This is a genomic window from Mycobacterium sp. 4D054, assembly GCF_052245755.1.
Lineage (GTDB): Bacteria > Actinomycetota > Actinomycetes > Mycobacteriales > Mycobacteriaceae > Mycobacterium.
Genome location: NZ_JBQQCF010000025.1, coordinates 1 through 53804, shown reverse-complemented (window position 1 = coordinate 53804; position 53804 = coordinate 1). Strand labels below are relative to the sequence as shown.

61 protein-coding genes and 2 pseudogenes (1 of these 63 running past the window's edge) are annotated in these 53804 nt (G+C 69.0%); 32 read left to right on the top strand and 31 right to left on the bottom strand.

Features of this window, described 5'->3' with window-relative positions; translation table 11 throughout:
* A protein-coding gene (locus tag ACTWP6_RS18445; RefSeq protein WP_443188449.1) for a DUF222 domain-containing protein crosses the window boundary here: on the bottom strand, positions 1–1509 show its 5' portion. The gene continues 102 nt to the left of window position 1, outside the view; only the first 1509 of its 1611 coding nucleotides appear in the window; the start codon lies at positions 1507–1509; the stop codon falls past the left edge of the window.
* A 128-nt stretch (positions 1510–1637) separates the two neighbouring features.
* Here ACTWP6_RS18445 and ACTWP6_RS18440 point away from each other — a divergent pair, with 128 nt between their 5' ends.
* Positions 1638–3035 (top strand): aspartate aminotransferase family protein, encoded by a 1398-nt coding sequence (locus ACTWP6_RS18440; RefSeq protein WP_260755927.1) that lies wholly within the window; start codon positions 1638–1640, stop codon positions 3033–3035.
* Here ACTWP6_RS18440 and ACTWP6_RS18435 read toward each other — a convergent pair.
* Complete coding sequence (locus tag ACTWP6_RS18435) at positions 3032–3664, bottom strand: hypothetical protein (protein ID WP_260755928.1); 633 nt, start codon at positions 3662–3664, stop codon at positions 3032–3034. The genes ACTWP6_RS18440 and ACTWP6_RS18435 overlap by 4 nt on opposite strands.
* 114 nt (positions 3665–3778) lie before the next feature.
* Here ACTWP6_RS18435 and ACTWP6_RS18430 point away from each other — a divergent pair, with 114 nt between their 5' ends.
* The 3 genes from ACTWP6_RS18430 to ACTWP6_RS18420 all read left to right on the top strand — a co-directional run bounded on the left by ACTWP6_RS18430 (position 3779) and on the right by ACTWP6_RS18420 (position 6437).
* Entirely contained in the window at positions 3779–4258 is a 480-nt protein-coding gene (locus tag ACTWP6_RS18430) for a hypothetical protein (RefSeq protein ID WP_260755929.1), read from the top strand.
* A 116-nt stretch (positions 4259–4374) separates the two neighbouring features.
* The gene (locus ACTWP6_RS18425) at positions 4375–5661 is read left to right on the top strand and encodes a metal-dependent hydrolase family protein (protein ID WP_260755930.1); all 1287 of its coding nucleotides are present in this window, start codon (positions 4375–4377) and stop codon (positions 5659–5661) included.
* Positions 5662–5666: 5 nt separating this feature from the next.
* Positions 5667–6437: an SDR family NAD(P)-dependent oxidoreductase gene (locus ACTWP6_RS18420; protein ID WP_443188448.1), complete on the top strand. Its 771-nt coding sequence runs from the start codon at positions 5667–5669 to the stop codon at positions 6435–6437.
* Here ACTWP6_RS18420 and ACTWP6_RS18415 read toward each other — a convergent pair.
* A complete protein-coding gene (locus ACTWP6_RS18415) occupies positions 6403–7881 on the bottom strand; it encodes a GGDEF domain-containing protein (RefSeq protein WP_443188447.1) in 1479 nt (492 codons plus the stop codon). The genes ACTWP6_RS18420 and ACTWP6_RS18415 overlap by 35 nt on opposite strands.
* Positions 7882–7988: 107 nt before the next feature.
* On the opposite strand from ACTWP6_RS18415, the gene ACTWP6_RS18410 reads away from it, so the two are divergent.
* The 6 genes from ACTWP6_RS18410 to ACTWP6_RS18385 are packed head-to-tail and all read left to right on the top strand — an operon-like array spanning position 7989 to position 12841.
* Positions 7989–9005, top strand: a complete 1017-nt coding sequence (locus ACTWP6_RS18410) for a CobW family GTP-binding protein (protein ID WP_443188446.1) — start codon at positions 7989–7991, stop codon at positions 9003–9005.
* A gap of 18 nt (positions 9006–9023) precedes the next feature.
* On the top strand, positions 9024–9410 hold the full coding sequence (locus ACTWP6_RS18405; protein ID WP_260755932.1) for a DUF2237 family protein: 387 nt from the start codon (positions 9024–9026) through the stop codon (positions 9408–9410).
* Between the two features lie 40 nt (positions 9411–9450).
* A complete protein-coding gene (locus ACTWP6_RS18400; protein WP_443188445.1) occupies positions 9451–9990 on the top strand; it encodes a DUF4333 domain-containing protein in 540 nt (179 codons plus the stop codon).
* Positions 9991–10020: 30 nt separating this feature from the next.
* Entirely contained in the window at positions 10021–10668 is a 648-nt protein-coding gene (locus tag ACTWP6_RS18395; protein WP_260755934.1) for an MOSC domain-containing protein, read from the top strand.
* A 47-nt stretch (positions 10669–10715) separates the two neighbouring features.
* Positions 10716–11936 carry a mechanosensitive ion channel family protein gene (locus ACTWP6_RS18390; protein WP_260755935.1) on the top strand — a complete coding sequence of 407 codons (1221 nt, stop codon included), beginning with the start codon at positions 10716–10718 and terminating at the stop codon, positions 11934–11936.
* The gene (locus tag ACTWP6_RS18385; RefSeq protein WP_443188444.1) at positions 11933–12841 is read left to right on the top strand and encodes a phosphotransferase; all 909 of its coding nucleotides are present in this window, start codon (positions 11933–11935) and stop codon (positions 12839–12841) included. The genes ACTWP6_RS18390 and ACTWP6_RS18385 overlap by 4 nt, the downstream gene beginning before the upstream one ends.
* Here the strand turns inward: ACTWP6_RS18385 and ACTWP6_RS18380 are convergent.
* From ACTWP6_RS18380 to ACTWP6_RS18365, 4 genes are all read right to left on the bottom strand, one after another.
* The gene (locus tag ACTWP6_RS18380) at positions 12823–13260 is read right to left on the bottom strand and encodes a hypothetical protein (RefSeq protein WP_260755937.1); all 438 of its coding nucleotides are present in this window, start codon (positions 13258–13260) and stop codon (positions 12823–12825) included. The genes ACTWP6_RS18385 and ACTWP6_RS18380 overlap by 19 nt on opposite strands.
* Positions 13261–13340: 80 nt before the next feature.
* Positions 13341–14057: an NUDIX hydrolase gene (locus ACTWP6_RS18375; RefSeq protein ID WP_260755938.1), complete on the bottom strand. Its 717-nt coding sequence runs from the start codon at positions 14055–14057 to the stop codon at positions 13341–13343.
* Positions 14058–14122: 65 nt separating this feature from the next.
* A complete protein-coding gene (locus ACTWP6_RS18370) occupies positions 14123–15376 on the bottom strand; it encodes a KasA/KasB family beta-ketoacyl-ACP synthase (RefSeq protein ID WP_260755939.1) in 1254 nt (417 codons plus the stop codon).
* Between the two features lie 107 nt (positions 15377–15483).
* Positions 15484–16473, bottom strand: coding sequence for a ferritin-like domain-containing protein (locus tag ACTWP6_RS18365; RefSeq protein ID WP_443188443.1), 990 nt, complete (start codon positions 16471–16473; stop codon positions 15484–15486).
* A 228-nt stretch (positions 16474–16701) separates the two neighbouring features.
* On the opposite strand from ACTWP6_RS18365, the gene ACTWP6_RS18360 reads away from it, so the two are divergent.
* A complete protein-coding gene (locus ACTWP6_RS18360; protein WP_260757861.1) occupies positions 16702–17712 on the top strand; it encodes an iron-containing redox enzyme family protein in 1011 nt (336 codons plus the stop codon).
* Here the strand turns inward: ACTWP6_RS18360 and ACTWP6_RS18355 are convergent.
* Both ACTWP6_RS18355 and ACTWP6_RS18350 read right to left on the bottom strand, forming a co-directional pair.
* On the bottom strand, positions 17689–17871 hold the full coding sequence (locus ACTWP6_RS18355) for a CDGSH iron-sulfur domain-containing protein (protein ID WP_260757862.1): 183 nt from the start codon (positions 17869–17871) through the stop codon (positions 17689–17691). The two genes, ACTWP6_RS18360 and ACTWP6_RS18355, sit on opposite strands and share 24 nt — an antisense overlap.
* A gap of 41 nt (positions 17872–17912) precedes the next feature.
* Entirely contained in the window at positions 17913–18605 is a 693-nt protein-coding gene (locus ACTWP6_RS18350) for a HemK2/MTQ2 family protein methyltransferase (RefSeq protein WP_260755941.1), read from the bottom strand.
* Between the two features lie 69 nt (positions 18606–18674).
* Between ACTWP6_RS18350 and ACTWP6_RS18345 the strand changes: the two genes are divergently transcribed.
* Positions 18675–18929 carry a hypothetical protein gene (locus ACTWP6_RS18345; protein WP_260755942.1) on the top strand — a complete coding sequence of 85 codons (255 nt, stop codon included), beginning with the start codon at positions 18675–18677 and terminating at the stop codon, positions 18927–18929.
* Positions 18930–18944: 15 nt separating this feature from the next.
* On the opposite strand, the pseudogene ACTWP6_RS18340 reads toward ACTWP6_RS18345, so the two are convergent.
* Both ACTWP6_RS18340 and ACTWP6_RS18335 read right to left on the bottom strand, forming a co-directional pair.
* Positions 18945–19647 (bottom strand): annotated as a pseudogene (locus ACTWP6_RS18340) (cutinase family protein).
* A 41-nt stretch (positions 19648–19688) separates the two neighbouring features.
* The gene (locus tag ACTWP6_RS18335; RefSeq protein WP_443188442.1) at positions 19689–19967 is read right to left on the bottom strand and encodes a hypothetical protein; all 279 of its coding nucleotides are present in this window, start codon (positions 19965–19967) and stop codon (positions 19689–19691) included.
* A gap of 82 nt (positions 19968–20049) precedes the next feature.
* Here ACTWP6_RS18335 and ACTWP6_RS18330 point away from each other — a divergent pair, with 82 nt between their 5' ends.
* From ACTWP6_RS18330 to ACTWP6_RS18315, 4 genes are all read left to right on the top strand, one after another.
* Positions 20050–20607, top strand: coding sequence for a type 1 glutamine amidotransferase domain-containing protein (locus ACTWP6_RS18330; protein ID WP_260755945.1), 558 nt, complete (start codon positions 20050–20052; stop codon positions 20605–20607).
* A 55-nt stretch (positions 20608–20662) separates the two neighbouring features.
* Entirely contained in the window at positions 20663–21037 is a 375-nt protein-coding gene (locus tag ACTWP6_RS18325) for a hypothetical protein (protein ID WP_260755946.1), read from the top strand.
* Positions 21034–21957 (top strand): ribonuclease Z, encoded by a 924-nt coding sequence (locus tag ACTWP6_RS18320; RefSeq protein WP_443188441.1) that lies wholly within the window; start codon positions 21034–21036, stop codon positions 21955–21957. The genes ACTWP6_RS18325 and ACTWP6_RS18320 overlap by 4 nt, the downstream gene beginning before the upstream one ends.
* A gap of 183 nt (positions 21958–22140) precedes the next feature.
* Positions 22141–23334, top strand: a complete 1194-nt coding sequence (locus ACTWP6_RS18315) for an MFS transporter (RefSeq protein ID WP_443188469.1) — start codon at positions 22141–22143, stop codon at positions 23332–23334.
* Here the strand turns inward: ACTWP6_RS18315 and ACTWP6_RS18310 are convergent.
* On the bottom strand, positions 23327–24463 hold the full coding sequence (locus ACTWP6_RS18310; protein ID WP_396885352.1) for a 1,4-beta-xylanase: 1137 nt from the start codon (positions 24461–24463) through the stop codon (positions 23327–23329). The genes ACTWP6_RS18315 and ACTWP6_RS18310 overlap by 8 nt on opposite strands.
* Positions 24464–24790: 327 nt before the next feature.
* Here ACTWP6_RS18310 and ACTWP6_RS18305 point away from each other — a divergent pair, with 327 nt between their 5' ends.
* From ACTWP6_RS18305 to ACTWP6_RS18285, 5 genes are read left to right on the top strand one after another with little or no spacing between them, the layout of a single operon-like run.
* Positions 24791–26416, top strand: a complete 1626-nt coding sequence (locus ACTWP6_RS18305; protein WP_260755949.1) for a PP2C family protein-serine/threonine phosphatase — start codon at positions 24791–24793, stop codon at positions 26414–26416.
* Positions 26413–27480: a cobalamin B12-binding domain-containing protein gene (locus ACTWP6_RS18300; RefSeq protein ID WP_260755950.1), complete on the top strand. Its 1068-nt coding sequence runs from the start codon at positions 26413–26415 to the stop codon at positions 27478–27480. The genes ACTWP6_RS18305 and ACTWP6_RS18300 overlap by 4 nt, the downstream gene beginning before the upstream one ends.
* On the top strand, positions 27477–27827 hold the full coding sequence (locus tag ACTWP6_RS18295) for an STAS domain-containing protein (RefSeq protein ID WP_260755951.1): 351 nt from the start codon (positions 27477–27479) through the stop codon (positions 27825–27827). The genes ACTWP6_RS18300 and ACTWP6_RS18295 overlap by 4 nt, the downstream gene beginning before the upstream one ends.
* 38 nt (positions 27828–27865) lie before the next feature.
* Positions 27866–28858, top strand: a complete 993-nt coding sequence (locus tag ACTWP6_RS18290; RefSeq protein WP_443188440.1) for an NAD-dependent epimerase/dehydratase family protein — start codon at positions 27866–27868, stop codon at positions 28856–28858.
* Positions 28858–29538 carry an alpha/beta hydrolase gene (locus ACTWP6_RS18285; protein WP_260755953.1) on the top strand — a complete coding sequence of 227 codons (681 nt, stop codon included), beginning with the start codon at positions 28858–28860 and terminating at the stop codon, positions 29536–29538. Before ACTWP6_RS18290 ends, ACTWP6_RS18285 begins: the two co-directional genes overlap by 1 nt.
* Positions 29539–29550: 12 nt before the next feature.
* On the opposite strand, the gene ACTWP6_RS18280 is transcribed toward ACTWP6_RS18285, so the two are convergent.
* From ACTWP6_RS18280 to ACTWP6_RS18265, 4 genes are all read right to left on the bottom strand, one after another.
* On the bottom strand, positions 29551–29934 hold the full coding sequence (locus ACTWP6_RS18280) for an acyl-CoA thioesterase (protein WP_260757864.1): 384 nt from the start codon (positions 29932–29934) through the stop codon (positions 29551–29553).
* Positions 29935–30005: 71 nt separating this feature from the next.
* Positions 30006–31313: a hydroxyacid-oxoacid transhydrogenase gene (locus tag ACTWP6_RS18275; protein WP_443188439.1), complete on the bottom strand. Its 1308-nt coding sequence runs from the start codon at positions 31311–31313 to the stop codon at positions 30006–30008.
* On the bottom strand, positions 31310–31960 hold the full coding sequence (locus tag ACTWP6_RS18270; protein WP_443188438.1) for a TetR/AcrR family transcriptional regulator: 651 nt from the start codon (positions 31958–31960) through the stop codon (positions 31310–31312). Before ACTWP6_RS18270 ends, ACTWP6_RS18275 begins: the two co-directional genes overlap by 4 nt.
* A gap of 9 nt (positions 31961–31969) precedes the next feature.
* The gene (locus ACTWP6_RS18265; protein WP_443188437.1) at positions 31970–32803 is read right to left on the bottom strand and encodes an SDR family oxidoreductase; all 834 of its coding nucleotides are present in this window, start codon (positions 32801–32803) and stop codon (positions 31970–31972) included.
* Between the two features lie 72 nt (positions 32804–32875).
* Between ACTWP6_RS18265 and ACTWP6_RS18260 the strand changes: the two genes are divergently transcribed.
* From ACTWP6_RS18260 to ACTWP6_RS18250, 3 genes are read left to right on the top strand one after another with little or no spacing between them, the layout of a single operon-like run.
* Positions 32876–34069, top strand: coding sequence for a metallophosphoesterase (locus ACTWP6_RS18260; protein ID WP_443188436.1), 1194 nt, complete (start codon positions 32876–32878; stop codon positions 34067–34069).
* 13 nt (positions 34070–34082) lie between these two features.
* Positions 34083–34904, top strand: a complete 822-nt coding sequence (locus ACTWP6_RS18255) for an acyl-CoA thioesterase (protein ID WP_443188435.1) — start codon at positions 34083–34085, stop codon at positions 34902–34904.
* 1 nt (position 34905) lies between these two features.
* Positions 34906–35775, top strand: coding sequence for a phosphotransferase family protein (locus ACTWP6_RS18250; protein ID WP_443188434.1), 870 nt, complete (start codon positions 34906–34908; stop codon positions 35773–35775).
* A 9-nt stretch (positions 35776–35784) separates the two neighbouring features.
* Here the strand turns inward: ACTWP6_RS18250 and ACTWP6_RS18245 are convergent, their stop codons facing one another.
* Both ACTWP6_RS18245 and ACTWP6_RS18240 read right to left on the bottom strand, forming a co-directional pair.
* The gene (locus ACTWP6_RS18245) at positions 35785–36219 is read right to left on the bottom strand and encodes an SRPBCC family protein (RefSeq protein ID WP_260755959.1); all 435 of its coding nucleotides are present in this window, start codon (positions 36217–36219) and stop codon (positions 35785–35787) included.
* A gap of 12 nt (positions 36220–36231) precedes the next feature.
* Complete coding sequence (locus ACTWP6_RS18240) at positions 36232–37077, bottom strand: lysophospholipid acyltransferase family protein (protein WP_443188433.1); 846 nt, start codon at positions 37075–37077, stop codon at positions 36232–36234.
* A gap of 53 nt (positions 37078–37130) precedes the next feature.
* On the opposite strand from ACTWP6_RS18240, the gene ACTWP6_RS18235 reads away from it, so the two are divergent.
* On the top strand, positions 37131–39650 hold the full coding sequence (locus ACTWP6_RS18235; protein WP_443188432.1) for a DEAD/DEAH box helicase: 2520 nt from the start codon (positions 37131–37133) through the stop codon (positions 39648–39650).
* 135 nt (positions 39651–39785) lie between these two features.
* Entirely contained in the window at positions 39786–39929 is a 144-nt protein-coding gene (locus ACTWP6_RS18230) for a hypothetical protein (protein WP_260755962.1), read from the top strand.
* 7 nt (positions 39930–39936) lie between these two features.
* On the opposite strand, the gene ACTWP6_RS18225 is transcribed toward ACTWP6_RS18230, so the two are convergent.
* Positions 39937–40767, bottom strand: a complete 831-nt coding sequence (locus tag ACTWP6_RS18225; RefSeq protein WP_260757866.1) for an LLM class F420-dependent oxidoreductase — start codon at positions 40765–40767, stop codon at positions 39937–39939.
* Between the two features lie 157 nt (positions 40768–40924).
* On the opposite strand from ACTWP6_RS18225, the gene ACTWP6_RS18220 reads away from it, so the two are divergent.
* Complete coding sequence (locus tag ACTWP6_RS18220; RefSeq protein WP_260755963.1) at positions 40925–41395, top strand: hypothetical protein; 471 nt, start codon at positions 40925–40927, stop codon at positions 41393–41395.
* Here the strand turns inward: ACTWP6_RS18220 and ACTWP6_RS18215 are convergent, their stop codons facing one another.
* Entirely contained in the window at positions 41396–41644 is a 249-nt protein-coding gene (locus ACTWP6_RS18215) for a hypothetical protein (protein ID WP_260755965.1), read from the bottom strand.
* Between the two features lie 105 nt (positions 41645–41749).
* Between ACTWP6_RS18215 and ACTWP6_RS18210 the strand changes: the two genes are divergently transcribed.
* Positions 41750–41878, top strand: coding sequence for a hypothetical protein (locus tag ACTWP6_RS18210; RefSeq protein ID WP_443188431.1), 129 nt, complete (start codon positions 41750–41752; stop codon positions 41876–41878).
* Between the two features lie 56 nt (positions 41879–41934).
* On the opposite strand, the gene ACTWP6_RS18205 is transcribed toward ACTWP6_RS18210, so the two are convergent.
* On the bottom strand, positions 41935–43290 hold the full coding sequence (locus tag ACTWP6_RS18205) for a hypothetical protein (protein WP_443188430.1): 1356 nt from the start codon (positions 43288–43290) through the stop codon (positions 41935–41937).
* A gap of 247 nt (positions 43291–43537) precedes the next feature.
* On the opposite strand from ACTWP6_RS18205, the gene ACTWP6_RS18200 reads away from it, so the two are divergent.
* Positions 43538–45007: an amidase gene (locus tag ACTWP6_RS18200; RefSeq protein WP_443188429.1), complete on the top strand. Its 1470-nt coding sequence runs from the start codon at positions 43538–43540 to the stop codon at positions 45005–45007.
* 1 nt (position 45008) lies between these two features.
* Here ACTWP6_RS18200 and ACTWP6_RS18195 read toward each other — a convergent pair whose 3' ends face one another.
* From ACTWP6_RS18195 to ACTWP6_RS18175, 5 genes are read right to left on the bottom strand one after another with little or no spacing between them, the layout of a single operon-like run.
* Positions 45009–45686, bottom strand: a complete 678-nt coding sequence (locus ACTWP6_RS18195) for an energy-coupling factor ABC transporter permease (RefSeq protein ID WP_443188428.1) — start codon at positions 45684–45686, stop codon at positions 45009–45011.
* Between the two features lie 22 nt (positions 45687–45708).
* The gene (locus ACTWP6_RS18190; protein ID WP_443188427.1) at positions 45709–46017 is read right to left on the bottom strand and encodes a nitrile hydratase accessory protein; all 309 of its coding nucleotides are present in this window, start codon (positions 46015–46017) and stop codon (positions 45709–45711) included.
* Positions 46014–46634 carry a nitrile hydratase subunit alpha gene (gene nthA, locus ACTWP6_RS18185; RefSeq protein WP_443188426.1) on the bottom strand — a complete coding sequence of 207 codons (621 nt, stop codon included), beginning with the start codon at positions 46632–46634 and terminating at the stop codon, positions 46014–46016. The genes ACTWP6_RS18190 and nthA overlap by 4 nt, the downstream gene beginning before the upstream one ends.
* Entirely contained in the window at positions 46631–47371 is a 741-nt protein-coding gene (gene nthB / locus ACTWP6_RS18180) for a nitrile hydratase subunit beta (RefSeq protein ID WP_443188425.1), read from the bottom strand. Before nthB ends, nthA begins: the two co-directional genes overlap by 4 nt.
* A complete protein-coding gene (locus ACTWP6_RS18175; protein ID WP_260755973.1) occupies positions 47368–47901 on the bottom strand; it encodes a DUF1097 domain-containing protein in 534 nt (177 codons plus the stop codon). The genes nthB and ACTWP6_RS18175 overlap by 4 nt, the downstream gene beginning before the upstream one ends.
* Before the next feature lie 212 nt (positions 47902–48113).
* On the opposite strand from ACTWP6_RS18175, the gene ACTWP6_RS18170 reads away from it, so the two are divergent.
* Positions 48114–49049 (top strand): GlxA family transcriptional regulator, encoded by a 936-nt coding sequence (locus tag ACTWP6_RS18170; RefSeq protein WP_443188424.1) that lies wholly within the window; start codon positions 48114–48116, stop codon positions 49047–49049.
* Positions 49050–49077: 28 nt separating this feature from the next.
* Here ACTWP6_RS18170 and ACTWP6_RS18165 read toward each other — a convergent pair whose 3' ends face one another.
* Positions 49078–50094 carry a GlxA family transcriptional regulator gene (locus tag ACTWP6_RS18165; RefSeq protein WP_443188423.1) on the bottom strand — a complete coding sequence of 339 codons (1017 nt, stop codon included), beginning with the start codon at positions 50092–50094 and terminating at the stop codon, positions 49078–49080.
* Between the two features lie 123 nt (positions 50095–50217).
* Positions 50218–50853 (bottom strand): annotated as a pseudogene (locus ACTWP6_RS18160) (biliverdin-producing heme oxygenase).
* Between the two features lie 120 nt (positions 50854–50973).
* Here ACTWP6_RS18160 and ACTWP6_RS18155 point away from each other — a divergent pair.
* The gene (locus ACTWP6_RS18155; protein WP_443188468.1) at positions 50974–51567 is read left to right on the top strand and encodes a TetR/AcrR family transcriptional regulator; all 594 of its coding nucleotides are present in this window, start codon (positions 50974–50976) and stop codon (positions 51565–51567) included.
* Entirely contained in the window at positions 51564–51995 is a 432-nt protein-coding gene (locus ACTWP6_RS18150; RefSeq protein WP_260755976.1) for a hotdog fold domain-containing protein, read from the top strand. The genes ACTWP6_RS18155 and ACTWP6_RS18150 overlap by 4 nt, the downstream gene beginning before the upstream one ends.
* A 3-nt stretch (positions 51996–51998) precedes the next feature.
* On the opposite strand, the gene ACTWP6_RS18145 is transcribed toward ACTWP6_RS18150, so the two are convergent.
* The 3 genes from ACTWP6_RS18145 to ACTWP6_RS18135 are packed head-to-tail and all read right to left on the bottom strand — an operon-like array spanning position 51999 to position 53533.
* Entirely contained in the window at positions 51999–52202 is a 204-nt protein-coding gene (locus tag ACTWP6_RS18145; protein WP_260755977.1) for a zinc ribbon domain-containing protein, read from the bottom strand.
* An 18-nt stretch (positions 52203–52220) separates the two neighbouring features.
* Complete coding sequence (locus ACTWP6_RS18140; RefSeq protein ID WP_443188422.1) at positions 52221–53054, bottom strand: glycosyltransferase family 2 protein; 834 nt, start codon at positions 53052–53054, stop codon at positions 52221–52223.
* The gene (locus tag ACTWP6_RS18135) at positions 53051–53533 is read right to left on the bottom strand and encodes a glycosyltransferase (RefSeq protein WP_443188421.1); all 483 of its coding nucleotides are present in this window, start codon (positions 53531–53533) and stop codon (positions 53051–53053) included. Before ACTWP6_RS18135 ends, ACTWP6_RS18140 begins: the two co-directional genes overlap by 4 nt.
* Positions 53534–53804 lie beyond the last annotated feature (271 nt).

The following is a 53804-nucleotide window of genomic DNA, read 5'->3' as shown; positions in this document are numbered from 1 at the left end:
GATGCGGGCAGCCCTGTCCGCGGCGCGGGTGCGTTGGCGTTTGGGCATCTGGACCTCGCGGCCCGACCCGGGTGGGGGTGGGGACATCGGCGGCAGGTGCGCGGTGGTGGTGTTCCAGGTCGGGAAGAACAGCCGACTGCCGGGTGTGGTGGTGTAGGTCTGCCCGGCCGGGGTGGTCCAGATGACGGTGCCATCGGGGAGTTGTTCGTCGCGCCAGCCGTGGGGGCCACCCCAGAAGGTTTTCATCAAGTGGTGAGTTCGACACTTGCAGTGCATGTTCGACGCGTGAGTGGGCCCGTAGGGGTACGGCACGACGTGGTCGATGTCGCAACGCTCGGCGGGAACACCGCATCCCGGGAAGCGGCAGAACACATCGCGGGCGCGGATGAACGCGGCCAGCTTCGCCGAGGGCTGGTAGTGCGGTTCGGGATCGGGGCCAGGCAGCCACAACGGCTTGATCAACGCTCCGGAGCGGATGGCTTCTGCCAACGCCACGACCGGCAGGACCTGAGCCCCCGCAAGCAACGCCACCCCGGAATCCTTGGCGCAGGAATCCTTGGCGCAGCAATCAAGACCGGGCTCAACAGGTTCGGCCCCGGGCCGGCTCTCGGGTTCGGACTCGTCAGGTTCGGACTCGGGCTGGGGACGTTCGGATTCGACCCTGATGTTCTGCTGTTCGCGGTCCTCGGCGGCGATCACCTGCTTTGCGGCATCAACGGCCGCCTTGTCGGCGATCACGTGAATCACCACCGGCGATTTCGCCGGGCCGCTGGCGGTGCAGGCCGAAGATCCGCACCGGCACCGCAGGTGGTCTTCGCCCCGACCGATCGCGCCCATGGCATCGGAGCGCCGCTCGCCGATGGAACGCGGATCCGCGTCACACAAACCGTTGACCAGTCGGGCAATCCGCGCCTGGTACGCCGCGGCGTCCGGCGCCAACAACAACCCCCACAGCGACGTGACCGCGTCGGGGTCCTCATGTGCCCCGATCTGCACATCCCGCTTCTTGAGGGCTTCCTTGGCGCGGCGTACCGCGTCGGGGTCGTGGCGCTCGATCACGGCGTTGATCTTGTTGACCAGTTTCTCGTCCGACAGCGGTCCCCACGTCTGGGCCTTGGCTGCCAGCGCCGCGTCAACCACGGCGATGATGTCGTCGGTGACCAGATGGGTGCGCCAGGTGATCTCCGAAATCAACCGGGCGCTCAGGCGCCCCTGCAGGTACAGGGCCGCCACCTTGGGCAGTCGGTAACGCAGCGCCGTCGCAACACACATCTGAGCCGAGGCGCGCTGCGGGCTGATCGACAAAGCGGCCCCGACCTGGCAGGCGGCGTTCTTCCACGGATCGAAGGCCCACATGCCTCGTTCGTCATCCTCATCGACCGTCAGATTCACCAACTCGGCGATCGCGGCCATCTTGCGCGCCCCGGCCCGGGCTTCCTCACGCGCAGCCTGTTCGATCGCAGCGACCAGAGCCGGCTCATCCAACCCCGCATACAATCTATCGAACATGTGTTCGATTCTACCCGTGGACTGTGACACGCCAGCGCACCAAATGCCGTCAGCCGGCGGCCCCTATCCGCGGCACGGCCGGCGACAGGCAATTGTCGCTTCTGCGCTTGGAGATCTACCGTTTCGGTGTGCTGAACGAAACGCTTGAAGAATCCGGCCTTCTCCCCAACGGACTGACCGTCGAGGCGGCGCGTGCGGAGGCCGCCCGCACGTACGAGCTCGACCGCGCCCACGTGTTCCATTCGTGGTCCGCGCAGGCCGACATCTCCCCGATGACGATCGTGGCCTCTGAGGGCTGCTACGTCTGGGACGGCGACGGCAACAAGCTTCTCGACTTCTCTTCGATGCTGGTGAACACCAACATCGGGCACCAGCACCCCAAGATCGTCGCCGCGATCGCCGAGCAGGCCGCCAAGCTGTGCACGGTCGCACCGCAGCACGCCAACGCCGCCCGCTCCGAAGCCGCACGTCTGATCGCCGAGCGCACCCCCGGCGAGCTGAACAAGATCTTCTTCACCAACGGCGGCGCCGATGCGGTCGAACATGCGGTGCGGATGGCCCGACTGCACACCGGCCGCTACAAGGTGCTGTCCCGCTACCGCTCCTACCACGGTGGCACAGAGACCGCTATCAACCTGACCGGCGACCCCCGGCGCTGGCCCAACGATCACGGCAATGCCGGCGTTGTGCACTTCTTCGGCCCGTTCCTGTACCGGTCGCAGTTCCACGCCACCACCGAAGCCGAAGAGTCCGAACGCGCGCTCAAGCACCTGCACGACACCATCCGGATGGAGGGCCCGAGCACTATCGCGGCAATCATCCTGGAGTCGATCCCCGGCACGGCCGGCATCATGGTGCCCCCGCCCGGCTACATCGCCGGAGTGCGTGAGCTGTGCGACGAATACGGCATCGTGTTCATCGCCGACGAGGTGATGGCAGGTTTCGGCCGTAGCGGAAAGTGGTTCTCCATCAACCACTTCGACGTCACGCCCGACCTGATGACGTTCGCCAAGGGGGTCAACTCCGGTTATGTGCCGCTCGGCGGCGTCGCGATCAACCCTGCGATCGCGGAGACCTTCGCCCACCGTGCGTATCCGGGCGGCCTGACCTATTCCGGGCATCCGCTGGCGACGGCGTCTGCGGTGGCGACGATCAACGCGATGGCCGACGAGGGCATCGTCGAGAACGCGGCACGCATCGGCGCCGAGGTCATCGGGCCCGGCCTGCGCGACATCGCCGCCCGGCACCGGTGTGTGGGCGAGGTGCGCGGCGCCGGCGTGTTCTGGGCGGTCGAACTGGTCGCCGACCAGGACACCCGCGAGCCCCTGGCGCCGTACGGAAGTTCAAGTGCTGCAATGAATTCAGTAATCGGCCGGTGCAAGAAGCTCGGACTGCTGCCGTTCGCGAACTACAACCGCATCCACGTGGTGCCGCCGTGCATCATCACCGACGAACAGGCCCGGGAGGGTCTGGCGATCCTGGACCACGCGCTCGAGGTCGCCGACGAGGAGCCGGGCAACAATTAGTCGAGCTCGCCGCTGATACCGCGCTCCAGTGCGGCGCGGGCCCGCTCGGGAAGCACCAGCAACCCGTCGAGCTCGCGCCGCGCCAAGCGGTAGGCCCGCTCCCGTTCCTGTTGCGTGGCAGCCGAATCCGCCGCCACCCGCAGCAGACGCTGCGCCCGCGCCAGACGTTCCTGCTCCTCTCCGGTGAATCCGGATCGTCTGCGGCGCAACGCCTCCGCCTCGGCGATGTCGAAGGCCGTGACGTATTCCTGCACCGCGGCCAGGTATTCACGCGTCGCGTCGCGGTCGTCGACCAGATCGTCGATGTCAGCGGGCCGCAGGAAGTCGGCGCGCAGCTTCGCCCGGTGGAAGCGCTCGGTGAGAGCGTCCCGCAGATCGGTCATCATCGGACAGTCCAGCAGCCTGGACATGTCGAGCTCGTACTCCAGCCAGCGGGTGTCGGTCCGGTCGTGCTCCTCGATCGCGCGACCTATCGCTCGGCGCTGCGCCGCCGCGGGATCCGGGGGTGGCGGCAGCTCGGCGGATTGACGTCCCCGCAGCGCGGCGACACCCCGGAACGCGGCATACACCGCCCCCAGCAGCGGCACCAGCACGAGCATCAGCTCGAGCAGCCTGATCACCAATCCCATTGAGCCAGCATGCCACCGCGCCGACCCGGGACGGGTGCGGTGGCAGGACGCGGCCGTCAGCGCGACCACAAATTGGGTGGTTTTGATTTCTTGATCCCCGGCAATCTTTCAGACATGCGAAACAAGACCTCAACACCCCGAATGATTGGTTCCTTTCTGTTCGCGGGCGCTGCGGCGACGGCCATCGCAACAGCGCCCCTGACCTTTGCGCAGCCGGCGCCGCCCCCATGCTTCAACCCGGACGGCACACCGTGCGTCGTGAACGGCACGGCAGGCCCCGACGGCGCCGCAGGTGCCATTCCCGGCGGCCCCGCCGGAGCGGCCGGTCCCGGTGGCGCCGCGGGCGCCATTCCCGGTGGCCCCGTAGGCGAAGCCGGTCCCGGTGGAGCCGCGGGCGCCATCCCCGGCGGCCCCGCAGGTGAAGCCGGCCCCGGCGGCGTGAGCGGCAGCACCAACCCCGGCGGCCCGAGCGGCGCAGCCGGGCCTGACGGTGCCACCGGCGCGATTCCGGGCGGCCCGTCCGGCACCGCCGGCCCCGGTGGAGCCACCGGCTGCATCCCGGGCCTCGGTTGTGCCACCATCCCCGCTCCGTGACCGCAGCGACCTGACCGGTAGCTGACACCGTCTCCTGAAAGGGCCGGGCCCGGCATGGGCCCGGCCCTTTCGTACTGTGCAGCTAACGTTGCGCAGGACTCGAGGAGGTAGCCACGGTGGCCGAGGCCAGTTCGACCGGACAGCGTCTGCTGATCAAGAACGTGCGAATCTTCGACGGTCTGTCCGACCGGGTCACCGACGGCCACGTGCTGATCGTGGGACGCACCGTCGCCGCGGTGGAATCCTCGCCGATCGCTGAGACGGACGGCACCGCCGTGATCGACGGCGGCGGGCGCACCCTGATGCCCGGCATGAGCGACGCGCACATCCATCTCGTCGGAATGGCCAACACCCTGCTCGACCTGGCGATGGGATCCCAGACCCAGCTGGCCGCCTCGACACTGGCCGCGGCGAAGGACACGCTGCTGCGCGGGTTCACCACGGTGCGCGACATGGCCGGTGACACCGCAGGCATCAAGAAGGTGATCGACGCCCGGCCCGAGCTCGGTCCCCGCATCTATCCCAGCCAGGCCGCGATCTCGCAGACCGGCGGCCACGGCGACTTCGGCTTCGTCTACCAGACCCCGACGGCGCTGGGCGGCAGCGAATCCCGCGCTGAGGAGATCGGGTTCATGCGGGTCGCCGACGGCGCAGACCGGGTGCTCGCCGCGGTGCGCGAGCAGCTCAAGCTCGGCGCGTCGCAGATCAAGCTGATGGTCGGTGGCGGTGCCGCTTCCCTGTACGACCCGCTGTACACGGTCCAGTTCACGGCTCCCGAGCTCCGCGCCGCGGTGCAGGCCGCCGCGGATTACGGCACCTACGTGGCCACCCACGTCTACAACGTCACGGGGATACGCCGGGCCGTCGAAGCCGGGGTGAAATCCATCGAACACGGACACCTCGCCGACGAACCGACCATCGCGATGCTCGCCGAGCGTGGCGTCTGGCTGTCCACCCAGCCGTTCGCCGAACACGACCACAGCTTCCTCAACCCGGACAGCGCCGAAAAGAACCGCGAGATCTGCGCCGGCACCGATCAGCTGTTCGGCTGGGCCACCAAGCACGGGGTCAAGACCGCATGGGGAACCGATCTGCTGTTCGAACCCGACCGCGACGACCTGCAGAGCGCGATGGCAGTCCGGCTCGGCGAGTACATGACCACCGTCGACGCCCTCAAGATGCTCACCTCCGGCAACGCCGAACTGTTCCGGCTGGCCGGCGACCGCGACCCGTACCGGGCGGCCCGTCTGGGTGAGATCACCGTCGGCGCCTGGGCCGACGTGCTGCTCGTCGACGGAGATCCGACCACGGACCTGCGCCTGCTGGGCAATCCGCGGCAGAATCTGGCCGTCATCGTCAAGGACGGCGTGGTCGTCAAGAACCAGCTGGCTGCCCTACCGTGACGGGCGTGACCCCGAAGGTTCCGGAGACGCTGCTCGAGGGTCGATCCGTGATCGTCACCGGCGCAGCCCGCGGCGTGGGCAGGGGCATCACGTCGGCGCTGCTCGCACGTGGCGCGTCGGTGCTGGCCGTCGATCGCGACGAGCAGACGCTGCACGACACCGTGGCCGAGCTCGGCCCGCGGGTTCGACCGCTGGTCGCCGACCTCCGCGAACCGGACTGCGCGCAGCGCATCATCGGCGCCGCTGTGGACGCGTTCGGCACGGTGCACGGTCTGGTGAACAACGCGATCGCCACCAACGAGCCCAAGCCTTTCCAGGACATCACCCGCGAGGACTACGACCTGGTCTTCGACGTGGGTCCACGCGCGACATTCGAGCTGATGCAGGCGGTGTACCCGGTGCTCGTCGGCAACGGGGGCGGCAGCGTCGTCAACCTCGGGTCCGGGTCGGGCACCCTCGGGAAACCGAAGTTCGGCGCGTACGCCGGAGCCAAGGAAGCGATCCGCGGCATCTCCAAGGCCGCCGCGATGGAGTGGGCCAGAGACGGCATCCGGGTCAATGTGGTGTGCCCGTTCGCCGAATCCGACGGCATCCGGTTGTGGCGGGAGATGGCGCCCGAGGCCTACGAACGCAGCCTGCGCAGCGTGCCGATGGGCCGGCTGGGTGACGTCGGCACCGATATCGGTCCTGTGGTCTGCTTCCTGATCAGCGACGAATCGGCCTATGTCACAGCGCAAACCGTCATGGTCGACGGTGGAACCGCCGGCTTCCGTTGAACTGCGACACGCAGTAGACGCCGAGGACCTCGACCAGCGGGGCGATCCTGACCAGCTCGTGGTGTCCGTCGTGCGAGAAAAACTCGAGCAGATAGCTCTCGCGGCCGGCCGGCACGCCGACCCCCAGCACGGCGCGGTACCCGAGCCGGGCCAGCAACGCCGCCTCGGCCCGATCGGATCCGGGGACGTCCGGTCCCGCGATGAACGTGGTGCCCTCGTGAACGGCGCGGGCCGACGCGGGATACGCGGACAGCGGATAGCAGGACGGTCCCAGATCGGTGATCACCGACAACCCGGACTCTGCCCGCCGAACGCAGTCCACGCAGCGCAGCGTGCGCAGCGCGGCGCCGGGCGCGCATTCCGAGATGGCCCAGGCGGCGACCCCGGTGACCTGCTGGACCTGGACGGCGAGCAGTTCCAACGCCAGGGGCAGCGTCAGACCGGGCTGCTCCGAGAGCATGCGGACGACCGTCCCGGGCAGACTCTCGATCGGCGGTCGCGCCTCGGTGACCCGCCGATTCACCGGGGCCGGCACCGTGGTCATCGTCTCGGCGGTGCTGTAATGCGCCGGGCCCTGACGTTTGGCCTCCATCAGCGCAGCGTCGGCGGCGGCCAGAAGTGCGTTGCCGTCCCGGATCCCGGGACCGGCCGCGGCCGCACCCCAGGACACGGTCACCGCAGACGTCACCGTCGACCGGATGGCCGTCGTCGCGTCCATGGCGAAGACCTGCGCCGAGGCCATGGTGGCGTCGGGCAGCAGCACGCAGAACTCGTCCCCACCCAGCCGGGCGGCCACCGCGCCGTCGATCGTCGTGGTCAGACGCTCCAGTTCCCGGGCCACTCCGCGCAGCAGCCGATCCCCGGCAGGGTGGCCCTCCCTGTCGTTGATGCGCTTGAACCCGTCGAGGTCGCACATGAGCGCCACCGTAATCACTGTGTCCCAGTCGGTTTCGTTCATGCGCCGGTCGATGGCCCGCCGGTTGGCGATGCCGGTCAGCGGATCCTCGAACGCGTACCGCCACACTGTGGTGAGCAACTCTGAGCGGCCGATCGCCACCGCGGTGTGCGCGGCGATCGCCTGCAACAGCCGGGTGTCGTCGAGATCGAAGCGGCGCCCGCCGTCTCCGGTCGCGCTGATCTCGCCCCAGACCGAGTCGCCCACCACGACCGGAACGGCCAGACGATGCTGGTGCGGCGAACGATCCCCCACCTCGATCAGCGTGCGCAACGCCCTGCGGTCGCGTTCCCACCGGCTGATCGACACCGACGCCGCACCCAGCGCCGACGCCCCCTGTTCGGCGACGACCCCGAGCACCTCGTCGAAGTGCTCAGCCCGCGAGACGGCGTCGGAGATTCGCAACAACGCCTTGAGCGCAGGCAGACTGGCGGTCGCGTCAGCGATGCGGGTTGCCGTGTCGACGCCGCCGTCCGTCCCACCCTGCACGAAATCCCCCAATCCGCCGGCCAAAGCGGAGCGCCTGTCATGCTACTCACATCCGGGCGGTGTCGTGGCTGGTGAGGCGAGGTGAGCGACCGGTAGCCTGCCGGGCTGTGCAGCCGATACCCGTCATCGCGTTGACCGGCTACCTCGGCGCCGGCAAGACGACTCTTCTCAACCACGTGTTACGCAGCCCCGATGCGCGAATCGGGGTGATCATCAACGACTTCGGCGAACTGAACGTCGACGCTGGGCTGGTCACCGGACAGGTCGACGAACCCGCATCGATCGCCGGCGGGTGCATCTGCTGCCTGCCCGACGAGGGCGGTCTGGATGCCGCACTGGCCCGTCTGGCCGATCCCAAGCTGCGGCTGGACGCGATCATCGTCGAGGCCAGCGGCCTGGCCGATCCGGTGGCGGTGTCCCGGATCATCCGGTTCAGTGGCGTCGATGGGGTGCGGCCGGGCGGGGTCGTCGACGTCATCGACGCGGCGACGCACTTCGACACCGTCGACCGCGACCCCACTCCCCCGGCGCGCTACGCCGCGGCCACCCTCGTGGTGGTCAACAAGCTCGACCAGATCGCCGGGCACGACCGCGACGCCGCGCTGGAGCGCATCGAGCACCGGGTCCGCGCGCTCAATTCCCACGCCTACGTCGTCGGCGTCACCGCTGGACGGGTCGACCCGGCGCTGCTCTACGACGTCGCCGGGGACGCCGACCACATCGGCCAGCTCACCTTCCGCGAGTTGTGGTCCGTCACCGCGACCGACACCCACCACCACACCCATGCTGATTCGGTGACGGTGACCGCAGCAGGCTGTGTGGATCCCGGGGCGGTCATCGATCTGCTCGAGGAGCCGCCGCCCGGGGTGTACCGGATCAAGGGCACGATCGCAGTGCGTTATCGGGCCTCGACGCGGCGGTACACCGTCAACGTGGTCGGGCCGTCGGTGCACGTCGCGGTCGCTCCACCGAACGCACCGGCCAACAGCCTGGTCGCGATCGGGATGCACCTCGACGCGGACGGAACGCGGGAGCAGATGCGCGCGGCGCTGACGCCGGTGGACGGGGCGGCGCCGGCACACGGTGTGCGACGTCTGCAGCGATACCGCAGGCTCAGCATCTGACTCGGCGATACTGACCCGATGGCGGATCGGAACGTTCTCGGCGCACCGTTGGAACCCTGCGGAACCGAACCCATGACCGGGTTCTACCGCGACGGGTGCTGCAGCACCGGCGACGAGGACCTGGGCCGGCACACCATCTGCGCGGTGGTGACCGCCGAGTTCCTCAGGCACCAGCGTTCGATCGGCAACGATCTGTCCACGCCGATGCCGGCGTACCGGTTCCCCGGGCTGGTGCCCGGCGACCGGTGGTGTGTGACGGCGCTGAACTGGCTGCGCGCGCACACCGACGGGTACGCCTGCCCGGTGGTGCTCGCCTCGACACACGAGCGCACCCTGGACTCGGTGCCGCTGGAGGTACTGCGGCGATACGCCGTCGACGTGCCGGACGATCCGGCCGGTTTATGACCCTTTACCTGCGCATCTGCAGTCAATATGATCTTGACCCATGTCACTGAGCCCGACCGCCCGGACCGCGTCGTCTGTTCTGCTCGCCTGCGGTGCGGCGCTGGTCGAGTCGGCGTGCCAGTTCTCGTTCGGTACCGGCGGGCTCGATTACGACAAGCTGGAGAAGGCGATCACCGACGAGCTCAACAGCAGCTACTCCTCGATCGACCAGCAGGTCTCCGGCGTCGAGTGCCCCGAACAGGAGCCGAGCCCGGGTAAGGGCGACACCTTCGACTGCACCGCCGAGGTCGGCGGACAGACCGTCCGGGTCGCGTCCACCATCACCGACGACGACTACAACGTGGACTTCAGCACCAAAGACACGCTGTACGACTTGCCAAGCACCGCAAGCGCATTGACCGATGAGCTGTCGAACCAGCTGCAGTTCCCCGTCACGGTGGACTGCGGTGAGGGGCTCAAGGCCGTCGAGATCGGAAAGACGTTCGACTGTGTCGCCACCGACCAGCAGGGCGAGGAACGGACCGTGCGGATCACCGCGGAACCGGTCGGCGAGAACGACAGCTGGGAATTGCTGGAGTAAATCGCTCGCACCGCCTGGTTAGCTGTTCTCATGGCTTCGGTTCTGACAGTGAACACGGCGACCTTCCCCCTCGACCTCGGATTCCGCACATCCGGAATCGACAAGCGCCCCAGCGCTGAACCCCTGGCCGTGCGCGCCCCGGGTCCCCGCAGAGGCGGGCTCGGCAGCGGCGTCGTCGGCGACTCGGTATGCGACAGCAAGTACCACGGCGGCGACGACCAGGCGGTGTACGCCTACGCCCGCGAGCACCTCGACCGCTGGGCCGGTGAACTCGGCCGCGATCTCACCAACGGCATGTTCGGGGAGAACCTGACCACTTCCGGCGTCGACCTCACCGCGTGCCTGATCGGCGAACGCTGGGCGGTCGGCGACGACGGCCTGCTGCTGGAGGTCACCAGCCCCCGCACCCCGTGCCAGACCTTCGCCAAGTTCCTCGGCATCCGCGGCTGGATCAAGACCTTCACCGCCGCCGGGATGCCGGGTGCGTATTTCCGGGTCATCGAGCCGGGCACGGTTCGTGCCGGCGATCCCATCGAGGTTGTCCACCGGCCGGACCACACTGTGACGATCGGCACAGTGTTCCGCGCGATCATGGGCGAACGGGAGCTGCTGCCCAGCTTGGCGGCCGCGGACGCGCTGCCGGACAAGATCAAGGCGAAGGTCGCCAAGGCGGGCTGACGGCGCCCCACGTTTCACGTCAGCCACCTCGGGAAGGCTGCACAGATATGGACGACGCGATCGAATTGACCTCAGCTACTCATCTCGCCGTCAATGCCGCCTGGATGGCAGGCGCCGTCGCAGCGGGCTACGGGCTCGGCCTGGCCGTGTCGTGGGTGCTGCTGCGGCTGGGCCGTCACAACGCTGTCATGCGCGAAGTGGCTCAGCTGACCCGGATGCCGCTGCGCGCGACCCTGGTGGTCATCGCGGCCACCGTGGCCGTGCGGCGGATCAGCGACGGGCAGGCGGGCTGGCGCGGCTGGCTGGACCACACGCTGGTGATCGCGCTCATCGCGACCCTGACCTGGGTGGCGGTGAGCCTGGTCCGGGTGGTCGAACGCCAGGTGATCTCCCGCTTCGCCGGCGGTGACGAAGGATTGACCGATGCCGACCGGCATCGCCGCAAGATCAAGACGCAGGTCACCGTGCTGCGGCGGCTCGTCGTCGCCGTCGTTGTCATGCTGGGCGCGGCCGCGGCGCTGATGACGTTCCCGTCGTTCAGTGACATCGGCAAGACGCTGTTCGCGTCGGCCGGGGTGTTGACGGTGGTGGCCGGCCTCGCCGCGCAGACCTCCCTCGGTTCGGTGTTCGCCGGTATCCAGATCGCGTTCTCCGACGCCATCCGTGTCGGCGACATCGTGGTGCTGGAGGACGAGTGGGGCCGCATCGAGGAGATCACACTGACCTACGTCGTGGTGCATCTGTGGGATGAGCGGCGGCTGGTGCTGCCGTGCACATACTTCACCAGCACGCCGTTCCAGAACTGGACCCGGAACGCGACCGAACTGCTCGGCACCGTGGAGCTCGACGTGGACTTCACTGCCCCGTTCGAGGAGATGCGCGCCGAACTCGACCGCATGCTGCACGCGAACGAGAAGTGGGACGGCCGGGTCGGCGTTTTGCAGGTGACCGACGCCGTCGACGGGCTCGTCCGGGTGCGAATACTGGTCAGCGCGCCCAACGCCGGCGCGGTGTTCGACCTGCGCTGCGATATCCGCGAGGGCATGGTCGCCTGGCTGCAGCGCTCCAATCCCGGTGCGCTGCCCCGTCAGCGGCTCGAACACCACACCCAGTCCGGCCGCACGGTCGAGACCGCACCGCATGCCGCATCGCAGGCCGACTCGGGACTGTTCAGCGGCAGCGCGCACGCCGAGCGCCGCGGCCGCGCGTTCGATCACGCCGGCAACCCCCCAGAGAGCGTGCTGGCCGGGGTGCGCCACCACGAATGACGGGTGACAGAACCGGGCGCGCGGTGGCCGCCGCCGTGACCGCCGGACGCAACCTCGGACTCGATGTGCGGCACGGCGCGGTGCTCCACGATGTGTTCTCCGTGGTGGTACACCTGCAACCGGAGCCGGTGGTCGCGCGTGTCCCGGTAGTGCTGACCAGCAGCGCCCGGCCCGAACAGCAGAGCGTGCGCCAGCAGCGCGAACTCGACGTCGCCGCGTGGCTGCACGATCAGGGCGTTCCCGTGGTCCCGCCGTCGCCTCTGGTGCCCCGTCGCCCCGTGCGCCGCGACGGATTCTCGATGACATTCTGGGAGCTGGCCGATCTGGCGCCCGACCATGAGCCGTATCGCGGTGCCGGCATGTCCTACAGCGCGGCGCTGCACGCGGCCCTGGCCGGCTACCCCGGCGAGCTGCCGTTCCTGGGTCCGTTCAACGACGGGTTGCCGGAGATGCTCGAGCATCTCGGGACCGTCGACCTTCTGACCGTGGCCGAGATCGATCGGGCCCGCGACGAATTCGCCGACCTTCGGGAGATGTTGTCTGACCGCGCGGCGTTCGCGGCCGCCTTCGGTGGGATTGCGGTGCAGCCGCTACAAGGAGACGCGCCGTCGCACAACGTGATCCGGACGACGTCGGGCATCCGGTTCTCCGACTTCGAAGACGTCACCAGCGGACCAGTGGAATGGGACCTCGCGCTACTGGAGGCCGACGCCGTCGCCGAATACGACGCCGCGGCACGGCGGCGCGGGATGCGCACCAGCGACCCGCAGGTACGGACGACCATGGACCGCGCGCGCCGGCTGCAGTTCATCGGCTGCCTGACCTTGATTCCCCAGTTACCGGTCCTCGCTCAGGGACTGAGCGAGGTCCTCGCGCAGTGGCGGGCTCAGGTGGGCAGCCCGTAGTCCATCGGCGGGCCGTCGGGTCCGACGGCGCCCTGGTCGGCGATCGCGGTGGCCACCGCGACCCCGTCGTGCACGACGCCGAGCACCACGACGTGGCGCTTGAGGGTGCTGGGCCGGCCGATCTGATGGGTGTCGGCGGTGATGCGGAAGGTGGTGGTCTGCCCGTCGGGGGTGCTCGTCGTCAGCGAGTCCTTCGTCACCGCGATCACCTGGCCGGCGCGGTGGATCTGCTGCGGCGCCGGTGTCGACACCGCAGGTTGCCGCGGCGTGGGCTGCGGCTGCGTCTGCGCCACCGAGGACGTCCACAGCCAGCCCGCCGCGCCCGCGGCGACCATCATCGCCGCCGTGGTGAAACGGTGCGTGACCTGGGGGTCCCGGCTCACCTGCCGGTGCCGTGCGCGGTGCTCGATCGTTGCCATGTCGAGGTGTGGTCTACCCCAACCGCGCATCCTGAAACGGATATGCGAGACCGGTGACCGTTTGCCGGCGGCGGTAGGCCCTACCGCCAGGCGAACACCGGTTGCTCGAGTTGATCGACCGGATCGTGCCGCCCCTCCAGGCACAGCCAGCGCAGCTGCAGCAGCACCGCGCCGGTGGGTGCGTGGATCAGGTCGTTGCCGAGCGGGACCTGCACCACGGGCCGGGGGCTCTCGGGAATGCTGATGAACCTCGGTGAATCCTCACGCAGGAGCTGATGCAGCCCGACGCGATAGGCCGCGACCACCTCGTCGGGGGCAGGGCGCGGATCCAGCCGGCCACCGCCCCAGAGCACGACCGGGGTGATCACGTAGCCGGAGCGGGTCGGGTAGTCGTCGAGCAGTCCCAGCACCGCGGTGTCGGGCAGCCGGACCCCGAGCTCCTCGTCGAGCTCCCGCAGTGCGGCCTGGACGACCGTCTCGCCCGGATCCACCCGCCCACCCGGCAGCGCCCATTGCGCCGAGTGTGAGGAGAGCCGAGATGCCCTGCGGCACAGGAAGAACGCCGCACCGCCGGAGACATCGACCATCCGCCCGTCGAGGTCCTCGGGCATCGGCCTGCCCGCAATCCAGTCCTCGACCGGAGCCGGATCCACCCGGTCCTCGCCGACCAGCGAATCGACGAGCACCACCGCGACGGCGGCGTGCCGCTTCGACGGATCGGTCACGGTCCGGCGGTCGTGCCCGGTCAAACGGTGCAGCACCTGATCGCGCAACCGGTCGTCGTAGGAGATCGTCACGGCTCGAGGGTAAACAGCCGCCGGTCACCAGTGGGGAGCGGCCTGAAACCCACTCCGGCCGTTGATCAGTCGCTGCCGAAGAGCAGCGCCACGTTGTGCCCGCCGAAGCCGAAGGTTCCGCTCAGCGCGCAGCCCAGCGGGGCCCGGCGAGGGGCGCCCGCGACGACGTCGAGATCGATCTCGGGGTCGATGGTCTCCAGATTCAGCGTCGGCGGGATCACCGCGTCGCGCAATGCCTGCACCGTCAGCACCGCCTCCACCGCCCCGGATGCTCCCATCGAATGACCGAGCGCCGCTTTCGGCGCCCACACCGCCGGATGGTGGCTACCGAAAACCTTGCCGAGCGCACGCGCTTCGGACAGGTCTCCGTCCCGCGTCCCCGCGGCGTGGGCGTTGACATGGTCCACCTCGTCGGCCGCGACCCCGCCGAGACGCAGGGCCCGGCTGATCGCGGACGCGGCGAGCTCGCCCTCCGGATCGGGTTCGAAGGCGTCGTGGGCGTCAGCGGTCACGCCGACACCGAGCATCCGCGCCAGCACCCGGGCGTTCCTCGCCCGCGCATGCTCCTCGGATTCGAGCAGCAGCAGCGCGCCGGCCTCGCCGAACACCATGCCGTCGCGCGAGGCGTCGAACGGTTTGCACGCCGCCTCGGGATGCTCGTTGTCGTGCGCGAGCAGCCCCTGGTTGTAGAACGCCGCGATCGGCACCGCCTCGATCCTGGACTCCACACCACCGCAGATCGCCATGTCGGCCTCCCCGAGTGTGATCAGCCGCCACGCCTCGGCCACCGCCGCCGCACCGGACGCGTCGGCGGCCATCGGGGCGATGACCCCGGCTTTGGCCTGGCGGTCCAGGCCTACGGCCGCGGCCGGGGCGTTCGGCATGTGCATCTGCACGGCCAGCGGCGACACGGCCCGCATCCCGCGGGAACGGAAGTCGTCATAGGCCGTGACCAGATCGCGGGTGCTTCCGAACGCATGGCTGATCGAGACGAGCAGGCGGCTGGTGTCGATGTCGGGCGTTCCGGCCTGGTCCCACAACCGGCGGTTGAGCACCAGAGCCATCTTCTGCATGTAGGACAGCCGGCGGATCTCGACCTTGCTCAGCTGGGGGTCGAACTCCTCGGTCAGCTGGCCACCGATCCGGACGGGCAGGTCGAACTCCTCGACGAAGGGCGCGTCGATGGTGCGGACACCGCTTCGGCCGGCGATCAGGCCGTCCCACGTCTGTTCGGCATCGGCGGCCAGGGCCGTGGTGGAGGCGACCGCTGTCACCACCACGCCCGGACGCCCGTCACGTCGGTCAAAGGGACCAGCCATCGTTCGCGTCACCCCCACTTATTCCGGTCGGAGACCTCTCACCTCACTCGAGGTTAAACGCACACGGCCGGCACGGGTGTCCCGTGCCGGCCTGTGGCGTGGAAGCGTCAGCTGATGCCGACCACCTCCTGCGCGATGGCGGCTAGGCGGGTCTGCGCCGCGGACACCACACGCTGGCGGTTCTTGTGGGCTTCCTCGTAGGCCACGATGATGCGGATATCGGCCGGATCGGTGAGGTCCTTCACGGCGTTGGCCGCATCGTTGACGTTGAGTTCGTCGTAGCCGGCGATCGGCAGCTCCTCGGGCTCGAGGATGCCGGTCGCACCGCGCGCGGCGTGGATCAGGTCGGCGGCGTCTTCGGCGCCCTGTTCGCGGGTGATGCGCTCGGCGGCCTGCAGCGCCCCGTCGCGGGCCCCGGCGAGAGCCTTGGCGGCCACATCACCGGTCTGCGAGCCGCGCTCGACCAGGTCGGCGACCGTCGGACGCACCGAACGGATCGCTTCGGCGACACGCTCCGCGCCGCGGGTCGACCACGTGAACGGCAGGTTCGCGAGCTTGACGGCCAACCCGGCCACTGCCTGCAGCGGCGTCCGGCGCAGCGCCGCCGGACCGCCGAGGGCGTCCTCGGCGAGCACGGTCGTCAGCCACTCCACGGTCGCAGAGTGCGCGGTGATCAGGCGTCCGGCCAACTGCTCGACGTCCTGCTCCTTCGCGGCGACGGCGAGCGCCTTGACGTAGCGCGACCGGTCCAGCAGCTGGCCTTCGAGCGCGAGGTCACCGAGCAGCGCCTCGTCGAACGGCTCGGCCTGCTCGGTCAGCGCCTTCACCGCAGCGGCGGCGCGACCCAGGAACGGTCCGATGATGTCCGGGAAACCACCCAGCTCGCGAATCGCCTTCTCGATCGCTTCGGCGCGGATCTTGGCGTTCTCGGCGTTCTGGGTCAGTTCACGCCGCACGGCGTCCGTGCGGGCCTGGGAGACCCTGGTCTCGGCGACCTGGATCTCGGTGTGGGTCAGGTCCAGCACGGTGCGTAGCTGCGCGATCAGTGTGGCCTTGATGGATTCGGTCGATTCGACATTCCTCGTCGGTGCGGCCATGTAGTTGTTCACCCCTTGTCTGAGATTGCATTGCTGCGATTTCTTCAGCGCTGTGGTGCGCTCGCTCCTCCGGTTACCCGACCGGCCGGGGTGTCATCGCGTTCTGCGCCCGATGTGAAAAACCCTGCAATACGTGTGGGTTGGCGCGCTGAACGGGTACACCTGCCCGGCTGGAGACGGCGGTCACCCGGTTTGACCGCCCTCGACGTGGGTAAATACGCCGACGTGATGCCGACGCTGGTGCAACCCCGATTGCCTGAACCCCGTGGTCCGATCTCGCTGTCAGTGCTCGAGCAGTTGGCCGAGCGCGCCCCGCTGCGTTATCTGACCCGCGTCGAGACCTCGCTGGCCGACGCCGACCCCGCCGGGCTGGACCTTCAGCTCGCGCTCTACGTCTGCTATGAGCTGCACTACCGGGGCTTCGCCGGGGTAGACGCCAACTGGGAGTGGAACGCCGGATTGCTGTATTTGCGCGGGCGCCTCGAAGAGCTGTTTCTCGAAGACGTCCGCAGGGGTGTCGGCGAGATCGAGCCCGACGTGTCGGCACTCGAAGAGCTCGACAAGCTCTGCGTGGAGCCCGTGAACGGCAGCGGCCCGTCATACCACCTGCGCGACAAGGGCACCTGGGAGCAGATGCGGGAGTACTTTGCGCATCGCTCGCTGTATCACCTCAAGGAGGGAGATCCGCACGCCTGGGCGATTCCGCGGTTGACCGGCCAGGCCAAGGCCTCGTTCGTCGCCGTCGAATTCGACGAGTTCGGCGCGGGCAAGGGTGCGCGCCTGCACCAGCAGCTGTTCGCCGACCTGATGGCCGCCGCCGGGCTGGACACCACCTACCTCGGCTACCTCGGGGACGTGCCGGCCGAAACGCTGGCCGTGGTGAACCTGATGTCGATGTTCGGCCTGCACCGGCGGCTACGGGGTTGTGCGGTAGGGCATTTCGCCGCCACCGAGGTGACGTCCCCGCCGGGATCGCGCCGCATGGTGCAGGCGCTGCAGCGGTTGGGTGCGCCGCAGGAGTGCTGGGCGTTCTACGCCGAGCACGTCGAAGCCGATGCGGTGCACGAGCAGGTGGTGCGCACCGATGTGGTCGGCGACCTGGTCGCCCGGGAGCCGGAACTCGACCGGGACGTGGTCTTCGGCATCCGCGCCTTCGACCTGGTCGAGAACCGGCTGGCCGATCACCTCATGCAGTGCTGGCGCGGCGGGCGGTCGTCACTGCGCCGCCCCCTGGACTGATTCGCAGGCCTGCTCACCGGCGCGCGCCCGGCGCCGGTGACTGGTGTCGCACAGCGGGTAGGTCTTCGATCTGCGGCATGCGCAGATCGCCACCATGAAGCGATCGGATTCCACGGTGCTTCCGTCGGGAAGCTCGATGCAGACCGGGCCTTCGACCATCACCGGTCCGCCCGGCACGACGCGGACCACCCGCGCCCCGGTCACGGCGCGTCCGCGCGGACGACGACGATGCGCTCCTGCCTGCTGCCGCGCGGCAGCAGGCCGGCCTTCATCAGCCACGGCGCACGCGCCATCATCACCGGACCAAATGGAATAAGTTGCTGCGCAATGACTTCGGCCCGCATACCCTGGGCCCGCAAGTCGCTGAGCGTGCGCTTGACGTTCGAGCATTCCGAATGCACGATCAGCATGGTGCCACCCTCGTTCAGCAGCAGAGGCGCTGCCGCACACAGTGGGTCGAGCACCATCCGGCCGTCGGGGCCGGCATCCCAGGCCCGTGACGGACCGGCCATGGCCGGGATCTCCTCGCCGTCCACGTCGGGAGCCTTCGGGACATACGGCGGATTGGCGAGCACAACGTCATAGGGGCCGAATTCCACCGCGCGTGCCCATGATCCGCGGTGCACGTCGATGTCCACCCCGGCTGCGAGCGCATCTAAGCGGGTGCGTTGCACGGCCTTCGGACAGATGTCGAATGCCGTCACCTCGGCGGCGCCGGAAGCGGCGGCGGCGATGGCGACGACACCGCTGCCGGTACAGAGGTCGGCGACCCGTGCTCCGGGCAACACGCCGGCCGCGACGGCGGCGTCGATCAGCAGCTGCGAATCCTCTTGCGGGGGATAGACCTCGGCTCCGAGTTCCGGTGCCTCGAATTCGGTATATGCGCTCGTCACGGATCTTTGATGCCCAATTCCCGCACGTCCAAACGTTTGTCCTGATCGGCGGTGGGAACCCCACGCACCATGAGCATCTGCGACACCTGCGGCAACGACTACGACAAGGCCTTCACCGTGACGTTCCACGACGGGCGGAACGCGACGTTCGACAGTGTCGAGTGTGCGGCGGCTGCGCTGGCCCCAGAGTGCGGGCACTGCGGTTGCCGCATCCTCGGCCACGGGATCGAGACCGACGAAGGCATCTTCTGCTGCGCCCACTGCGCCCGCAAGGACACCAACGCCGACGTCAACGACCGCTATCCGGTTCCCGCCGGCGGGTGACCCCCGGCCGGGGCGTCAGAGCCGGCCCGCCGCGAATGCCGCGCCCTCGTTGGTCATTCCGTTGACCTGGTAAAGGGCGTGCGCGAAGTTCGGTCCGCCGTCCGGCGCGCCGTCACAGATGGTGTCACCGGGGGCACACAGCTGAATCGTCTTGTCGGCGTACAGCGGCCCCACGGTGATGGCCGGGGCGCCGAACTTCTGCAGGAAAGGAGCCGACGGCGTGCCGAAAAGCACCACGGCAGCGACGCGTTCGGCGACCTCCGGCGGCAACGGGGCCGGAGCCGCCGCGGCGGGCACCGAGTCGGGCACTCGGTCGGAGGTCGCGAAACCCGAGACCACCGCGCCCTGCGAGAAGCCGCCGAGCACCAGGCGGGTGTCGGGACAGTCGACCGACATGGTCTGCAGCCGGTTGCCCGCGTCGCGGATACCGTCGATGACCGTCTGGGCGAACGCGACGCGATCGCCGAAATTTGTTGGCCGCGGGGTAGTTCACCGCGTACACGCCGACAGAGCGGGGGCCGGCCTGGGCCCGCAGCGAATCGACGAACGCCTGGCCGACCCCACCCACGCCCGGCGCTTCACTGGTACCGCGGGCGAACACCACCTCGACATCGGGGCACGCCTGGGCCGCCGCCCCCGGTGACCCCGGCCCTGCGATCGCGGTGAACGCACCCATGACGGCCGCACCGGCGATACCTGCTACTCGACTCATTCTCATGGTGTGGTCAGTACCACCGGCTTCGGCCGGTCAAACGGTGGTCACTGCCCCTGGTGCGGTGTGGGGCTCTGCGGGGACTCCCACTTCGACTCAAGCGCCCGCGTCACCCGGGTGTGCCCGGGCAGCTCCACGTCGAATGTCTGACCGTCGTCGGCCTCCAGCGTGAGCAGCAATCCCTCGTCGGAGGATGCGCCGTTCGGGTCGATGTGCACGACCTTGTACTGGCGGTCCTGCGCGTCGGGGGCATCCGGCAGCGGCAACGAGATGAGGTCTCCTGGCGCGACCGAGTCAAGACGGTCGCCGTCTGGCTGGGCAGTCATAGGACAGACCGTACGCGGCAGGCCCGCGGTTCGATCGCCGGCCAATGGGTATCGCTGCCAGCGAGCGAGAGGAGTACATGGCATGCCGAATGAGCTGCAGGGCCGCAAGGTTGCTTTCCTGGCCACCGACGGGGTGGAGAAGGTGGAGCTGGAACGGCCCCGTGAGGCGGTCCACAATGCCGGTGGCACAGTCGAATTGCTGTCGACCAAGGACGGCGAGATCGATGCGCGCAATCATGATCTGGAACCGGCGGGCACGGTCCCGGTGGATCGCGTCGTCGACGGTGCGCGGGTGGACGAATACGACGCGCTGGTGCTGCCCGGCGGGACGGTCAACGGGGACAAACTACGGCTGAGCGCGGCAGCGGTCGCGTTCGTCGGCGACTTCGTCCGCTCCGGCAAACCGGTGGCGGCGATCTGTCACGGCCCGTGGGCACTCGTCGAAGCCGACGTCGTCCGGGGCCGCACGCTGACGTCGTACCCGAGCCTGCGCACCGACCTGCGCAACGCAGGCGCCACGGTCGTCGACCAGCAGGTGTGCATCGACGGCAACCTGATCACCAGCCGGTCCCCGAAAGATCTCGACGCGTTCTGTCAGGCCATCACCGACCGGTTCGCGAACACACCTGCCCACACCTGAGCCGCGGCGTTAACCTGGAGGTCATTACCCGGCGTCCGACACATGGGGAGTGCCGATGAACCCGATATCCACGGCCTATCGAGGCCTCACCAAGGTCGCCGACGCCACCACCGCCGTGACGGGTGCCGTCGGCGGGGCCGCCGTCAACGGCGTGGTCGGCGGCGTGCAGGGAGCGGCCACCGGCGTCCGTGCCGGCCTGAGTAGCGGCAGTCAGTCCTCCGCCGCCGCGGCGTTGACGCTCGGCGCGATCGGCGCGGCCGGACTGGTCGAATGGCCGGTGCTTCTCACCGTGGGCGGGGCGGCGTTGGTGATACACCAACTGGGCCATCGCACCGAGGAAGCGACGGCCGCCCAACAGGATGGGTCGTCGCCGCCCCGGAAGTCGACCACCCGCAAGGCAACGACCGCGCGGCGCGCCCGCTCTCGGTGACAGGGGCGACCGGCAGAGAACTGGTCGTCCTCGGCACCGCCAGCCAGGTCCCCACCCGGCATCGCCACCACAACGGATACCTGCTGCGCTGGGACGACGAGGGGCTGCTCTTCGATCCCGGTGAGGGAACCCAGCGGCAGATGCTGCTCGCCGGTGTGCCGGTCTCGGCCGTGACCCGGCTGTGCCTGACCCATTTTCACGGCGACCACTGCCTCGGGGTGCCGGGCGTCATCCAGCGGCTGTCGCTGGACGGGGTCACGCGGCCCGTGGAGGCCACCTACCCCGCCTCGGGGCGCGAGTACTTCGCGCGGCTGCGGCAAGCCAGCGCCTTCCACGACGTCACCGACATCCGGGAAAACCCGGTGTCGACCGACGGCGTGATCGCCGCCGGGCCGTTCGGCCGCCTGGAGGCCCGCCGGCTGGACCACCCCGTGGAGGCCATCGGCTACCGACTCGTCGAGGACGACCGGCCGCAGTTCCGGCGGGAGCTGTTGGAGCACTTCGGCATCACCGGACCGGCCGTCGGGGAGCTGCGGCGCGCCGGTGTCCTCGAGACCGGCGCGGGGTCGGTGCGACTGGCCGATGTCACCCGGCTCCGGCGCGGACAGCGCTTCGCCTTCGTGATGGACACCCGGCTGTGTGACGCGGTCTACGCGCTCGCCGACGGCGCTGACCTCCTCGTCATCGAAGCGACCTTCCTGGAGCGCGACGCCGACCTGGCAGCCCGCCACGGCCACCTCACCGTCAGGCAAGCCGCGGGGGTGGCCGCCGACTGCGGCGTGCGGCGTCTGGTGCTCACCCATTTTTCGCAGCGCTACCCCGATACCGACGAGCACCGGCACGAGGCACGGGAGGTGTTCGACGGCGATCTCGTCATCGCCGAGGAACTGACCCGGATTGAGGTGCCCCGGCGCGGGTAGCCGTGAGGACGACCCGGACGTGCCCACCGGCTGAACACCCCGACCGACGATTCGGCGGCACAAATATCGCTGTGCTATGCATATTTGGTGCCCACCCGCCATGACCAGCGCCGGTGTGCGCCGGCGGCAGGTCGGCGCCCCGATCTGACCACCCGGCTGCCCGCACGCAACGCGCTCGGGTTGATGTTCGACCCCGTCTTCGGCGCGCTGTTCTGGGGCAAGATGTTCGCCGTCGTGGCGGTGTGGACGCACGGCATCGTCGCCGCCATCGTGATGTACGACGCCACGCGATCGGCGCTGATGGTGGGCATGGTCGGCGTGGTGCAGTTCGCACCGCAACTGGTCCTGAGCCCGACGAGCGGTAAGTGGGCCGACACCGGGAACCCGGCGCGTCAGATCCTGCTCGGCCGCGTGCTCTGCATGGCCGGTTCCGGTTCCGTCGCGGCGTGGATGTTCATCCAGCCCGAGCTGACGGGGATGGGCGCGGCTCTTCCCGTGCTGGTCGGGACCACGCTGGTCGGCTTCGGGTTCGTCGTCGGCGGGCCGGCGATGCAGTCGATCGTGCCGACGCTCATCCGGGACGGCGAGCTGCCGACCGCGATGGCGCTCAACAGCATGCCGATGACGATCGGACGGATCATCGGCCCGGCGGCCGGCGCTTACCTCGCCGCGCACATCGGACCGGCGACGGCGTTCGCGGTCAGCACGGTGCTGCACTTGGTGTTCGCGCTGTTCCTGCTCGCCGTGCGTTTCCCGGCCCCGCCACAGCGGCGCTCGGGCACCGACTACCGCGTACGGGTCGCCGTGCGCTACGTGTTCGGCGACCGCCCGCTGCTGCTGGCCCTGCTCGCGGTCACGACCGTCGGCATCGTGTCCGACCCGTCCATCACGTTGACCCCGTCGATCACCGACGCGCTCGGCGGCGATGCCTCGATGGTGGGGACGTTGTCGGCGGTGTTCGGGGTCGGCGCCGCGGTCGGGATGATCGCGCTGGCGCTGCTGCGCGGCCGTATCGCCTCGGCGACGGTGTCGTCGATCGGGATGGCCACCCTGGGTCTCGGCAGTGCGGTCCTGGCGGCCGCCGTGCACCCCTGGTTGGCGTTCGTCGGCTTCGTGATCTCCGGTTTCGGGTTCGGCTGCGCGTTGACCGGGCTGGGCACCGTCGTACAGGAACGCGCGCCCGAGGAGTTACGCGGGCGGATCATGGCGCTGTGGCTGGTCGGCTTCCTCGGCTCGCGCCCGATCGCCGCGGCGGTGCTCGGCGGCACCGCCGACGCGCTGAACGTGTACGCGGCATTCGGTGTCGCGGCGGCCCTGGCCGTGGTGGTGACGGTGCTGTGCCGGCCGGCGAAACTGGTCGGACCACTCCCTAGTTAGGGCGGCGACGTCCGGTCAACTCCGCGATGGTGTTGATCTCGCTGTCCCGGTACGGGGTGCCGTCGGTTTTCAGCAGATCGTGAAACCACACTCCGGGCGGTCCGGGAACCGGCCGGTCCCACGAGTCCCACGGCAGGAAGGTCTGGGTCTTGCCCGCGACGAAGCCCCAAGTGAACGCGCCGACATTGCGTCGCTTGGTGATCGGCAGAATCGACTCCACGGTGCTGTTCAGCGTGCGGGCCATGTACTCGGTGCACAACATCGGGCGCCCGATCGGCGTCAGTTCCTCCAGCCGCGCCTCGAAGCCCTTGGGGTCGGCATAGCTGTGGAAGGTGATCACGTCGGACAGGTCGAGCTGGATCCGGTTGATCTCGTTGCGGCGCGCCGGATCTCCCCATTCGCCGTCCCAGACTCCGCTGGTCAGCGGTTGGATCGGGTCGACCGAGCGGGCCCAACCGAAGACCTGCGGCAGCAGTTCGGCCACCCGCTCCACCTTGTCCCTGCGTTCGACGTCCTTGTACGCGTCAGCGGGGTTGTCGGGCTCGTTCCACAGGTCCCAGCCCAGGACCCGCCGGTCGTGCCGGAACTGGCTGAGCACCCCCACCACGTAGTCCCTCATGACGCGGTGGTGCCGCGGATCGCTGAGGTGGTCGGCGCCGGGACTCTGCACCCAGCCCGAGTTGTGCACGCCCGGTGTCGGGTTGCGCTGCTGCCCCAGCCGCGGGTGCGGATCCCAGCAGGAGTCGAACAGCACGAACAACGGCTTGATGCCGTGGTGAGCCGCGATGTCGACGAACCGGGCCAGCCGCCGCTGGAACCCGACCCGGTCCTGCACCCACAGCAGGTCGTGCAGGAATACGCGAACGGTGTTGAGCCCGATCAGCTTTGCCATGCGCAGCTCGGTGTCGATGCGCCGCGGATCGAAGGTGCCCGGCTGGAACATCTCGAGCTGATTGATCGCGTTGGCCGGGATGAAGTTCGCGCCGACGAGCCAGCCCTGCGCCCGGTGCCACCGGTGTGCCCGGTCGGGCGACCACCGCGCCAGCTCCGCCGACGCGCGGGGCACGCTCGTCAGCACGGCGCCCGCGGCCAGTACGGCGGGCAATTTGAGCGCAGAGCGACGATCCAGCAGGGCTTCAGACGGCAACGTGCAATCCTTCGGTGCGAAGATCGGTGATTCGCCGCCGGACCACGCTGCAACGTCGATGAGAGCGTGCCGGGCAAGTCGACGACCGCCTGTGTATCGACGCCCCCGGCGAGCCCGTTACAGCCGCAGGTCATGCCGTGAATTCGGGACCTCAACGCACAGAACCAATTTCGCTGAATGGATAGCAGTGGCCACCGTGATTGACGGTCGCGAAAGCCGGTGTCCTGAGAACCGCGAGTCGACATTGCCCGCCCGGCTGCTTAAGGTCGGAAGATGGCCGACTTCGTTCGGTCTGTGTGAGGAGGCACTATGGGGGAGAGCACACCCCTGGACATCGCCTCGGAGTACGACGCAGCCTGGGGATCGGTTCCCCACCCGGTGCTCGTGGTCGACGGGGCCGGAATGGTCCGGACCTCGAGTGAATCCGCGCGAACCGTGTTGCCGGAGCTCATCTCCGGCGGTGCGCTCGAAGACGTGGCACCGGCATGGCTGGCAGGCGCGCATCAGCGCCTGGCCAAAGTGTCCGGAAGTGTGGACGGGCGGGAGTTCGAGGCGCACCCGACGACGTTGCCCGGTGGCGAGGTCGCCTGGTGGCTGGTCGAAGATTCCGCCCGCTCGGCCCGGGAAGCACGGCAGGCGCTGACGGTGGAACGGGAACGCGCGGCGTTCCTCGACGATGCGTCCGCGGTGCTGATGGCCTCGCTGAACATCGACCGTTGCATGGAGGCGACCGTCCAGATGGCCGCACGCCACCTCGCCGACGCCGCTGTCCTCGTCGCCCCCAGCTCCGGTGGGCGCGTCCCCGTCGTGTGCAGCGGGCCCGACGGCGCCGCGGCGCACCGCGGCGTCGAGGCCGACCCCGCCGACGTGGCCGGGCTCTCCGAAGCCCTGCGCGGATTCCCACCGGTCCCGTCGCGGTGGATCGACCCCACATCCGTTCCCGATTGGCTTGTGCCCGAAGACTTTCCAGGTCCGGTCGGCTCCGTGGTGATCACCCCGCTGCCCGGTCACGGCGTCCCGGCCGGGGCGCTGGTCCTGTTGCGGCGCTCCTCGCAGACGGCGTTCAGTGAGGGCGAAGAGGTGTTCGCCCGGCTGTTCGCGGCCCGCGCCGGTGCGGCGCTGTCGGCGGCTCGGCTCTACGCCGAGCAGTCCGCGATCACGCGCACCCTCATGGAGGAGCTGCTGCCGCCCCGCCTGCACCGCCTTGAGGGCGTCGAGCTCGCCGGCGGCTACCGCGCTTCGGAAGACCATGAGGCCATCGGCGGTGACTTCTACGACGTGCACGTCGGGGCCACGCCCGAGGACGAGACGCTGGTGGTCCTCGGCGACGTCTGCGGCAAGGGACTCGAAGCCGCCGTGCTGACCGGCAAGATCCGCAACACGCTGATGGCGCTGGCACCGCTGGCCGAAGACCACGCCGGGGTACTCAAGCTGCTCAACAGTGCGTTGCTCTCGGTGGAGAGCACCCGGTTCGTCACGCTGGTGATGGCCTCGGTGTCGCGCCGCGACGGGCAGGTGGTGCTGCGTCTGACCTGTGCCGGACATCTGGCCCCGCTGATCGTGCGCACCGACGGCCGTGTGGAGGAGGCCGACACCCGCGGCACGCTGGTCGGCGTGATGCCGCAGATCAAGGCCCGCACCGTGGAAACCACCCTGGCCCCCGGCGAGACCTGCCTGCTCTACACCGACGGCGTCACCGAGGCCCGCGGCGGACCGCTCGGCACCGACATGTTCGGCGAGGAGCGGTTGTCCACAGTGCTGGCGGAATGCGCGGGTCTGCCCGCCGAGGCCGTCGTCGAGCGCGTCATGATGCTCACCAGCCAGTGGGTGAGTCACCGCGCCCACGACGACATCGCCGTGGTCGCCATCACCGCGCCGCGCCGCACGCATCTGAGCGCGGTCGACGGTCACACCGCTGGGAGGTACACCGCGTGAGCGACCGCACCTCTCGCGCCCGTGAACAACTCTGGGCTGCGGCGCTCGACGGTGACGAGTACACCGCGTCGTCGGTCGTGCTGGCCGCGGTCGACGACGGTATGACGGGCGAAGAGGTGCTGCTCGACGTCATCGCGCCGGTGCAGCGTCGGGTCGGCGCCGAATGGGCGGCCAACCGCATCACCGTCGCCCAGGAGCACGCCGCGACCGCGATCAACGACCGCGCGATCGCCGCGCTGTCAAACCATCCGGCCTGCGCATCCAGCGGCGGCGCCGGCCGGGTGACAGTGGCCTGCGTGGACGGCGAATGGCACGCCCTGCCGGCGCGCCTGCTCGCCGAGGTGCTGAAGCTGCGCGGGTGGCACGTCGACTTCCTCGGCGCCCAGGTCCCCACCCCGCATCTGATCGCCCACCTGCACCAGCACGGCCCCGATGCGGTCGCACTGTCCTGCATGATCCCGACCCGGCTGCCCACCGCGCACGCCGCGATCACCGCATGCCAGGCCGCCGGTGTGGCCGTGCTCGCCGGCGGCGCCGCGTTCGGCGCGGACGGGCGTTTCGCCCGCCGCCTCGGCGCCGACGCGTGGGCCGCGGACGCCCGCAGCGCGGCCGCCCTGCTCGGGGACGGCCTGCGCCCGGTCCCGGTCACCGCCACCCACCAACCCGTCGACGACCTGCCCCACCTGGTGGACCAGGAGTACACGATGGTCCGGGATAACAGCGCGCAGTTGATCGCGACCACGGTCCGGGATCTGGAGGACCGCTTCCCGGCAATGCGCGACTACACCGAGGCGCAGCGCCAGCACACCCTCGAGGACATCGCCCACATCGTCGAATTCCTCACCACCGCGCTGTACGTCGACGACGACGAACTGTTCGTCGGGTTCATCACCTGGACCGCCGACATCTTGACCGCCCGCGGCGTGCCGGCGGTTTCGCTGCTACCCGCTCTCGAATCACTCGCCGGGCACCTGCCCGAGTTCCCGCGTGCCCAGCGCCTGCTCAAAGCCGCGCACGCATCCGTCCATCACGTTCCCACCGACAACCCCTCACTCTCCGCATGAAACTCACCCTCACCGTCCACACCGCCGACCAGGCGGCCCGCGTCCGCATCGCCGGAGACCTCGACTACGGCTCCACCCCGCTGCTGCTGGACACGGTTTCCGAGGTGCTGCGCCGGGCCTCCGGGCTCACCGATCTCCACCTGGACTTCACCGATCTGGCCTTCTGCGATTCGGCCGGACTGTCCTCCCTGGTGCTGATCTACAGGCGCACCGCCACCGCCGGCCTGCACCTGCACCTCGACCAGCGGCCGGCGCAGCTCGAGCGGATCCTCGACATCACCGGTCTGCTCAACTTCCTCACCACCCCTGCGGCGCAACAGGAGCCCGGCGAGTCCGACATCGGCTGACGCCGTTTTGCCACAGCCGATCCGGGAAACTCACGGGCATGTCTGTGCGCGTCGCGGTGACCGGTCCCACCGGGGAGATCGGCCTGTCCACCATCTCCGCTCTGGAGGACCACCCTGACGTGGAGTCGATCGTCGGGATGGCCCGCCGGCCTTTCGACCCGGCCGAGCACGGCTGGACCAAGACCACCTACCGGCAGGGCGACATCCTCGACCGCGACGCGGTGCACGCGCTGGTCGCCGACGCGGACATGGTGGTCCACCTCGCGTTCATCATCATGGGTTCGCGGGACGAGAGCGCGCGGGTGAATCTGCAGGGCACCCGCAACGTCTTCGAGGCCGCCGTCGCCGAACCCCGCGTCCGGCGACTCGTCTACACCTCGTCGGTCGCCGCCTACGGCTACCACTCCGACAACCCGGTCCCGATCACCGAGGACGTCCCGACGCGCGGCTCACCGGAGCACTACTACTCCGAGCAGAAGGCCGCGTGCGAGGCGGTGCTGGCCGAGGTAACCATCGGGTCGTCGCTTCAGGTGTACATCCTGCGCCCGTGCATCGTCGCGGGCCCCAAGGCGACCGCGCTGGCCGACGCGATGCCCTGGAACCAGCTTCCCGGGACGGTGCGGCGGGTCACGCAGGCGCTGCCGCTGCTCAAGCCGCCCTTCCCCGACCCCGGCACCCCGCTGCAACTGGTGCACCACGACGACGTTGCCTCGGCGATCGCCGCTGCGGTCACCACCGACTCGGCGCCGCCGGGGGCGTACAACATCGCCGGCGAGGGCGTGCTGTCCATGTCGACCGTGGGTGACGCGCTCGGCGCCAGGCCGGTGAAGGTCCCGCACGCCGCGGCCACCGCCACCTCCGAGGTGATCGCGCGGTTGCCGTTCGTCCCGTCGATCCTGGAATGGCTGCACGCCGGCCGCACCTCCGTGGTGATGGACACCACCAAGGCCAGGGAGCAACTGGGATGGCAGCCCACCTTCACTGCCGCGGAGACACTTCGGGCGCTGGCGAGTGCCGCGGGGAATGCGTGATGGAAACCGCGGAGTACGCGCCGGGGCGCGCGGTCGACCTGTACGGCGACCCGGCGGCGCCGACGGTGCTGCTCTGGCACGGCACCCAGACCGACGCGCGGGCCACCGTCCGGGTGCTCGCGGGTCTTCTCGCCGAGCGGGGCCGGAGTGTGGTTGTCCCGGACTGGGATTCGCACGGCCCCGACGGCGGACGAACGGATCTGCTGGAGTCCGCTCGGTTTGCCTCCTCGTGGTCGCGCAGCCGGGAGCCGCTCACGCTGGCGGGCTGGTCACTCGGCGGTGTCGCGGCGGCCGGCCTCACCGTGGCCGCCGAGAGCCACGGCGTCGCACTTACGCACACCGTGTGCCTGGCGGGGGCCTTCATGGCACGCGACCCGATCTCCGGCGCAGACGTCACCGCACAGCTTGAGAACCCGGCGGCGCGGACACCGTTCACGCTGCTCCATGGCACCGCCGACGACGTCGTTCCCCTATCGGCGAGCCGGACGTTCGCCGCGTCGCTGCAGAATTCCGGTTGGCCCGTGCGGCTGCGGGAGCTCGACGCCGACCACGGCGACATCGCCGGTGCCCGATACGATGCCGCGGCCGACCGGTACGCCCCCGCCGATGATCCGGCGACTGCGCGCACCGCCGCCCAGGTCGCCGATCTCATCACCGCGACACCGGCTCCGGCGGGTTAGCTGCCGTGACGATCACCCTGGCTCCTGGCTGACCACCAGCGCCGTCAGCGCCGACCGTATCCGGTCCGGGATCGGAACTGCTTGCCGCCGTTGACGTTCGACGAAGACATGGACGAAGTGACCATACGCCACCGCGTCCTCGCCGGTGGCCGTGAAGATCGCCACGCCGTAGGTCACCGAACGGTTGGTGAGCCTGTCCACCCGCAACCCGGCCCGCAGGTCATCCGGGTAGGCCACCGGGGCCAGGTACGCGCATTTCGACTCCACCACCAGGCCGATCACCGGTGCGGTGTGGATGTCCAGGCCGCCTTCGTGGATCAGGAAGTGGTTCGCCACGGTGTCGAAGTAGCTGTAGTACGTCACGTTGTTGACATGGCCGTAGACGTCATTGTCCATCCACCGGGTGGTGATCGGCACGAAGTACCGGTAGTCGGCGATGCGGTGGGTCACGGGCGCCGTCGGTTCGCTCACCAGTAGCTCATCGCGTGCCGGAAAGTGTTGGCCAGCAATGCCTTGTCGACATCCAGCGGGGCGTTGCCGAGGAGTCGCTGCTGGGGCCACGCACCCTCGGCGAGGGCGTCGGCGTCGGCCTGGGAGTAGCCGACACCGGCCAGACCGTTGGGCATCCCGACCGCCTGCATGATCGTCACGAGGTGGTCGGCCAGCACGGTCCCGGCGTCGTCGGGCGCGGCCCCGACAGTGTCCGCCCCGAGGTGCGCTGCCGCGTCGAGGTGCCGCGGCGGGTCCAGCGGCGCGGTGGCCAGGAACGCCGCGGGCGCGTTCAGGATCACCGACATCCCGTGCGGCACAAGGGGTTCGTCGCCAGGGTAGCCGTCGGGGTGAAACCCGCGCACCTGCCCGGCCACGGCGTAGGCCATCGCGTGCGGGATGTGCACTCCCGCGTTGCCGAACGCGATACCCGCCAGCGTCGCCGCCCACATCACCTGCTCGCGGGCCTCCCGGTCGGCGCCGTCGGTGACGGCCCGCTGCAGGTACCGGCCGAGCAGTCGCAGCGCCTCCACGCTGCCCAGGTCGCTCCACGGGTTGGCGCCCTGGCTCATCGGCCGCTGGCTGGGTCTGCCGGGTGCGGCGCGGCGGTGATAGGGCCGCGCGGTGTAGGACTCCAGCGCGTGGGAGAGCACGTCGAGGCCGCTGCAGGCCACCACGTTTGCGGGCAGGGTGTCGGTGCAGTCGGGGTCGACCAGTGCTTCGGTGGGGCGCAGCGCCGGTGAGGCGATGCCGGTCTTGGCCGCCATCGACAGCAGGTCGAAGATCGCGATGCCGGTGACCTCGCTGCCGGTGCCCGAGGTGGTCGGGCACGCGAGGTGCGGCTGCAGCGGGCCCGGAACCGCGGCGCCGGCGCCGACCGGGGCGTTGACGTACTCCAGGAAGTCGGCGGGGTGACTGGCGTAGAGGTTGGCCGCCTTGGCGGTGTCGATGACCGAACCGCCGCCGACGGACACGTAACCGTCCGCGGCCACCTCGGTCGCGAATTCCGCTGCCTGCTTAAAGGATTCGTCGGTGGGTTCGACCCGGACGTCGGTGTAGGCGACGATGTCGATGCCGGCGCCCCGCAGGGACCGCTGCACCGTGTCGAAGATCTCCAGCTCGGCGACCGTCGGGTCGGTGAACAACGCGACCCGCGCGACGCCCAGCGCGTTGACCCGGTCACCGGCCTCACGCAGGCAGCCTCGCCCGAAAGTGATCCGTGACGCGTCGACGGTGAACGCGGTGTCCCCTGCGCCCCCCACACCGTTGTGCTGGCAGCAACTCATCCTGCCGATTGTCCACGACCGCCGCTCACCGATGCCACCGAACGCCGGCCGCGCGGCGACGCGGCGGCGGGCCCCAGCCAGCGGGACAGGAAGGTGCGCAGTTCCGTGCCGGCGTGCGGTGGACTGCCGGGGTCCAGCAGCAGAGAGTGAATCGAGCGCAGCCCGAACTCGGCGAGCTGATCGAGGGCGATTTCGTCGAAACCGTGTGCTTCCCAGTCGACGTCGAGACGGTGCAGCAGCGCCCGGCCGAACGCGCGGGCGGTGTCGGAGGTGATCGACGGGACCGCGCCGCCGCGGCCGCGCTGGTGGAACACGAACTCGATCGTGTCGTCGTGGGCCAGCGCCTCGACGGCGTACGCAACACCCTCGACCATCGCGGCGGCAGGATCGGTGTACCCGCTCAGGTGCGCGGCGAGCCGGTCGAGGAATCCGTCGGCGGACCGCATCGCGCAGGCCATCAACAGCGCGTCGGTGCTCGGAAAGTACCGGTACACGGTCTGCCGGGTCACGGCGAGTTCACGTGCCACGTCGGCGATGCGCATCGCCGATCCGCGGTCGGCGATGATGGTGTCCGCGGCGTTTAGGATGCGGTCGATCGCCTCCTCGTCGGAGGCGGGCGTGTTACCGCCCCACCCGTGGCTGCGCACGCGGCCATCCTAACCTGCGGCCAGTCGCGCTCTTTCGGTCATGGAGGCCACCACGCCGCCGTCGTTGAGGATGTCGGTGCCGGTCAGATAGCCGGCCTTGGAGCTGGCGCAGAACGCGAGCAGAGCCGCCATCTCCTCCGGCTTGCCCCAGCGCGGGACCGCAGCGTCGGCGACCAGGGCACCGGCGCCGGCCTGCTCTTCGAGCCGGCCCATCTCCGTGTCGACCGAACCCGGCGACACCGACACGACGCGCAGGCCGCGGGTGTTGAACCGCTCGGCCTGCGAACTGCTGTACCAGCGGACGAAGGCCTTGCTGAACGCATAGGAGATACCGGACCGGGCTTCCTCGGGAGCGAGCTCGCAGGCCCGCAGCATCTCGGTCAGGAACGCGTCGGGGTCCTGCAATGCCAGCGGGAAGGTTGCGGTGGGGATCAGTTCGGCCGGCACCAGGTGCGCCGCCATCGAGGCCACGTTGACCAGCGCGGCGCCCTCTCCGGCCATCGTGAAGAAAACCTCCCCGACGTTGACGGTGCCCGACGCGTTGGTCCGCATCACGTACTCGGCGTCGCCCATGCTGGGGCTCACCCCGGCCGTGTGGATGACCGACGTAAGCGTGCCGAGGCCCGCCACCGTCGTGAACAGCCGTTCGACGGCGTCCCGGTCGGTGACATCGCAGTTGACCGCGTGCACGTCGACCCCGCGCCCGGTCAGCTCGACTGCCGCAGCGTCGAGCCGGTCCTGCCGGACGTCGGCCAGGACCACCGCGTGGTCCTCACCGACGAGTCGGGCGGTGGCCGTGCCCATGCCACCCGCGCCGCCGGTGATTAACGAAACTGCACTCATCTGTAAACCTCCTCGGGACATTCAACACTGCGGTCCAGCGGCGCGGAAGCCGGCCGTCGGTACTTTCGAGAGATGTCCGACGTCCCGGCCGACGCAGTTGAAGAGGCCGCCCACCCGCGGCGCCGCTCCCCCGGTCGCTGGCGCCGCGTGGCGGTGGTGCTGGCGATCATGCTGCTGCTGTTCGGGGTGCCGTGGTCGACGCTGGTGCTCGGCGGGGCGGCGTGGCCGGTGGCCGGCGTGGCCGCGGGCACGCTCGGGTTCGTCGCCGCGTTCGCCGCGCTGCCGCTGTTGATGCGCCTCGGGCACGGCCGCACACGTCGCGACGGCGCTGCCGCGGCCGGCGACGCGCTGCTGGGCGCGATCTGGGTGTTGTTCACCTGGTCGGTGCTGGGTCAGCTGCTCGAGCTGCTGCTGTGGGCCGGCGGCGTCGCCGACCCGACCCGGTCGCGGATCGCCACCGTCGTGGTGGTGGCCGTGACCGTGGTGCTGCTGGGCTGGGGTCACGTCGAGGCGATGCGGGTGCCGCGGGTCAAGCGGCTCGACGTGACGCTCCCGAGGCTCGGTCTCGGGCTGGACGGCCTGCGGGTGGTGATCATCACCGACACCCACTACGGGCCGATCAACCGTGCCCGCTGGTCGGCGGGCGTGGTGGAGCGGGTCAACACCCTCGAAGCCGATGTGGTCTGCCACGTCGGTGACATCGCCGACGGGACAGCGGCGACGCGCGACGCCCAGGCCGCGCCGCTGGCGTCGGTGCGCGCCGCATCGGCCCGCGTCTACGTGACCGGCAACCACGAGTACTTCAGCGAAGCCCAGGGCTGGCTCGACTACATGGACCGCATCGGCTGGGAGGTGCTGCACAACCGGCACGTGGTGGTGGAGCGCGACGGTGACCGGCTCGTCGTCGCGGGCATCGACGACGCCACCGCGTCGGGCTCGGGCATCCGTGGCCACGGCGCGGACCTCGACACCGCGCTGGCCGGCGCCGACCCTTCACTTCCGGTGCTGCTGCTGGCCCATCAGCCCAAGCAGGTCACGCATGCCGTGCGCGGCGGAGTCGATCTGCAGATCTCGGGGCACACCCACGGTGGTCAGATCTGGCCGTTCAATTTCCTGGTGCGGCTCGAACAGCCGGTGGTGCACGGACTGAGCACGCACGGCGAGCGGACTCAGCTGTACACGAGCCGGGGCACCGGGTTCTGGGGTCCGCCGTTCCGGGTCTTCGCGCCGAGCGAGATCACCTTGATGACGCTGCGCAGCTGTTAGGCAAGATACCTGCGTGTCCTCTTCGCTGGGCGATGTGCTCGCCTCCATGCAGCTCGACCGGGCCGGCGCGACGTCGTTCGTCGGCGCGCAGCTGCCCGCTCCCGCCAACCACATTCTGGGCGGCCACATTTGCGCCCAAGCACTGTTGGCGGCCAGCCTCACCGCTGGGGACCGCACGCCCCACAGCGTGCACACCTATTTCCTGCGCCCCGGTGACGCCCGGCTGCCCGTCGCCTTCGAGGTGACGAGTCTGCAAGAGGGGCGCACGTTTTCGGCGCGACGGGTGACCGCCCGCCAGGGTGAGGAGATCCTGCTGGAGGCGATGTCGTCGTTCAAGTCGCCGACCCCGGCCGGGGTCACCTACCAGCCGCCGTGTCCCGTTGTGGCACAACCAGATTCGTTTCCGCGGGTGCCTCCGCATTTCGCGGAGTCCGACGGTGTCAGCAAGGGCATGTGGGCCAGCCTGCGTTGGTTCGAGCGGCGCATCGTCGACGCCGACACCGCCCCACCTGCCCACTCGCTGATCTGGTGGCGGCCCGACGGTGCGGTCCCTGACGACCCGGCGCTGACGGCGTCGCTGGTGGCGTATCTGTCGGCGGTCACGCTGACCGAACCGGCCTATGCCGCGCGAGGCGGGATCTCGGCTGCGGCTCAGCGTGACCACTCGGTGTGGTTCCACGCCGCGGCGGACCTGTCGGACTGGCTGCTCTACGACCAGTCCTCGCCCAGCAGCACCGACACGCTCGCGCTCGCCGGCGGGACGATGTTCAACCGCTCTGGCGAGCTGGTGTGCACGGTGCGCCAGGAGATGTACTTCCCGCCTCCGCGGCGCTGACATGGCTGTGCAGTCGTGGCATCGCGGACGGCTCACCGACGAGCAGGCCGCACGCCTGGCCCGCTGGCTCCCCGGTGCGCGTCTGCGCCGCGATCTGAGTTGGGGACTCGTCGATACCGTCGTCCTCGACGTGGACTCCGAACGCGGCAGGGTGGTGGTCAAGGCCGGCGGAGCGCAGAACCACCACATCGGCCGCGAGATCACCGCCTTCGAGGGGTTCACCGGATGCCTGGCCGCGACCGGACACGCCGCCGAGCTGTTGCACTGTGACCGCACGGCGAACCTTCTCGTCGTGCGGTACCTGGACGGGTCGTTGGTGTCGGGCTCCGACGCTGAATTCGCCGCCGAGACGTACCGGCAGGCGGGAAGGTTGGCCCGGGTATTCCACGGTCAGGCTCGACGCACCGATCCCGACTGGGAAGCGGCCGCCGTGACGAAATCGTTGAGCTGGCTCGGCGAGCCCCATCGGATCCCGCAGCACATCGCCACGCGGCTGCGCAGCATCCTGACGGGGTACCGGCCGCGGGAGGTGGTCGTCGTGCCCACCCACGGTGACTGGCAACCGAGGAACTGGATCGTCGACGGGGGCGTCACAAGGGGCACAATCAAGGTCATCGACTTCGGCCGTTTCGCGTGGCGGCCCGCGATCACCGACTTCTGTCGGCTCGCCGCGCGGCACTGGCGGGACGACCCCCGGCTGGAAGCCGCGTTCTTCGCCGGATACGGTGACGACCCCCGGCACCCCGAGCAATGGCGGATGTCGGCCCTGCACGAAGCGATCGGCACCGCCGTCTGGGCACATCACGTGGGCGATGAGACATTCGAGCGTCAGGGCCATCGGATGATCGCGGAGGCGCTGGCACTCTTTTGATCGTGAAGGTCAACTCTCGGTAAGGGCTTTGAGGTTCTTGACGGTCTTGTCCATGATGCGGCCGACCTGCCGCGAGGCCACCCGGTCGGCAATCAGGCCCAGCAGTCCGCCGGGCGCCTCATAGGACAGCCGAAATGTCACCTTGGTCCGACCCGGGCCGTTCTCCCGCAGTCGGAACCGGCCGCGTAACCCCACGCCGGTGATGCCGATGAACGCGAGGTCGCGGGCCTCGTCGAACTCGGTGACCTCGATAACCCCGCCGATCGGGACGGAGCCGACTTTCCAGTGCACGGTGTAGCGGGACCCCACACCGACCGGCCCCTCGGTGATGATCTCCCACCGCTCCAGGCTGGCCATGAATTCCGGGTAGCAGCCGGGGTCGCTGACGTGCTTCCACACGATGTGCGGATCGACGTCGATGATGACGCTTCGCTGCAGCCGCATCCGCCTGCCCCCTTAACCGATCACCGGGAAGCGTCGCTCGGAGGCCAGCCGGTCGACCGCCGACTGGAGCGCACCCTCGACCTTGGTGTGGATGGTGTCGTCGTCTCCGGCGGCGATCTCGTCGGGCGCGATCGGGTCCTGCACCTCGATGGTGATCTTCGTCGGCAGCGGCAGTCTCGGCACCATGTCGCTGACGGCCAGTCCCCACGGGGGAGCTAACAGTATCGGGACGCTCTTGAGCCGGGCGATCTTGTCCACCATCAGCAACCTGGCCAGCCACTGTCCACGGTCGAGGAACAGCGCCGCCTCCTGGCCGCCGACGCTGGCGATCGGGACGATCGGCACACCGGCTTCGCGGGCCAGCTTCACATACCCCTTGCGACCGCCGAAGTCGACCTCGTGCCGCTTCCAGGACGGCCGGAAAACCTCGTAGTCGCCGCCCGGATAGACCAGCAGCGCACCGCCGGACGTCAGCGCGAGGGTGGCGTTGTCGTGGTTGGCGGCGACGGTGCCGAACTTGCGCAGCGAGCCGAGACCGGGCATGGAGACCACCAGGTTGTGGGCCAGCTGGAAGAACGGGCGCTCCACGCCGAAGTAGGAGCAGAACGCCAACGTGAACACGAAGGTGTCGGGCGGCAGGTTCCCGCCGCTGTGGTTGCCGACCAGCAGCACCGGGCCGTCGGGCGGGATACGGTCGAGGCCGCAGACGTCGGCACGGAAGTACAGCGAGGCCAGCAGCCAGAGCCCCGGGAGCTGCTCGCGGATGTAGTCGGCGTCGCGCTGATCGAGATCAGCCTTCGGCACGCGCGCAGAAACCTCGTGTTTGACCCACTCGAGGACATCACCGAACCCCGCCATGGAAGGGCTATTGACGGCGGCGGCCTTCGGCAAACCTGGCAGGCTGGACCCCGATGTCCGCGCTGATCGAAGACCTGTCCGCCCTGCGTGCCCTCGGCGACGACGCCGACGCCTTGTTCACCACGTTCTCCGCGTGGGCCGAGACCAATGGCACCGCGCTGTACCCGGCGCAAGAGGAGGCACTGATCGAGCTGGTCAGCGGCGCCAACGTGATCCTGGCCACCCCGACCGGGTCGGGCAAGTCACTGGTCGCGACGGGTGCGATCTACGCGGCCCTGGGCGCCGGCCGGCGCAGCTACTACACCGCCCCGATCAAGGCGCTGGTCAGTGAGAAGTTCTTCGCGCTGTGCGACGTGTTCGGGGCGGCCAATGTCGGCATGCTGACCGGCGACGCCGCGGTCAACGCGGACGCGCCGATCATCGCGTGCACCGCGGAGATCCTGGCCAACATCGCGCTACGTGAGGGACCCGACGCCGATATCGGGTTGTGCGTGATGGACGAGTTCCATTTCTACGGCGATCTCGACCGCGGCTGGGCGTGGCAGGTGCCGCTGCTGGAGCTGCCGCGCGCGCAGTTCCTGCTGATGTCGGCGACGCTCGGTGACGTGACGTACCTGCGGGAGGATCTCACCCGGCGCACCGGGCGGACGACCGCGCTGGTCGCCAACGCGCAACGCCCGGTCCCGCTGTACTTCTCCTATGCGACCACCCCGATGCACGAGACGATCCAGGAACTCGTCGACACCAAGCAGTCCCCGATCTACGTCGTGCACTTCACCCAGGCCTCGGCGCTGGAACGGGCGCAGGCGTTGATGAGCGTGAACGTCAGCACCAAAGCCGAGAAGGCCGCGATCGCCGACATGATCGGTGCGTTCCGTTTCTCCTCGGCGTTCGGGTCCACGCTGTCGCGGCTGGTCCGGCACGGCATCGGGGTGCATCACGCCGGCATGCTGCCCAAGTACCGGCGCCTCGTCGAGCAGTTGGCGCAGGCCGGACTGCTCAAGGTCATCTGCGGCACCGACACTCTCGGCGTCGGGATCAACGTCCCGATCCGCACGGTGGTGTTCTCGGCACTGTCCAAGTACGACGGCACCCGCACGCGGCTGCTCAACGCCCGCGAGTTCCACCAGATCGCCGGTCGCGCGGGCCGGGCCGGATTCGACACCGCGGGCACCGTCGTGGTGCAAGCGCCCGATCACGAGGTGGAGAACCTCAAACAGTTCGCCAAAGTGGCCGACGACCCGAAGAAACGCCGGAAACTGGTGCGTCGCAAGGCACCCGAGGGCATGGTGCCGTGGAGCGAGGCGACGGTGAAGCGGCTGGTCGACGCCGCGCCGGAACCGTTGACCAGCCACATGCGGGTGACTACGGCGATGATCCTCGACGTGGTGGACCGCCCCGGCAATCCGTTCGAGGCGATGCGCCGGCTGCTCACCGACAACCACGAACCGCGCAACCGGCAGCTGCGCCTGATCCGGGAAGCTGTCGGGATCGCGCGCTCGCTGATCCAGGCCGGCGTCGTGGAGCGGCTCGCCGAACCGGAACCCGACGGGAGGCGATACCGGCTCACCGTCGACCTGCCTCCCGACTTCGCACTCAATCAGCCGCTCTCGACATTCGCGCTGGCCGCGATCGGCCTGCTCGACGCGAACGCGGAAAGCTATGCCCGGGACGTCGTTTCAGTGATCGAGGCGACGCTGGAGGATCCCCGGCAGATCCTGGCCGCGCAGCTGAACAAGGCCAGAGGTGTAGCGGTCGCGCAGATGAAGGCTGACGGCATCGAATACGACGAGCGGATCGAACTGCTCGATGACGTCACCTACCCCAAGCCGCTGGCCGAGCTGCTGGAGCACGCGTACGAGGTGTACCTGCAGAGCAATCCGTGGGCCGCCGACGGGAAGCTGTCGCCGAAGTCGGTCGTGCGGGAGATGTGGGAGCGGGCCTTCACCTTCCGCGAGTACGTCAGCGTGTACGGGCTGACCCGTTCCGAGGGCGCGGTACTGCGCTATCTGTCCGATGCGTTCAAGGCCCTGCGGTCGGGCGTGCCGGCGGCGGCGCGCACAGAGGAGCTGACCGATATCGTCGAGTGGCTCGGTGAGCTTGTGCGCCAGGTCGATTCGAGTCTGCTCGACGAGTGGGAACAGCTCACGAGGCCGGATCAAAGGATGGACGCCCCGGTGGCGGTGCCGGCGCGCCCACGACCGCTGACCGCCAACGAGCGGGCGTTCACCGCGATGATCCGCAACGCACTGTTCCGCCGGGTCGAGCTGTTCGCCCGCGAGCGCTGGGACGAGCTCGGAGCCCTCGACGCGGGGTCCGGGTGGACCGCGGCGCGCTGGCAGGACGTCGGGGACGAGTACTTCGACGAGCACGACGACGTCGGAACCGGCCCCGACGCGCGCGGGCCGGCGCTGCTCATCTTCGACCGGCAGCGCGACGTGTGGCGGGTGCGGCAGATCCTCGACGATCCGGCCGGGGATCACGACTGGGGTATCGAGGTCGAGGTGGACCTCGAGGCGTCCGACGACGAGGGTGCGGTGGTGCTTCGGGTGCTGGACGCCGGACGGCTGTGACGGCCGTCTCTGTACCCGAAATCACAGGTCAGCGGTTTGATTAACGTGCCCGTAACACGGACCATGGGAGATGTCCGGCCGACGGGCGATCCTCGTTGCCCGGACCCCCAATCACAAGAATCAGGAGCCCCCGCCATGTCTCTCGCGCAGTACCGTGCCGCCCGCCAGATCGCTCGTGATCGGCGGCGCCTCTACGCACGGATTGCGTCGATGCCGCATTCGGCGGTCCGCGACGAGCTGGTCGCGGTCGCGCAGCGGTACGAGACGATCGAGCGCTGAGCGGGCCTCAGCCCCGGTAGCGGGCCACCTGCTCGGCATACTCGTCGAGCAGCCTCAGCGACTCGTCGCGCGACGTGGTCGGGAGCAGCAATCGCAGCTCGCTGAAGCCCAGTTCCTCTGTGGCACGCCAGTACTCGGGATCGACCGGGGTGCCGAACGTCGACAACGGCACCTCGTGCCGGGCACCTTCGCGAAGCTGGTCGATGCGCTTCTTCAGCCGCTCGACCGGCAGCGGGTTGGCGATCCAGCCGGCCTCGTGTCTGATGATCCGTTTGACGGTCGCGTCGGAGTCGCCGCCGATCAGGATGGGCGGGTGCGGCTTGCGCACCGGCTTGGGTCGCATGTAGGACGCGTCGAAGTTGACATACCTGCCGTGGTATTCGGCAGGGTCGGCAGTCCACAAGACTTTGATGGCCTCAATCCGTTCGTCCAGCAGCGCGCCTCGCGTCTTCGGGTCGGTGCCGTGGTGACGCAGCTCCTCGATGTTCCAGCCCGCGCCGACGCCGAACACGAAGCGGCCGTGGGACAGGACGTCAAGACTGGCCCCTTCCTTGGCCGTCGTGATCGGGTCTCGCTGGATGAGCAGGGCTATCGCGGTGACCAGCTCGATGGTGGAGGTGACGGCGGCCGCGGCCGCCAAGGTGACGAACGGATCCAGGGTCCGGTAGTACACCGCCGGCAGCTCGCCGCCCCCCGGGTACGGCGACTCCCGGCTGGCCGGAATGTGGGTGTGCTCGGCGACCGCCAGTGACGTGAAGCCTCGGTCCTCCACCGCGCGGGCAAGGGACACCGCGTCGATGGTGTCGTCGTTGACGAACGTCGAGATACCGAATCGCAGCGCAGCCATCCCTCGAGGCTATGCCTGTCGGCCAAACATGTCGTGGCCGGATTGATATCGAAGTTTGCCTCATTGGTCACATGGGTAACATCAGTCACAGCGCTGTGACGTCAGCGCTCTTCACAACATCAGAGAAAGAAACGAATGGATCATCGACATGAATACCGTCCTGTACTTCAGCGCCAGCGGCGCCGTGTATGAAACCCGCGCCTACACGAAAGCCGACATCGACAAGCTCATCCAGGATCAGGGTCTGCACTGCTTGACCAGCGCCGACAACCAGTTCGACTTCTGGTTCAGCCCGGCCGCCCGCGGCTGCCAACGCCGCGCCAACCAGATCGCCACCGAACTGCTGATGGCGACCACCGATTTCACCGCCAAGACCGTCCCGCTGTTGCGCGGCAGCGTGGTCGTGGCCACGCATGACGCCGAGGGAGACCTCGACGGCCTCAGCTGGCAACAGCTTGATGCCCTCGCCGAGCTCAATCGGTCGATCTCCGCGCGCGACGAACGGTTGCTGCAGCGCCGGATCGTGCGTGATGAGCGCCGACAGCGCCGTGCCGCCGAGGCTGCGCAGCCGGCGTTCGTGAGCTGCTCGCGTCCCCGCACATCGGTCCGCCTCGGCTGATCACCGGCCGGGACCGTACAGGCCGGGCAGCAACTCCGGATCGCCCGGTGTCCAGGTATTCGCGAACTGGGACCGGTTACCCAGCGCCGCGGCGCGGTCGACGACGGCGTTGCCAAGTTCCACTTGCGCCGGTTCCCAGGCCTTCAGCGCCCTGACAATGTCGTCACATTTGCCGAGGTGTTCGTAGAGCGCCCCCGCGTCGGCGGCGGCCGTCGGTGCCGACGGTTTTCGCGCAACGTGGCGCGCCATCCGATATACCCTCGCATACTCGTGCTGCAGATCCGGGTACAGGCGACGGCGCCGCAGGTTCTCGAGCCGGATTAGCGGCGGCAACCGTGGGGTATGTGGCTCGGCATGACATCTTCGGAAGAAAACGTAACGTCCGAGTCGGCCAAGGAACCCGAGGTACTGGCGCCTGCGACTCCGGGTGCCGAGGCCCTGCCCCTTCCCGAGGACGAGGTCGACAAGCCCTCGGAGGGCTGACGAGTAGACGGAACCGGCCCCCTGCCCGAGGCAGGGGGCCGGATCGTGTCAGGACCTCACTCGTCGCCGGAGCCCGACTCGGCCTCCGCATCGCCTGCGGACTCCGCACCCTCGACCTCCGCACCCTCGACCTCGCCGCCGGTGACGTCATCGTCCCCGCCGGCCTCGGAATCGGTGGCGGCCTGGCCGGCGTCCTCGACCCCCGTCGTATCGTCGTCCTCGACCACCTCGGCGTCCTCGTCCTCGACCACCTCGGTGGGCTCCCCGGCCTCCGGGGTCACCTCGGGTTCGGTGGCGGGAACCTCGTCCCCGACCGCGGTGTCCACGGTTTCCGTGGCAGGTTCGGCCTCGGTGCCGGTCCCGTCCTCGTCGCCGGTCGAGACCAGGTTGACCTCGGTGCCGTCGACATCGAACGTGAACGTCGCGGCCTGGGCCGGCGTCGGGACCGGCGCAGAAGCCGCCGCGGGCACCGGTTCCGGCTTCTTCAGCGCCGCCGCGATCGTCTGGGGCAGCTTGACGAACAGTGCGTCGAGGGTGCCGCCGGCCGAGAACAGACCGGGGAAGTTCTCCGGGCTGTAGATCGGGTCGCCGTTCTCGTCGTGGCCGAAGTAGGGCTTGTAGCCGTTGAGGAATGCGCCGGTGATCAGACCGGGGGCGTTGACCAGCGCGGTGAAAGCATCCTTGAGGTTGCCCTCCTTGATCGACGCGAACACGGTGTCGGCGACGTTCATCGCGGCGAAGAACGCGGTGATCGGCGGGGACATCAGGCCCTTGGAGATCGTGACGATGTTGCCGCGGGTGATCAGCGAGTCGTACACGCGGCCGACCGCGTCGAACATCGCCTTCGGGATGGTCAGGATCGACGTCAGCGGGAACGCCACGTTCTCCAACAGAACCAGGCCCCACGTGTTGAGCTCGACCAGCGCCTCGGTGAACTGCCCCTGGCCGAGGAACTCGGCCGCGGCCTGCAGCCGGACCGGCAGGTTGGTCAGTGAACGCTGCACACCCTCGGCGGTACCGACGAGACCGGTGCCGCGGCGGGTGCCGGCCTGCTCGGCCGTCATACCCCAGATCGTCTTGAGGTGGCCGAGCTGGTTCTCGCCGATCTGGTTCAGGATCGGGAACGGGGTGTTCCACAGCGACGAACCGATGGCGCCCATCTGCGTGAACGTGGTGGTGATGGTGTTCTGCCAGACCAGCAGCGGGTTCTCCAGCACCGGATTGGCGGTCAGCGCAACGGCGGCCTGCCGGATCTCCGGCGCCGACGGCAGCGGCGCCACGGGGTTCACCGCAATGGCGCCGGCAGCAACCACCGCGGCGCCACTCACCACGAACTTGTTTACTCGCGAAGCCGACTTGGCGGCCCTCGCCTGGGCCCCGACGCCGAACCCGCCCGGAAGTGCTTGTTGCACGGATACTCCTTTTGAACTGATCATCGCCCCCCTTGGGCGCGCTCGAAACTTAGCTGAGGGTTCCCTAAGAAGCAATAGGGTTGGCTAACCTCAGTTAGCTTCTCTCGATAACTGGATTTGCTGACCCAGCCAAACGCTCAGCAAACTCAATGCTCAACCATGCGAGTGGCTTCCCCGCGGATTTTGCGCGGCTGTCAAAAAGCTGCAGCGCGGGCGTCAGCAAAGCCGGGGACGCTACGGTCGAGTCGTGGATTTTGATGAGTACCGCGCCCAGGACGCGACCGGCCTGGCTCAGCTGGTGGCCGACAGACAGGTGAGCGCCGCCGAGTTGATGGCCGTCGCGCGCGCCCGCGCTGCCGAGGTGAACCCGCGGATCAACGCGATCGTGCGCGACGTGACCGCCGACCCCGCGACCGCGGCCCCCGGCCCGTTCGCCGGGGTGCCGTTCCTGATCAAGGACCTTGCGCAGGACTACGCAGGCGTGCCCAGTTCACGCGGGTCCCGCGCGCTGATGTCGACGCCGGCGCGCGAGCACGCGACGATCGTGCAGCGCTGGATCGACGCCGGCCTGGTCATCTTCGGTAAAACCAACACCCCGGAATTCGGCGCCAAGGGAATCACCGAACCCGTCGCATGGGGTCCGGCGCGCAATCCATGGGACCGCAGCCGCACCCCGGGCGGGTCCTCGGGCGGTTCCGCTGCCGCCGTCGCTGCGGGGATCGTGCCGTGCGCGGGCGCGAACGACGGTGGCGGATCGATCCGTATCCCGGCGGCCTGCTGCGGATTGGTCGGCTTGAAGCCGAGTCGCGGGCTGACGCCGATGGGACCGGAGACCGGCGAGTCGATGCACGGATCGGCGGTGCAGGGGGTCGTGTCGCGCACCGTCCGCGACACCGCCGCGATGCTCGATGTCATCAGCGGCGGCGAACCCTGGGGCCCGTTCGCACCCGCAATCCCGAACGCGCCCTTCGCTTCCTGCGTCGGACAAGATCCCGGCCGGCTGCGCATCGGGGTACGGGTCCCGACGGCGATCACGCCTTCACCGCACCGTGAGGCGTTCGCCGCGGTTGAGGCGACCGTGCGCACGTTGACCGAACTCGGGCACCACGTCGAGGAGCTACCGCAGGCCCCGTTCGACGACGCAGCACTGGCCCGCGATTTTCTCCTGACCTGGTTCGTCTACACCGCTTGGGAATTGGAGGATGCGAAGCGGCTCACCGGCGCCGGAGACGACGCTTTCGAGCGGGACACCCTGATCCTGGCCGCGATCGGTCGCGCCACCAGCAGCGTCGACTACGTCGACGCGGTGCAGCGCCGCCACGAGCACACCCGGCGTCTGACCGCCTACTTCGAGTCGTACGACCTGCTGCTGACTCCGACGCTGGCCACTCCCCCGCCGACCATCGGTGAGTTCGACCTGCCGGTGGTGTTGCAGAAAGCCTCGGACGTGTTGCTCAAAACGCGCACCGCGAGCCTGCTGCGCTTCACCAATCTCGTCGACGACATCGTCGACAAGAACCTTGGCTGGGTGCCGTACACCCAGTTGGCGAATATCACCGGCCGCCCGGCGATTTCGCTGCCGTTGCACTGGACCGCAGACGGCCTGCCGTTGGGTGTGCAGTTCGTCGCACCGCTTGACGGTGAGTCACTGCTGATCCGGCTGGCGGCCCAGCTGGAGCGGGCGACGCCGTGGATCGACCGGGTGCCACCGGTGTGAATCACGCCGGGTTGAACAGCCGCGGCTCCAGCCATGCACCGTTCTTGAGCCGCTCCAGGGACTTCGCGCCGGCCAGCACACCGAGGTCGGCGAGTGGTTCGACGATGATCACCAGCAGGTAGGCGGCCCCGAAGATCGCCACACTGCTGACCGCTTCGGCCGTGAAGCCCTCCCCGTAGAGCGCCCAGAACGCCACCCAGGACACGATGCCGGCCTGGTAGGTCGCCGAAAGCGCGAGGGCTTGGCGGTATTTGAGGTCGACGTAGCGGGTGTCGGGTGCGATCGTCCTGCCCGCCACGTACTGGAGCGCGAACAGCGGAACCAACAGCGTGGTGAGGTTCATGCCGTATTGCGGAAGGTCGAACGGGGCGAAGGCCATGCCCTGTATGAGGAGGCCGAGCGAGAGCCCGAACGCCGCCGGCGCCGCGCCGAACAGCAGGAAAAGCGTGGAACCCAGGATCAGGTGCACCTCGGACACCCCCACCGGGTAGTGCGGGAGAACCTGGAAGAACACGAGGGTCAGCGCGGTGGTCGCCGCTGAGCCCAGCATCAAAGACCCTGCGCCGCGGTCTTTGACGTGCTTGCCCATCGCGGTCAGCGCATAGGCGCCGACGCCGGCCGCTGTGGCGTAGCTGAGGACGATCTTCGCGCCTTCGACGATTCCTGGCTCGATGTGCATCGCTGTGCCTTTCGTGGGGAGTTCAATGGTGGTCGTCGGAGACCGCGTGGTCGCCGTCGTCGGTAGCAAGGGGTTTGGTGAGCAGCTCTCGCTGTCGCACAACGTCTTCCAGCGCGGTGACCCAGTGGTCGTAGTACTGCCATTCGCCGCGGTCGGTCTCCGCGGACGCCTCCCACGCACCGATCGTGTCGATCAGGCTCTGCTGGAAGTCACTCCACGGGTAGTGCCCGAACTCCGAAAGCGCCAGGGCCAGCCCGAAGGCTCGGCGCTGCCAGTCGTGGTCGAAGGACGGGGCGGCCTGATCGGTGGTGCAGGTGCTGTGCAGTTTCATACTCGCTGCCCCGCGAGCGCCACGCCCATCATCGATTCGGTGGTGACCAGCTCCATCAGTTCGTCGTCCGTCAGATCGTCAGTGCCCGACGGCCTTTCGGGGATGACGAACCAGCGCGAATGACCGCTGGAGTCCCACACCTTGATCTCGGTCTCGTCCGGCAGCGCCACCCCGACCTCGGCGAGCACCGTGCGCGGTTCGCGGGCGGCACGGGCACGGAACACCGGATCCTTGTACCAGTAGGGCGGCAGCCCCAGCACCGGCCACGGGAAGCACGAGCACAGCGTGCAGATCACCAGGTTGTGCACGCCCGGCCCGTTCGCCACGGCCTGCAGGTGTTCGCCTTCGGCGCCGGCCATCCCCTCGGGCAGATCGAGTTCGGCCAGTGCGGCCGGGGTGTCGACCACCACCCGCGCGGCGAAATCGGGATCCGTCCACGCCTTCACGACGATCCTCTTTCCGTTCAGCGGTGTCATCTCGGATTCGAAGTAGGACAACACCTTCTCGACGGTCTGGCTGGTGATGACACCCTTCTCGATCAGCAGTCGCTCCAGCGCCGCGACGCGGTCGGCGCTGGACTTCTCCCGGTCGGCCGGGTAGGCGAACTGGTCGGTCATTGAGAATCCTCCTCGACAGGTTGCAGGTATGCCTCGAAAAGTTCGGCGTACAGGGTGTTGGCGCCCGGCTCGGCACGCGGACCCCACAACTCGTCGGGGGTGAACTCGACGATGTAGATCGGCATCGGATCACCGATACCGTCCCCGGTGTGGACGAAGTAGCCGTAGTCGCCCTCGAAGATTCGCCGCACAGTGCCGGTGCGGGACCGCAGATAGCCTGGCAGCCGGGTGTGCGCCCCCGCAGGAACGTCGGTGATGCGCACCTGCTGACCGACGCCGAACCGCGGGTGCGCCACGTCGCGGCGCGGGCTGTCGCCGCGACGCAGGTAGTCGATCACCTGGTCGTCGATCGCCTGCCCCGACGGGTCTTCGGCCTGAGTGCCGGCTGCGCCGAGGGACTCGAGGAGCTCGTCCTCGGTCACGTAACCCTTGTCGATGAAGAACTGCGTGATGCCGCCGAGCCACTTCTCGTAGTAGCGGAACTTGAAGTAGTCGAACGGATTCATCGCTTCCGCACCGGTCCGCAGGTCGGCCCACGTCCACTCGTCGCGGAACGCGGTCGGCACGTCGGCGATCGGATACTCCGGTAGTGCCGACCCGAGATGATTGCTCAAACCCATCATCGCGACGTGGATCCCGAAGATCCGCTTCTCCCAGTCCTCGACGAAAACCCGCTTCTCCAGATTCAGCGGTTGGGGCAGCCCTTCGAGGCCACCCAGATGATGCTGCAGTTTCACGCCGTCGCACCTTCCGTGTCGGGGCGCCCGGCCGCAGCCGTCGGCGCCGTTCTTGTCATCACCGCGGCGAGGTATTCGGAGACGATTCCGAAGGTCGCCCCCAGCACGCAGGCAGATGCGGCCACCAGGCCGGGATGCGAGATGCTCGTGGCGGTGACCAACTGCCCGGTCCCCGCCACGGTCGACACCGTGGAGGCGAACCCCACCACCACGGCGGGTGTGGTGGACAACAGCCCCACCCAGGACGCCTGCACCATCAGCGCACTGCCCACCCCGACGGCGATCGCGGTGACCGCCAGACTTCCGCCGAGAAGATGGGCGGCAAAGAGGCTCCCGCAGGCGATGGCGACACCGACGAGGTTGCTCGCCACCGACCGCACCCAACCCGCCGGCCCGCCGCCGACGAAGAAGAACGACGCCCATGCCAGGAACACCACCCAGATGGGGACGGTGACCACCATCGCGGTGAACGCCACCGCCAGCCCGCCGAGCACCCCGATGCTCAGCGTCAGCGCAGACCGTGAATCCATAGAGTTCCACCTCGCTTGATCGACCGGACCCGAATAACGTTGAGCGGACCGTGTTTCGGCGACGTAAAGTCACCATTTCCACCGGTGTCCGACATGGACGTGGTTTGTGCGGAACAGGACACGGGCAACAGCCGACCGACCGACCCGGACACAAGGTGGACAAATCCGGACATCGCACCACGTGTGGTCCCCGTACCGGCGACGCTGACGCGATGAACATCCCCGCCGACACCCGGTCACGGCATATCGCCGTTCTGGTCTTCGACGGTGTCCGCACACTCGACCTGACCGGGCCGCTGGAAGTCTTCGACGTCGCCCAGGTGCTGGGCTGCCGTTACTCGGTCAGGCTGTACTCGACCTCGGGCACCGCCGCCATCCGGTGCGGCTCGGGACTGTCGATTCACGCGGCGACGTCGCCGCTGCCACCCGACGTCGACACGGTGCTGGTTCCGGGCGGGGACTGCCTGGTCACGGGCGGTGTGCCCGCACACTTGGATCAAGCCGTCCGCTCGCTCGCGCCGGCGGCGCGGCGGATCGCATCGATCTGCGCGGGGTCGTTCGCGCTGGGGGCGGCGGGAGTGCTCGACGGTCGCCGCGCGACCACTCACTGGCGGCATCTGGAAGTGTTCGCCGCCCGGCATCCGTCGACGGCGATCGAACGGGACTCGGTGTACACCCGTGACGGCAACGTCTGGACGTCCGCCGGCGGCACCGCCGGGATCGACCTGGCGCTGGCACTGGTCGCCGACGACTTCGGCAACGCTGTGGCGCAAGACATCTGCAAAGAGATGGTGCTGCTGGGCAGGCGGTTGGAGGGCCATCCGCAGATCTCGGCTGCCGCGCGCACCGCGCGGCCGAAGCACCCCGGACTTGATCGGCTGATGGCCACGATCGTCGTCGATCCCGCCGGGCACTACGAACTCGACGTCGTGGCAGCGCAACTCGGTCTGAGCCCGCGTCACCTCGCCCGGCTCTTCAAAGCCCAGGTCGGCGTGACGCTGCGGGAGTACGTGGACGGCATTCGATTGGAGAACGCGGTCGGGCTGGTGCTCGCGGGCGAGTCGTTTCATGCCGCGGCCCGGCGTAGTGGATTACGCTCCGGGGCCCGCGTCCGCGATCACCTGGTCGCGCGCCGGACACCGGCGTGAGTCCGTCGCGGCACACCGGCTTCCGGCCCTAACCGTCGATACCTGTGGTGCGGAACCGATTTCGGTACGTGCTCGGCGAGATTCCCAGATTTCGGCGAAACGTGCGCCGCATCGTGTCCGGGGTCCCGAACCCGGCGCGCCGTGCCACCGCTTCCTGTCCTTTGTCGCTGGTGGCCAGAAGTACCTTTGCGGCCTCCAGCCGTGCCTGCTCGACGAACCTCGCCGGTGTCATCCCGACCTGTTCGCGGAACATCCGCACCAGATGGCGCTCGCTTACCGCGGCGCGGGCGGCCATGGCGGCGATCGAGTGATCGGCGCCGGGGTCGGCGATCACCGAGTCCACGACACCTCGCAGACCCCCCGTCACCGGCAGCGCCGATTCCGCCCAGACGCTGAACTGCGCCTGCCCACCCGGCCGTTGCAGGAAGACCACCATCCAGCGTGCGACGCGTCGCGCGACCGTCGGACCGAAGTCACTCTCCACGAGGGCGAGCGCGAGATCGATGCCGGCGGTGATCCCGGCACCGGTGATGAACGGTCCGTCCTGGACGAACAGGGAATCCGGGTCGACCATCACTTTCGGGTACGTGCGGGCCAGCGTCTGGCAGTGCGCCCAGTGCGTGGTCGCCCGGCGGTTGTCGAGCAACCCCAGAGCGGCCAGCACGAAGGCCCCGGTACACACCGATGCGATGCGACGCGACCGGGGCGCGAGTTCGCGAACCATCATCAATGCGTCCGGAACCGAATCCGGTGTCGGTTCTTCCGGGATGTCGTGCAGGCCGGGGGTGAAGGAGAAACCGGCGGGCACGCCTCCGGGAACGAGCAAGGTGTCGATCGATTCGGGCGCGAGGGCCAGGGGCACATCGGTGTTCAGCTGCGCATAGGCCGTCGTGCCGACGGCGCCCCCGGTCGGCGACACCAGCAGCACCCGGTACCGGGCGCCGAAATCGTTGGCCCTGGCGAAGATCTCCAGAGGTGCCGCGACGTCCTGCAGCGTCACCTTGTCGTAGAGCGCGAACACCACTGTTCGGGAACCGTCTGCCACCACGCAGTCGCCCTTCCCTGACCCCGCTGTGCGTGACGCCACTGTAACGGGCTTCTGTTACCACCGGGTTGCGGCGCCGTCTCAGTCGATGATCGCGGGCATGCTGTCCTCGCTTGAGCACCGCTACCGCGCGGAGGCCAGCTCGTCGAACACCGCCTGATTCAGCGCGAACGCGGTCTTGACCTCGGCCACCACTCGTCCGATGTCAGCGGCGTCCAGACCGAGGCCGTCCAGGCGCTCCCGGTAGTGATCCTTGTACGGCTTGACCCGGAAACCGAAGCGGTAAAACGCCAGCCCATTTCCGTCGAGACCGAACTCGCGGTCGAGGATTCGGGCCATCGCCTGCCCACCGGACAGATCGCCCAGATAGCGGGTGTAATGGTGGGCCACCAGCGCGCCACCCCAGGACTAGCCGCTGATCCTCTCCCGATAGCGTTGCACCGCAGCTGAATCCACGGTTCGATCGGCGCCCGGCGCCCAGTGGTCCAGATCGGCGTCCAGGGCCGCCACCCGTTCCAGCGCGGGGTCGTACACCGCCGCGACCAACGGGTCGTCGCGATGTGCCCGCACAGCGTTCTCCAGTGCGTCGTAGATCCCGCGCAACCGCACCAAGTACTGCGCATAAGCCTGCCGGCCGATCCCTCCGGACAGCAGCGCGCTCAGAAATGGCGACCGCTCGGCGGCGTCGTGCTCGGCCGCCGAACCTTCTCTGATCGCCGTCGACAGCGGCCGCAAGGTCTCGGCGGTGCTCGGCCGCATGCAGGGTCTCCAGAGGATCGGGTGGCTTTCGTCTCAGCCTAACGGCGGACCAAAACAGAGCACGCGCTCTGTTATGGTGTTCGGGTGCCCAGACCCCGCGTCATCGACCTGGACCACCTGATGGACACGGCTGAGCAGCTGGCCGCCGACGCGGGGCCGCGCGCGGTGACGATCAGGGCGTTGTCGCAGCGCACCTCGATTTCGAACGGTGCGATCTATCACGCATTCGGATCCCGCGGCGGTCTTTTGGGTCACGTCTGGTTACGTGCGGCTCGGCGGTACCTGCAGGAGCAGCGGAGGGCTGTCGCGGGGGCGCTCGCCGACGGTGATGTGCAGGCCGCGGTGGTCGCCGCCGCCGAATGTCCGGCCACATTCTTGGAAAGCCACCCGTCCTCGGCGCTGTACCTGCTCGCTCTGCCCCGCCATGAGCTGCTCGGCGCCCGCGACGTTGCTGCCGAACTCGCGGCCGATCTCCGCGCTCTCGACGGCGACCTGGGGGCGCTCATCGTAGAGCTCGCCGAGAGCATGTGGGGCCGCCGTGACCGGCACGCAATCGCGGCGATCCGGGCCTGCGTGGTCGATCTGCCGACCGCGTTGCTGCTGCGCGCGCAGCATCCGCCGGACCCCGGGACACGCGACCGGCTCACCGCCGCGGTCCGCGCAGTCCTCGCACTCACACCCCCGGCACCCAAGTCCAGGAAGGAACCGACATGAGGACAGGTCCCGCGCTGCGCACCAATCTCCGAATCTGGAACACGCTGCAGAAGATTCCGTTCGGCACGTGGATGTTCAGTCAGGCGGTATGCCTGAAGGCCCCCTACTTCCGCTCCGTGCATCCCGCCGTCGAGGAACTCCGGGTGGGCTACTGCCGCGCGACCGCACGTAACCGCCGCGGCGCGCACAACCACCTCGGCACCTTCCACGCCATCGCGTCGTGCAACATGGCCGAGCTCGCGGGCGCGTTGATGACCGACGCCACCATCCCGCCGACCGACGTCACCGCCATCGCGCATCTGGAATCGATTCCTGAGTTCGGCTCCGAGGCAACCAAACTCGTCGTTCCAGTGGATATCACCGATGCGGCCGGCACGGTGTGTGTCGCCGCCCGGATCACAATGCGGATCTCTCCGCGTCGCAGCTAGCCCTCAGGCCGCCACCGCGGTGCCGCAGATACCGCAGACCTCGAACACGCGCCGCTTCCATCGCGCCACCGGGATGAAGAACAGCGTGAGTTGTTTGAACTCCCGCATGCGGTTCCACTGGCTGGTGTTGTGACAGCGCGGACAGGTCCGCACCTGTCCGGCGCCGAGGTAGGCCTGTTTGGTGCCGTACCCGAAGAAGAGCAACATGCCGTTAGCCTCCTGAACTCATACGCTGATCACCGTCCTATGCGGCGCACCGCCAGGATCCCGGCTGATCAGTCCCTGTTCGGCGAAGGCATCCAGCCATCCGCCCATCGGCCAGGTACCCCACCGGCGGTGATGGATGTGTGCGTTGCGCACGATGTCGTCGAGGTGCCGCACCGGCGGGTTCTCGACCGGGTGGTGCTGGTGGAAAGCGTGCGCCCCGCCCACCCAGCACATCGGCACACCCCTGGCTGCGGCGCACTGCCCGAAGTCGGTGTCCTCACCGCCGTAGCCCACGTACTCCTCGCAGAAGCCGCCGATCCGATCCCAGGTCCCTGCGCGTACGGCGAACGACAGCGACCAGAACAACGCGTAATCCGTTGTCGGAAGCACAGTTCCGTCGGGAGGTGACGGTCGGGCGGCGTGCGGTCGCCGGTGGTCGTCCAGTGTCGCCAGGTCATACCCGGCGGGTCCGGCCGGGGGCAGGTAGGTGACCGGACCGCACAGCAGCGCGTCCCTGTGCTCGGCCCGCCGAGCCGCTGCCCGGTAACGGCCGGTCAGCACGGCCGACGGGATGCAGTCGACGTCGAGGAAGATCAACAGTTCGGCTCCTCGGTCGAGGGCGCTTCGGGCGCCGGCGTTCCGCGCCCTCGCCAGCGGCAGCGGTGCCGCCGCCGGGCATGAGACGACGTAGCCGGTGTGCCGTTCAGACTCCGCGACCGCGACCACGTCGGGGTCACCGAGCGCCACCACGACGTGGTCGTCGACGGGCTCGGTGCTGCGCTGCAGACCCCGTATCTGGGCGCGTAGGTGCCGGTGCCGTCCGTGCACGATCGTGATCACCGCTGTCTTCATCGCCGGGCCGCCTTTCCACGGCACCGGACCGCGGTCGACTCGATCGCCGCGGCGGCCCGCGCTGCCGCTCCGTGCACCTGCCATTGCCTCCACCGCTGCGGGTCGGTGGTGAGTGCCCGTTGCAGCACGGCGGGCCAGTCGTCATCGGATGGCCACCGCGGTGCGGTGACAGCCAGACCGTATCGGCTCAGCACCGACGCGGTCATGTGCTGCTCGTCGAAGGGCCGAGGCTGCGGGATGACGACCGCAGGTCGGCGGGCCGCCGCGATGTCGGCGACACTGTTCTGGCCGGCGTGACTGACCACGACGTCGGCGTCGCACAGGTAAGGCCACGGGTCGTCGGTCCAGATTCCGGACGCGCCACCGAGGGCGGTACAGGTGACGTCCTGCACGCACGCCCGGGCGGCGCCGAACCCGTCGGCAGCGCCGCCGAGCAGCAGCACGTGCAGGTCGCGCCGGTCACTGGACCGTGTCGGCATCGGTCGGTTCTCGAAGCGGCTGACGCCACCGACGTAACTGGTCTTGTGCTCGTGCGGTTTCAGCCAGTGCGGGGTGTTCAGACCGGCGGGCCAGGCGGCCAGGATGTGGTCGGCCGGTCAAGTCCATGGGCGTGGTGTACGACGCTGTCGTGTGATTCTTCGAGTTAATGGTTCAGGCGGTCAGTGCCGCGGGGGTGGCCTCCTGTTCGGTCGGGGTGTCGTTGACGGCGCGTGATTTGCTGAGGACGTCGAGGCCGAGGTAGCGCCGGGA

Coding starts and splice junctions, on each gene's coding strand:
- ACTWP6_RS18245 (WP_260755959.1), bottom strand. CDS start 36,219: ATGCGGCTGCAGCGAAGCGTCATCATCGACGTCGATCCGCACATCGTG.
- ACTWP6_RS18215 (WP_260755965.1), bottom strand. CDS start 41,644: ATGGCGCGCCACGTTGCGCGAAAACCGTCGGCACCGACGGCCGCCGCC.
- ACTWP6_RS18260 (WP_443188436.1), top strand. CDS start 32,876: ATGTCCGACGTCCCGGCCGACGCAGTTGAAGAGGCCGCCCACCCGCGG.
- ACTWP6_RS18190 (WP_443188427.1), bottom strand. CDS start 46,017: ATGAAACTGCACAGCACCTGCACCACCGATCAGGCCGCCCCGTCCTTC.
- ACTWP6_RS18175 (WP_260755973.1), bottom strand. CDS start 47,901: ATGGATTCACGGTCTGCGCTGACGCTGAGCATCGGGGTGCTCGGCGGG.
- ACTWP6_RS18315 (WP_443188469.1), top strand. CDS start 22,141: ATGTTCGACCCCGTCTTCGGCGCGCTGTTCTGGGGCAAGATGTTCGCC.
- ACTWP6_RS18405 (WP_260755932.1), top strand. CDS start 9,024: ATGGCGGATCGGAACGTTCTCGGCGCACCGTTGGAACCCTGCGGAACC.
- ACTWP6_RS18395 (WP_260755934.1), top strand. CDS start 10,021: ATGGCTTCGGTTCTGACAGTGAACACGGCGACCTTCCCCCTCGACCTC.
- ACTWP6_RS18435 (WP_260755928.1), bottom strand. CDS start 3,664: ATGGGATTGGTGATCAGGCTGCTCGAGCTGATGCTCGTGCTGGTGCCG.
- ACTWP6_RS18330 (WP_260755945.1), top strand. CDS start 20,050: ATGCCGAATGAGCTGCAGGGCCGCAAGGTTGCTTTCCTGGCCACCGAC.
- ACTWP6_RS18335 (WP_443188442.1), bottom strand. CDS start 19,967: ATGACTGCCCAGCCAGACGGCGACCGTCTTGACTCGGTCGCGCCAGGA.
- ACTWP6_RS18170 (WP_443188424.1), top strand. CDS start 48,114: ATGAACATCCCCGCCGACACCCGGTCACGGCATATCGCCGTTCTGGTC.
- ACTWP6_RS18275 (WP_443188439.1), bottom strand. CDS start 31,313: ATGAGTTGCTGCCAGCACAACGGTGTGGGGGGCGCAGGGGACACCGCG.
- ACTWP6_RS18430 (WP_260755929.1), top strand. CDS start 3,779: ATGCGAAACAAGACCTCAACACCCCGAATGATTGGTTCCTTTCTGTTC.
- ACTWP6_RS18380 (WP_260755937.1), bottom strand. CDS start 13,260: ATGGCAACGATCGAGCACCGCGCACGGCACCGGCAGGTGAGCCGGGAC.
- ACTWP6_RS18155 (WP_443188468.1), top strand. CDS start 50,974: ATGGACACGGCTGAGCAGCTGGCCGCCGACGCGGGGCCGCGCGCGGTG.
- ACTWP6_RS18135 (WP_443188421.1), bottom strand. CDS start 53,533: ATGCCGACACGGTCCAGTGACCGGCGCGACCTGCACGTGCTGCTGCTC.
- ACTWP6_RS18295 (WP_260755951.1), top strand. CDS start 27,477: ATGAAACTCACCCTCACCGTCCACACCGCCGACCAGGCGGCCCGCGTC.
- ACTWP6_RS18400 (WP_443188445.1), top strand. CDS start 9,451: ATGTCACTGAGCCCGACCGCCCGGACCGCGTCGTCTGTTCTGCTCGCC.
- ACTWP6_RS18390 (WP_260755935.1), top strand. CDS start 10,716: ATGGACGACGCGATCGAATTGACCTCAGCTACTCATCTCGCCGTCAAT.
- ACTWP6_RS18280 (WP_260757864.1), bottom strand. CDS start 29,934: ATGGACAATGACGTCTACGGCCATGTCAACAACGTGACGTACTACAGC.
- ACTWP6_RS18345 (WP_260755942.1), top strand. CDS start 18,675: ATGAGCATCTGCGACACCTGCGGCAACGACTACGACAAGGCCTTCACC.
- ACTWP6_RS18385 (WP_443188444.1), top strand. CDS start 11,933: ATGACGGGTGACAGAACCGGGCGCGCGGTGGCCGCCGCCGTGACCGCC.
- ACTWP6_RS18220 (WP_260755963.1), top strand. CDS start 40,925: ATGAATACCGTCCTGTACTTCAGCGCCAGCGGCGCCGTGTATGAAACC.
- ACTWP6_RS18240 (WP_443188433.1), bottom strand. CDS start 37,077: ATGGCGGGGTTCGGTGATGTCCTCGAGTGGGTCAAACACGAGGTTTCT.
- ACTWP6_RS18325 (WP_260755946.1), top strand. CDS start 20,663: ATGAACCCGATATCCACGGCCTATCGAGGCCTCACCAAGGTCGCCGAC.
- ACTWP6_RS18230 (WP_260755962.1), top strand. CDS start 39,786: ATGTCTCTCGCGCAGTACCGTGCCGCCCGCCAGATCGCTCGTGATCGG.
- ACTWP6_RS18250 (WP_443188434.1), top strand. CDS start 34,906: ATGGCTGTGCAGTCGTGGCATCGCGGACGGCTCACCGACGAGCAGGCC.
- ACTWP6_RS18140 (WP_443188422.1), bottom strand. CDS start 53,054: ATGAAGACAGCGGTGATCACGATCGTGCACGGACGGCACCGGCACCTA.
- ACTWP6_RS18265 (WP_443188437.1), bottom strand. CDS start 32,803: ATGAGTGCAGTTTCGTTAATCACCGGCGGCGCGGGTGGCATGGGCACG.
- nthA (WP_443188426.1), bottom strand. CDS start 46,634: ATGACCGACCAGTTCGCCTACCCGGCCGACCGGGAGAAGTCCAGCGCC.
- ACTWP6_RS18285 (WP_260755953.1), top strand. CDS start 28,858: ATGGAAACCGCGGAGTACGCGCCGGGGCGCGCGGTCGACCTGTACGGC.
- ACTWP6_RS18355 (WP_260757862.1), bottom strand. CDS start 17,871: ATGGTCGAAGGCCCGGTCTGCATCGAGCTTCCCGACGGAAGCACCGTG.
- ACTWP6_RS18195 (WP_443188428.1), bottom strand. CDS start 45,686: ATGCACATCGAGCCAGGAATCGTCGAAGGCGCGAAGATCGTCCTCAGC.
- ACTWP6_RS18210 (WP_443188431.1), top strand. CDS start 41,750: ATGACATCTTCGGAAGAAAACGTAACGTCCGAGTCGGCCAAGGAACCC.
- ACTWP6_RS18370 (WP_260755939.1), bottom strand. CDS start 15,376: ATGGCTGGTCCCTTTGACCGACGTGACGGGCGTCCGGGCGTGGTGGTG.
- ACTWP6_RS18305 (WP_260755949.1), top strand. CDS start 24,791: ATGGGGGAGAGCACACCCCTGGACATCGCCTCGGAGTACGACGCAGCC.
- ACTWP6_RS18150 (WP_260755976.1), top strand. CDS start 51,564: ATGAGGACAGGTCCCGCGCTGCGCACCAATCTCCGAATCTGGAACACG.
- ACTWP6_RS18360 (WP_260757861.1), top strand. CDS start 16,702: ATGCCGACGCTGGTGCAACCCCGATTGCCTGAACCCCGTGGTCCGATC.
- ACTWP6_RS18290 (WP_443188440.1), top strand. CDS start 27,866: ATGTCTGTGCGCGTCGCGGTGACCGGTCCCACCGGGGAGATCGGCCTG.
- ACTWP6_RS18365 (WP_443188443.1), bottom strand. CDS start 16,473: ATGGCCGCACCGACGAGGAATGTCGAATCGACCGAATCCATCAAGGCC.
- ACTWP6_RS18145 (WP_260755977.1), bottom strand. CDS start 52,202: ATGTTGCTCTTCTTCGGGTACGGCACCAAACAGGCCTACCTCGGCGCC.
- ACTWP6_RS18235 (WP_443188432.1), top strand. CDS start 37,131: ATGTCCGCGCTGATCGAAGACCTGTCCGCCCTGCGTGCCCTCGGCGAC.